This window comes from Bacteroidia bacterium, from assembly GCA_020852255.1.
GTDB lineage: Bacteria > Bacteroidota > Bacteroidia > JADZBD01 > JADZBD01 > JADZBD01.
This window is the reverse complement of sequence record JADZBD010000002.1, coordinates 346029-403699: the sequence shown is the minus strand read 5'-3', so window position 1 is coordinate 403699 and position 57671 is coordinate 346029. Positions and strand designations below refer to the sequence as shown.

The 57671-nt window shown below is 48.2% G+C and carries 55 protein-coding genes and 1 pseudogene (2 of these 56 cut by a window edge); 27 read left to right on the top strand and 29 right to left on the bottom strand.

What is annotated here, in order from left to right:
• Both IT233_02530 and IT233_02525 read right to left on the bottom strand, forming a co-directional pair.
• Positions 1–399 carry the 5' portion of a phosphatidylserine decarboxylase family protein gene (locus IT233_02530; protein ID MCC7301495.1) on the bottom strand. Its footprint begins 252 nt before the window's first position, so the window shows 399 of its 651 coding nt (coding positions 1–399); it begins with the start codon at positions 397–399; its stop codon lies beyond the left edge, outside the window.
• Positions 396–1526 carry a hypothetical protein gene (locus tag IT233_02525; protein MCC7301494.1) on the bottom strand — a complete coding sequence of 377 codons (1131 nt, stop codon included), beginning with the start codon at positions 1524–1526 and terminating at the stop codon, positions 396–398. Before IT233_02525 ends, IT233_02530 begins: the two co-directional genes overlap by 4 nt.
• A gap of 101 nt (positions 1527–1627) precedes the next feature.
• Here IT233_02525 and tig point away from each other — a divergent pair, with 101 nt between their 5' ends.
• Genes tig through clpX form a run of 3 tightly spaced genes read left to right on the top strand, consistent with a single transcriptional unit; the run spans position 1628 to position 4901 of the window.
• Positions 1628–2971: a trigger factor gene (gene tig, locus IT233_02520; protein ID MCC7301493.1), complete on the top strand. Its 1344-nt coding sequence runs from the start codon at positions 1628–1630 to the stop codon at positions 2969–2971.
• Between the two features lie 10 nt (positions 2972–2981).
• Positions 2982–3647, top strand: a complete 666-nt coding sequence (gene clpP, locus IT233_02515) for an ATP-dependent Clp endopeptidase proteolytic subunit ClpP (protein ID MCC7301492.1) — start codon at positions 2982–2984, stop codon at positions 3645–3647.
• Between the two features lie 12 nt (positions 3648–3659).
• Positions 3660–4901, top strand: a complete 1242-nt coding sequence (gene clpX, locus IT233_02510; GenBank protein ID MCC7301491.1) for an ATP-dependent Clp protease ATP-binding subunit ClpX — start codon at positions 3660–3662, stop codon at positions 4899–4901.
• Between the two features lie 4 nt (positions 4902–4905).
• On the opposite strand, the gene feoB is transcribed toward clpX, so the two are convergent.
• Together feoB and IT233_02500 are read right to left on the bottom strand one after the other, a co-directional pair.
• Positions 4906–6840, bottom strand: coding sequence for a ferrous iron transport protein B (gene feoB, locus IT233_02505; protein MCC7301490.1), 1935 nt, complete (start codon positions 6838–6840; stop codon positions 4906–4908).
• A 45-nt stretch (positions 6841–6885) separates the two neighbouring features.
• Positions 6886–7125, bottom strand: coding sequence for a ferrous iron transport protein A (locus IT233_02500; GenBank protein MCC7301489.1), 240 nt, complete (start codon positions 7123–7125; stop codon positions 6886–6888).
• Positions 7126–7402: 277 nt separating this feature from the next.
• Here IT233_02500 and IT233_02495 point away from each other — a divergent pair, with 277 nt between their 5' ends.
• Positions 7403–8143: an ABC transporter permease gene (locus IT233_02495; protein MCC7301488.1), complete on the top strand. Its 741-nt coding sequence runs from the start codon at positions 7403–7405 to the stop codon at positions 8141–8143.
• Complete coding sequence (locus tag IT233_02490; GenBank protein ID MCC7301487.1) at positions 8140–8889, top strand: ATP-binding cassette domain-containing protein; 750 nt, start codon at positions 8140–8142, stop codon at positions 8887–8889. Before IT233_02495 ends, IT233_02490 begins: the two co-directional genes overlap by 4 nt.
• A gap of 47 nt (positions 8890–8936) precedes the next feature.
• On the opposite strand, the gene IT233_02485 is transcribed toward IT233_02490, so the two are convergent.
• The 4 genes from IT233_02485 to gcvP all read right to left on the bottom strand — a co-directional run bounded on the left by IT233_02485 (position 8937) and on the right by gcvP (position 15270).
• The gene (locus tag IT233_02485) at positions 8937–10166 is read right to left on the bottom strand and encodes a T9SS type A sorting domain-containing protein (protein ID MCC7301486.1); all 1230 of its coding nucleotides are present in this window, start codon (positions 10164–10166) and stop codon (positions 8937–8939) included.
• A gap of 108 nt (positions 10167–10274) precedes the next feature.
• Positions 10275–11171 (bottom strand): T9SS type A sorting domain-containing protein, encoded by an 897-nt coding sequence (locus IT233_02480; protein ID MCC7301485.1) that lies wholly within the window; start codon positions 11169–11171, stop codon positions 10275–10277.
• 87 nt (positions 11172–11258) lie between these two features.
• On the bottom strand, positions 11259–12290 hold the full coding sequence (locus IT233_02475) for a T9SS type A sorting domain-containing protein (protein MCC7301484.1): 1032 nt from the start codon (positions 12288–12290) through the stop codon (positions 11259–11261).
• 67 nt (positions 12291–12357) lie between these two features.
• Positions 12358–15270, bottom strand: a complete 2913-nt coding sequence (gene gcvP / locus IT233_02470) for an aminomethyl-transferring glycine dehydrogenase (GenBank protein ID MCC7301483.1) — start codon at positions 15268–15270, stop codon at positions 12358–12360.
• Between the two features lie 46 nt (positions 15271–15316).
• Here gcvP and IT233_02465 point away from each other — a divergent pair, with 46 nt between their 5' ends.
• Positions 15317–15985 (top strand): hypothetical protein, encoded by a 669-nt coding sequence (locus IT233_02465; GenBank protein MCC7301482.1) that lies wholly within the window; start codon positions 15317–15319, stop codon positions 15983–15985.
• Positions 15982–16785, top strand: coding sequence for a hypothetical protein (locus IT233_02460; protein MCC7301481.1), 804 nt, complete (start codon positions 15982–15984; stop codon positions 16783–16785). The genes IT233_02465 and IT233_02460 overlap by 4 nt, the downstream gene beginning before the upstream one ends.
• On the opposite strand, the gene IT233_02455 is transcribed toward IT233_02460, so the two are convergent.
• Both IT233_02455 and mutY read right to left on the bottom strand, forming a co-directional pair.
• Positions 16782–19154: a TonB-dependent receptor gene (locus tag IT233_02455; GenBank protein ID MCC7301480.1), complete on the bottom strand. Its 2373-nt coding sequence runs from the start codon at positions 19152–19154 to the stop codon at positions 16782–16784. The genes IT233_02460 and IT233_02455 overlap by 4 nt on opposite strands.
• Before the next feature lie 23 nt (positions 19155–19177).
• A complete protein-coding gene (mutY, locus tag IT233_02450) occupies positions 19178–20227 on the bottom strand; it encodes an A/G-specific adenine glycosylase (protein MCC7301479.1) in 1050 nt (349 codons plus the stop codon).
• Positions 20228–20382: 155 nt separating this feature from the next.
• Between mutY and IT233_02445 the strand changes: the two genes are divergently transcribed.
• The 3 genes from IT233_02445 (at position 20383) to IT233_02435 (ending at position 23248) form a co-directional block, all read left to right on the top strand.
• Positions 20383–20676 carry an integration host factor subunit beta gene (locus IT233_02445; GenBank protein MCC7301478.1) on the top strand — a complete coding sequence of 98 codons (294 nt, stop codon included), beginning with the start codon at positions 20383–20385 and terminating at the stop codon, positions 20674–20676.
• A gap of 15 nt (positions 20677–20691) precedes the next feature.
• Positions 20692–21474: a tetratricopeptide repeat protein gene (locus IT233_02440; protein ID MCC7301477.1), complete on the top strand. Its 783-nt coding sequence runs from the start codon at positions 20692–20694 to the stop codon at positions 21472–21474.
• Between the two features lie 226 nt (positions 21475–21700).
• Positions 21701–23248 (top strand): Rne/Rng family ribonuclease, encoded by a 1548-nt coding sequence (locus tag IT233_02435; protein ID MCC7301476.1) that lies wholly within the window; start codon positions 21701–21703, stop codon positions 23246–23248.
• Here IT233_02435 and IT233_02430 read toward each other — a convergent pair whose 3' ends face one another.
• Positions 23249–24355 (bottom strand): CDC27 family protein, encoded by a 1107-nt coding sequence (locus IT233_02430; protein MCC7301475.1) that lies wholly within the window; start codon positions 24353–24355, stop codon positions 23249–23251.
• The gene (locus IT233_02425; protein ID MCC7301474.1) at positions 24336–24902 is read right to left on the bottom strand and encodes an RNA polymerase sigma factor; all 567 of its coding nucleotides are present in this window, start codon (positions 24900–24902) and stop codon (positions 24336–24338) included. Before IT233_02425 ends, IT233_02430 begins: the two co-directional genes overlap by 20 nt.
• Positions 24903–25035: 133 nt before the next feature.
• On the opposite strand from IT233_02425, the gene IT233_02420 reads away from it, so the two are divergent.
• Positions 25036–25800, top strand: coding sequence for a TonB-dependent receptor (locus IT233_02420; protein MCC7301473.1), 765 nt, complete (start codon positions 25036–25038; stop codon positions 25798–25800).
• 4 nt (positions 25801–25804) lie between these two features.
• On the opposite strand, the gene IT233_02415 is transcribed toward IT233_02420, so the two are convergent.
• A complete protein-coding gene (locus tag IT233_02415) occupies positions 25805–26680 on the bottom strand; it encodes a 1-aminocyclopropane-1-carboxylate deaminase/D-cysteine desulfhydrase (protein ID MCC7301472.1) in 876 nt (291 codons plus the stop codon).
• Positions 26677–27492, bottom strand: coding sequence for a T9SS type A sorting domain-containing protein (locus tag IT233_02410; GenBank protein ID MCC7301471.1), 816 nt, complete (start codon positions 27490–27492; stop codon positions 26677–26679). The genes IT233_02415 and IT233_02410 overlap by 4 nt, the downstream gene beginning before the upstream one ends.
• Before the next feature lie 130 nt (positions 27493–27622).
• Between IT233_02410 and IT233_02405 the strand changes: the two genes are divergently transcribed.
• The 9 genes and pseudogenes from IT233_02405 (at position 27623) to argH (ending at position 35911) form a co-directional block, all read left to right on the top strand.
• Positions 27623–27829, top strand: a complete 207-nt coding sequence (locus IT233_02405) for a hypothetical protein (protein ID MCC7301470.1) — start codon at positions 27623–27625, stop codon at positions 27827–27829.
• Between the two features lie 130 nt (positions 27830–27959).
• Positions 27960–28502: pseudogene (locus tag IT233_02400) on the top strand (GNAT family N-acetyltransferase).
• A 61-nt stretch (positions 28503–28563) separates the two neighbouring features.
• Positions 28564–29769, top strand: a complete 1206-nt coding sequence (locus IT233_02395) for an argininosuccinate synthase (protein ID MCC7301469.1) — start codon at positions 28564–28566, stop codon at positions 29767–29769.
• Positions 29753–30730: an N-acetyl-gamma-glutamyl-phosphate reductase gene (locus IT233_02390; GenBank protein MCC7301468.1), complete on the top strand. Its 978-nt coding sequence runs from the start codon at positions 29753–29755 to the stop codon at positions 30728–30730. Before IT233_02395 ends, IT233_02390 begins: the two co-directional genes overlap by 17 nt.
• A gap of 11 nt (positions 30731–30741) precedes the next feature.
• Positions 30742–31884: an aspartate aminotransferase family protein gene (locus IT233_02385; GenBank protein ID MCC7301467.1), complete on the top strand. Its 1143-nt coding sequence runs from the start codon at positions 30742–30744 to the stop codon at positions 31882–31884.
• On the top strand, positions 31881–32873 hold the full coding sequence (locus IT233_02380; protein ID MCC7301466.1) for an acetylornithine carbamoyltransferase: 993 nt from the start codon (positions 31881–31883) through the stop codon (positions 32871–32873). Before IT233_02385 ends, IT233_02380 begins: the two co-directional genes overlap by 4 nt.
• Positions 32870–33664 (top strand): acetylglutamate kinase, encoded by a 795-nt coding sequence (argB, locus tag IT233_02375; protein ID MCC7301465.1) that lies wholly within the window; start codon positions 32870–32872, stop codon positions 33662–33664. Before IT233_02380 ends, argB begins: the two co-directional genes overlap by 4 nt.
• Before the next feature lie 4 nt (positions 33665–33668).
• On the top strand, positions 33669–34712 hold the full coding sequence (locus IT233_02370) for a M20/M25/M40 family metallo-hydrolase (protein MCC7301464.1): 1044 nt from the start codon (positions 33669–33671) through the stop codon (positions 34710–34712).
• Entirely contained in the window at positions 34709–35911 is a 1203-nt protein-coding gene (gene argH / locus IT233_02365; protein MCC7301463.1) for an argininosuccinate lyase, read from the top strand. Before IT233_02370 ends, argH begins: the two co-directional genes overlap by 4 nt.
• On the opposite strand, the gene IT233_02360 is transcribed toward argH, so the two are convergent.
• The 14 genes from IT233_02360 to IT233_02295 all read right to left on the bottom strand — a co-directional run bounded on the left by IT233_02360 (position 35898) and on the right by IT233_02295 (position 49752).
• Positions 35898–37088 carry a T9SS type A sorting domain-containing protein gene (locus IT233_02360; GenBank protein ID MCC7301462.1) on the bottom strand — a complete coding sequence of 397 codons (1191 nt, stop codon included), beginning with the start codon at positions 37086–37088 and terminating at the stop codon, positions 35898–35900. The genes argH and IT233_02360 overlap by 14 nt on opposite strands.
• A gap of 49 nt (positions 37089–37137) precedes the next feature.
• Positions 37138–37923 (bottom strand): hypothetical protein, encoded by a 786-nt coding sequence (locus IT233_02355; protein MCC7301461.1) that lies wholly within the window; start codon positions 37921–37923, stop codon positions 37138–37140.
• A complete protein-coding gene (locus tag IT233_02350; protein MCC7301460.1) occupies positions 37916–38422 on the bottom strand; it encodes a T9SS type A sorting domain-containing protein in 507 nt (168 codons plus the stop codon). The genes IT233_02355 and IT233_02350 overlap by 8 nt, the downstream gene beginning before the upstream one ends.
• A 52-nt stretch (positions 38423–38474) precedes the next feature.
• Entirely contained in the window at positions 38475–39233 is a 759-nt protein-coding gene (locus IT233_02345) for a hypothetical protein (protein MCC7301459.1), read from the bottom strand.
• Between the two features lie 75 nt (positions 39234–39308).
• On the bottom strand, positions 39309–42119 hold the full coding sequence (locus IT233_02340; GenBank protein ID MCC7301458.1) for a DUF5060 domain-containing protein: 2811 nt from the start codon (positions 42117–42119) through the stop codon (positions 39309–39311).
• 2 nt (positions 42120–42121) lie between these two features.
• Positions 42122–43171 (bottom strand): hypothetical protein, encoded by a 1050-nt coding sequence (locus tag IT233_02335; protein ID MCC7301457.1) that lies wholly within the window; start codon positions 43169–43171, stop codon positions 42122–42124.
• A gap of 347 nt (positions 43172–43518) precedes the next feature.
• Positions 43519–44211, bottom strand: coding sequence for a YjjG family noncanonical pyrimidine nucleotidase (locus IT233_02330; GenBank protein ID MCC7301456.1), 693 nt, complete (start codon positions 44209–44211; stop codon positions 43519–43521).
• Positions 44208–44726, bottom strand: coding sequence for a hypothetical protein (locus IT233_02325; protein MCC7301455.1), 519 nt, complete (start codon positions 44724–44726; stop codon positions 44208–44210). The genes IT233_02330 and IT233_02325 overlap by 4 nt, the downstream gene beginning before the upstream one ends.
• Before the next feature lie 2 nt (positions 44727–44728).
• Positions 44729–45376 (bottom strand): uracil phosphoribosyltransferase, encoded by a 648-nt coding sequence (gene upp / locus IT233_02320; GenBank protein MCC7301454.1) that lies wholly within the window; start codon positions 45374–45376, stop codon positions 44729–44731.
• Between the two features lies 1 nt (position 45377).
• The gene (locus IT233_02315) at positions 45378–46253 is read right to left on the bottom strand and encodes a hypothetical protein (GenBank protein MCC7301453.1); all 876 of its coding nucleotides are present in this window, start codon (positions 46251–46253) and stop codon (positions 45378–45380) included.
• Complete coding sequence (locus IT233_02310) at positions 46250–47566, bottom strand: polysaccharide deacetylase family protein (protein MCC7301452.1); 1317 nt, start codon at positions 47564–47566, stop codon at positions 46250–46252. The genes IT233_02315 and IT233_02310 overlap by 4 nt, the downstream gene beginning before the upstream one ends.
• A gap of 1 nt (position 47567) precedes the next feature.
• Positions 47568–48716, bottom strand: a complete 1149-nt coding sequence (wecB, locus tag IT233_02305; protein MCC7301451.1) for a UDP-N-acetylglucosamine 2-epimerase (non-hydrolyzing) — start codon at positions 48714–48716, stop codon at positions 47568–47570.
• 17 nt (positions 48717–48733) lie between these two features.
• Positions 48734–49432, bottom strand: a complete 699-nt coding sequence (radC, locus tag IT233_02300; protein ID MCC7301450.1) for a DNA repair protein RadC — start codon at positions 49430–49432, stop codon at positions 48734–48736.
• Between the two features lie 65 nt (positions 49433–49497).
• Positions 49498–49752, bottom strand: a complete 255-nt coding sequence (locus IT233_02295; protein MCC7301449.1) for a 30S ribosomal protein S20 — start codon at positions 49750–49752, stop codon at positions 49498–49500.
• Positions 49753–49852: 100 nt separating this feature from the next.
• Here IT233_02295 and mnmH point away from each other — a divergent pair, with 100 nt between their 5' ends.
• The 3 genes from mnmH (at position 49853) to IT233_02280 (ending at position 52736) form a co-directional block, all read left to right on the top strand.
• Positions 49853–50878 (top strand): tRNA 2-selenouridine(34) synthase MnmH, encoded by a 1026-nt coding sequence (mnmH, locus tag IT233_02290; protein ID MCC7301448.1) that lies wholly within the window; start codon positions 49853–49855, stop codon positions 50876–50878.
• A gap of 1 nt (position 50879) precedes the next feature.
• Entirely contained in the window at positions 50880–51914 is a 1035-nt protein-coding gene (gene selD / locus IT233_02285) for a selenide, water dikinase SelD (GenBank protein ID MCC7301447.1), read from the top strand.
• A 93-nt stretch (positions 51915–52007) separates the two neighbouring features.
• Positions 52008–52736 (top strand): dienelactone hydrolase family protein, encoded by a 729-nt coding sequence (locus IT233_02280; protein ID MCC7301446.1) that lies wholly within the window; start codon positions 52008–52010, stop codon positions 52734–52736.
• Here IT233_02280 and rsgA read toward each other — a convergent pair whose 3' ends face one another.
• Positions 52737–53669 (bottom strand): ribosome small subunit-dependent GTPase A, encoded by a 933-nt coding sequence (gene rsgA / locus IT233_02275; GenBank protein MCC7301445.1) that lies wholly within the window; start codon positions 53667–53669, stop codon positions 52737–52739. It abuts the gene before it with no gap.
• Between the two features lie 43 nt (positions 53670–53712).
• On the opposite strand from rsgA, the gene gldA reads away from it, so the two are divergent.
• The 4 genes from gldA to IT233_02255 all read left to right on the top strand — a co-directional run.
• On the top strand, positions 53713–54615 hold the full coding sequence (gene gldA / locus IT233_02270) for a gliding motility-associated ABC transporter ATP-binding subunit GldA (protein MCC7301444.1): 903 nt from the start codon (positions 53713–53715) through the stop codon (positions 54613–54615).
• Between the two features lie 61 nt (positions 54616–54676).
• Positions 54677–55930 carry a methionine adenosyltransferase gene (locus IT233_02265; GenBank protein ID MCC7301443.1) on the top strand — a complete coding sequence of 418 codons (1254 nt, stop codon included), beginning with the start codon at positions 54677–54679 and terminating at the stop codon, positions 55928–55930.
• Positions 55931–55965: 35 nt separating this feature from the next.
• Positions 55966–56697 carry a type III pantothenate kinase gene (locus IT233_02260; GenBank protein ID MCC7301442.1) on the top strand — a complete coding sequence of 244 codons (732 nt, stop codon included), beginning with the start codon at positions 55966–55968 and terminating at the stop codon, positions 56695–56697.
• Positions 56675–57671 carry the 5' portion of a hypothetical protein gene (locus IT233_02255; protein ID MCC7301441.1) on the top strand. The gene runs 317 nt beyond the window's last position, so only the first 997 of its 1314 coding nucleotides appear in the window; it begins with the start codon at positions 56675–56677; its stop codon lies off the right edge, out of view. Before IT233_02260 ends, IT233_02255 begins: the two co-directional genes overlap by 23 nt.

The following is a 57671-nucleotide window of genomic DNA, read 5'->3' as shown; positions in this document are numbered from 1 at the left end:
AGAGGATTTCGGATGCCAGGCAACGAGGTACAGCCCGGGATGGTACTTTGCCAGCTTAACCGTTCCGGATACCGGATTACGATTCACATGCACGTTTACCGGCGACATGAACACGCTGATTTGAATCCGGCGGTCTTTAAAATATTCGGTTTCTGATGTCTCTTCTATTACCACCACTTTTCCATCCGCGGGGGAAATGATGAAGTCTTCATTTTTTCTCCAGTTGCGGGTTGGATTCCGGAAGAACTGGAGCACTGTTACCATTATAAACAGCGACAAAAGAATGCAGACGACATGAAGCCAGTGGATTTCGGGAGCGAAGTAAAATGCAGCAAAAAGGATCAGACTGCAGAAAAGTACAGACAGAATGATAGTAGGCCGGCCTTCGCGATGGATCATATTTTTTTCTTCAGCGTGAATGTGTGCTTATAAGTGAGAAAACCGCCATATGAAAATTCCCAGAAGTTTCCACCGATATCATAGTAGGGTTCCAGACGTACATCGGCCCACATGCCCGGGAAAACCTCTTTACGGTAGCCTATTCGCATCGTCAGGAGTTCGCGGTAATTCTCGTAATACGATGGGTAGTGGTAGGAAACAGATTGAAAGAGAGGGTTTCCGGTTCCGCTGATATAGTGGTATCCGAAAAAGTAATGGGCTGTTGCGAAAAAGCCCGGAGCCGACTCCCAGGCCAGTCCGCTGTAATATCCATAACCTTTTGAGTACCGTCTTACAAACGTATTATTGCTGTGCCCGTAAAGCAGCGCGAAGGTTTCTGCAAATAAGTATTTACACCATTTTTTCTCCGGCCTGAATTCCCAACGAAGTCCGCCGGCTGCATTCAGGATTGTTTCCACAGGATACAAGGCTTCATTCAGTTGACCGCCCAGGTGCCACACCACGCCCTGCAGCGGAACCGAAAGGCTGTATTGTGGTTTTTTTACCGGGATGAATTCCAAACTCAGACCCGATTCAATTTTTTCCTGAATGTTACGGATCGCATCTTCCCTTGTAACCCAGTCTATCCACAGATCTGCTTTGATAAAGCGGGAATCCGATTTATACTGCATACCCTGCTCGAAAGGATGTGTCATACTGCGCTCCGCGTCCCATAAGGGTTCGATCATGCGGTGCTGCGCCGCACCATCCAGATTCCCGAAAAGAAATTCGTGCGATTTTCTACGGAGTTTAATGCTGAAGAAAGGCCGGACACTGCTGAACTGATCACTCCCAAAATCGTTGAGCAGGAATATACCGCCTTCCAGACGTACGAATTCACGGGGAGAGAAGGCCAATGCACTGCGCATATGTGTGCCGAACAAAGTATACCCATGATAGATCGGTCCGAAATATTCATTGTTCTTGAGGTAATTGTTCATGTGCAGCGTTAGCTGTACCCGCTGCGTATCACCTGGCTGCCATTCAACCCGGTTCGAAAGATACGGCGCGAAGAACTGTGCCGCTGCATGGCTGTACCCAAGCAGGCAGATGATCAGAACAAGCAATTTGATTATCAAGGAGTTCAAAGGTCTCTTTTGCAGGCTGCAAAGGTCGTAATTGCCCCTGAGTGTGCCAAATTTTAGTACCTTTGTGCCCTGATTTTTAAATGGTTGGACAGAAGAAGACTATGAATATCACACAGGAAAAGATCGACCCGCTGCATGCGGTAGTAAAGGTAAAGCTGGCACCGGAGGATTACCAGGCGCAAGTGGATTCCGCACTGAAGGATTATTCAAAAAAGGTGAATATGCCCGGTTTCAGGCCAGGTAAAGTGCCTGTTGGGATGATCCGGAAAATGTATGGGAAATCCATCCTCGCCGATGAATTGAATAAGATCCTCAACGATTCAGTGCATAAATATATCAGAGAAAATAACATCGAAATTCTCGGAAACCCTCTTCCGGCTGTGGATGAGCAGGTGAATATTGACTGGGAGAATCAGAAGGAATTTGAATTCACCTATGATATCGGACTCGCACCGGCTTTTGAACTCAGCCTTTCCAAGTCTGAAAAAGTACCCTTTTACTCCGTTCGTATAGATGAGACGTTGGTGGGAAAGTACATCGAAGATCTCAGTCGCCGCTACGGTAAACTGATTAACCCGGAGATTTCCGAGGAGAAAGATTGGCTCACTGCAGATCTGGTAGAGATCAGCGAGAGCGGAGAGATCATTCCCGGCGGCCTTTTCAAATCTTCCTCCATCTTTACAGAGCGTATTTCCAACGGAGAACTGAGAGGGAAATTTACAGGCCTGAAGCCTGAATCCACCCTCGAACTTTCCGGAAACGATTTCTCCGATGGAGAAGACGCCGCCTATTTTGCTCAATTGCTGCAGACCAATGCGGATAAGCTAAAGGCAACCCGCCTCAAGGTGACATTAAAGAATATTAACCGGCTAACACCTGCGGAGCTTAACCAGGATCTTTTTGACAAGATCTACGGCCCCGGCGCCGTGAACAGCCCTGAGGAATTCCGGGCCAGGGTGAGGGAAGAACTCTCGCGCATGTTCGAAGGAGAAAAAGATGTGAAATTCAGGAATACCGTGCGCAAGATGCTGCTCGGCAAGTTGAACCTGGCGCTTCCGGATACTTTCCTCAAGCGCTGGATACGCGCGGTGAACGATAAGCCGGTAACGGAGGAACAGGTAGAGGTGGAATACCCTTCCTATGCGGAACAGCTCAAATGGCAGCTTATTGAGAATAAACTGCTTAAGGATAACGATATCAAGATTGCGGATACCGAAGTGCTTGAGCATGTGAAACAGCTGGTAAAGTCGGAATATGAACGCATGGGAAGAACCGATGTAGAGGAAACAGAACTGAACGGTGTGGCTCACAGCGTACTTTCCAAAGAAGATGAAGCACGGAAAATCTATAGTCAGCTTTATGACCAGCGACTGCTTGCCTTATACAAAGACAAATTGACCCTGGATGTACAGGAAGTTTCTTACGAAGAATTTCAAAAAATCTAAATCCTAAAGTATGTACCCAAAAGATGAATTCAGGAGATATGCTGTGAAACACCACGGGATCTCATCCATGTTTTATGACCAGTACACCTCCTCGCTCACTCCTTACATTATCGAGGAACGCCAGCTGAACGTGGCGCAGATGGACGTTTTCTCACGCCTTATGATGGACCGGATCATTTTCCTGGGAACGGGAATTAACGATCAGGTGGCGAACATTATCCAGGCGCAGCTGCTTTTTCTTGAATCGGTTGATGCCAAGCGCGATATCCAGATCTATCTGAATTCGCCCGGGGGCAGTGTGTATGCAGGTCTGGGAATATATGATACAATGCAGTATATAACCCCGGATGTAGCCACCATCTGTACCGGGATGGCTGCTTCAATGGGAGCAGTATTGATGTGCGCGGGCGAAAAGGGAAAGCGTACCGCGCTTCCGCATAGCCGCGTAATGATTCACCAGCCGCTGGGCGGCGCAGAAGGACAGGCTTCCGATATCGAAATCACTGCCAGGGAAATCCTTAAGCTAAAGAAGGAGTTGTACGACATCATCGCCAAACACAGCGGGCAGGAATTCTCGCGCGTAGAGAAGGATTCTGACCGCGACTACTGGATGACGGCTGAAGAGGCTAAATCCTATGGAATGATTGATGAAGTGCTGGTAAGAAATTCAAAATAATAATTATACGTTATGGCCGGAAAGGGTAACCTGATTTCCTGTTCCTTCTGCGGACGGGATAAGAAAGACACCACCATGCTGATCGCCGGTCAGGAGGCGCATATTTGTAATCATTGTGTTGAGCAGGCCTGGAACATCCTGAAGGTGGAGCAAAGCGATAAAGCCAAAACTTCATTTGCCACCGTACAATTACATAAGCCGGCCGAGATCAAATCCCACCTTGACCAGTATGTGATTGGTCAGGATGAGGCCAAGCGCGTACTCTCCGTGGCGGTGTACAATCATTACAAACGCATTACGCAGAAGCCCGCCAAAATGAAGGCGGAAGATGTGGAGATTGAAAAGTCTAACATCGTAATGGTGGGCGAAACCGGAACGGGGAAAACGCTTCTGGCCCGCACCATCGCCCGTATCCTCAATGTGCCGTTCTGCATCGCCGATGCAACTGTACTCACAGAGGCCGGTTATGTGGGAGAGGACGTGGAGAGCATACTTACCCGCCTGCTGCAGGCTGCGGATTATAATGTGGCAGCTGCAGAGAGAGGTATTGTATTCATAGACGAAATAGACAAAATCTCTCGTAAAGGCGATAATCCCTCCATCACCCGCGACGTTTCCGGTGAAGGTGTACAGCAGGGATTACTGAAACTGCTGGAGGGATCTGCAGTCGGTGTTCCTCCGCAGGGCGGACGTAAGCATCCGGAGCAGAAAATGATCCAGGTAGATACAAGGAATATACTTTTTATCTGCGGCGGAGCCTTCGACGGTATTGATAAGATCATCGCCCGGCGAATGCGCTCACAAACCATTGGATACAGTACTGGAAAAGAGGGGGAAGAGCTGGACAAGGATAATCTTCTGCAGTATGTTTCTCCGCAGGATATGCGCACGTTCGGTCTTATCCCTGAACTTATCGGCCGATTACCCGTACTCACTTTTCTGAATACACTCGACCGTGCTACTCTGCGCAGAATTCTCACCGAACCCAAAAATTCTCTGATCCGCCAGTATCAGCGCCTTTTCGAAATGGATAATGTGAAACTTAGCTTTGAACCGGATGCACTCGAGTTCATCGTTGACAAGGCCATGGAATTCAAATTGGGAGCACGCGGACTTCGTTCGATATGTGAAGCAATTATGATGGATGCCATGTTTGAAGTGCCCGGTAAAAAGGCATCTGAACTTCACATAACAGCTGTTTACGCCAAAGAAAAAATTACCCGTTCAAGGCTGAGCCGTCTGAAGGCCGCCTGAAATCTCAGCTTAAAAGCGTAAAGGTTAGAAAGCTCGTTATCCAGGCAAAACAGCTCAGGAACACCGTTTGAATAACGGGCCACTTCCAGCTTTTTGTTTCCCGGTATACCACCGCAAAGGTACTCATGCACTGCATAGCGTATACATAGAAGATCATCAGGCTGCAGCCGGTGGCCAGAGAAAAAACTTTTTCACCCTGTACATTCGTTTGCGAACGTAATTTCTGAAGAGTGGATGTAGAAACACTCTCATCTTCCAAAGAATAGATAGTGGCCATGGTGCCAACAAATACTTCACGGGCGGCAAACGACGTAATGAGCGCGATGCCAATCTTCCAGTCGAATCCCAGTGGTGCTATCACCGGCTCAATGCCTCTTCCAATATACCCGGCCCACGAAGCCCGCAGTTTTTCAGAGGCTTCCGCTGCCGCGGCTTTATCTGCAGGAATTATGCCGGCCTGTACTTCGGAGCGGATGCGTTCTTCAATTTTTTGAAACTCGTTGCCAGGTCCGTGTGCGGCCAGGTACCACAACAAAATGGAAATAGCTACAATTACCAGTCCGGCATCCTTGATGAATATTTTGACTTTATCAATAATCGTCTGTCCTACGGAAGTCCAGCGGGGATAACGGTACACAGGGAGTTCCATGATGAAATAACTGCGCTCATTGCTTTTAAGCAGCCATTTCATCACCCATGCGGTAAGCAGGGCCCCCAGAAAACCAAGCAGATACAATCCCATAAGCACAAGCCCCTGCAACTGGATGAAACCTCCAAGCATCTGATCTGGTATTACCAATGCAATCATGAAGGCAAATACGGGTAAGCGCGCGCTGCAACTCATCATGGGTGTTACAAAAAGAGTGATCATCCTCTCTTTCCGGTTGCTGACTGTACGTGTTCCTAAAATCGCAGGAATTGCGCAGGCCATGCCGCTCATAAGTGGGATTACACTTCTTCCGCTCATACCAAATTTCCGGAATAAGCGGTCCATGATAAAACTCACACGCGACATGTAACCGGTGTCTTCCAACAGAGTGATGAACAGAAAAAGAAAAGCGATCTGTGGCACAAACATGAGTACACCTCCCACCCCGGGAATGATTCCCTCTGCAATAAGCGACGACAGTTCTCCTGTACCTGTTTTGTCCTTTACCCAGGCGCTGAAACTGCTGAACCAGCCGTCGATAATATCCATGGGCCAGGCACTGAGGTAGAACAGGGACTGAAATATTATGAAGAGAATGAACAGGAAAATGGCAAATCCTGCAATACGGTGAGTCAGTATTTTATCTGCTTTTGAAGTAATGGAATTCATCTTGTTTTTCCCCGGAACATACGCTTCGCGGAGAATGGATCCGATCCGGCTGTAGCGGCGAACGGATTCTTCCCGCTGCTCCTCTTCCCTGGCGGAGGCGAACAGCGCCGGTTCAATTCCTGTATGAACAGCTTGTAGGGATTCGAGCGCGTGCAGCACGTCAACTACACCTTCACCGCTCCGGCTGTTGCAGGGCACAAATACTGCATTGAACTCTTTATTCAGCTTTTCGAGATCCAGCTTATCCCCGTTCTTGATGGCGAGATCAATCATATTTAAAGCTACTACCATCGGGATCCTGGTGTCCTGCAGCTGGGAGATCAGGAAGAGCGACCGTTTAAGATTCGAAGCGTCTGCAATTACGAGTGCTGCATGCGGACCCAAGTCCGGATTCAGAATGAATTCGGCGGTTATCCGTTCATCCAGGGAACGCGGATACAAAGAGTAGGTACCGGGAAGATCTGTGATTTCAACATCGCGTCCGTCCGGAAGGCAAAAGGTGCCGGATTTTTTTTCAACCGTTACGCCCGGAAAATTTCCCGTGCGCTGACGCAGGCCTGTCAGCCGGTTAAACAGGGTTGATTTGCCACTGTTGGGATTCCCAACCAGTGCAATGCGCAGCGGAGAAGCGGGAGTGGAGTCCACAGGTAAGAAGAAATGCCTTCTTTAACGGAGAGGCCGGAGCACAATGGAGGCGGCCTCTGTTCTCCGAAGGCTCAGTTTGTAACCGCAAACCATCACGGCAATGGGATCACCCAATGGTGCCACCGAGTCCATTAATACAGGTTCGCCGGGAACACACCCCATCTCAACCAATTTCAGGGACATAACCGGATCAGTGAAGGATTCTATCACTCCTGACTCTCCGATTGCCAACTGGTCCAGTGTACGGTTAAGATGTTTCATGTGATAAAGTTAGCCCTTCCACAGGGGTAAGTGATACCCTAAACAGGGTATATTAACGCTTTTGTTCAGTACAGTTATGTTTGGTCCGGTTCCATTGCGGGCAATCACCGCACTTGTTCTTCTTGCGGAAAAGAAAGCAGGAGGATAAACCCAATACCAGGATTCCCGTAAAAGCCAGGATCAGAACTCGTTTAGTCATAGCTAATTCCCTCAAATCTAAGCATTTCTACGGATTCTGCGAGGGGAGGTTCCCGGTTTTGGTTAAATTTGCACTTCCATGAATATATTATATCATCTTGGGAGTTATTATCTGCTGATGGCCAGGGTATTCAGCCGCCCGGAAAAGGGCTGGGTATTTCGGCGTCAGGTTTTTTCTGAAATCGACAAACTCGGGATTGGTTCACTGGGGATTGTTGCCATCATTTCTGTGTTCATGGGTGCAGTTATTACCATTCAGGCGGCTTTCGGATTTGAAAGTCCCTGGGTACCGGTGTATGCTGTAGGGGTAACCACCCGCGATTCTATGATCCTTGAATTTTCCCCGGCCATTGTCAGTCTCATCCTGGCGGGAAAAGTGGGATCAAATATTGCCTCCGAGATCGGAACCATGAAAGTGAGTGAGCAGGTGGATGCATTGGAAATCATGGGTGTGAATTCCGCTTCCTTCCTGATTCTTCCCAAAATAGTCGCCCTTGTATTCATCAACCCTTTTTTGATCGTGATCAGTATGTTCCTCGGGATCCTTGGGGGATATTTCCTGGGGGTGGCAATGGGCGTTGTTACCCCTCAGGAGTATATGTACGGAATCCAATATGAATTCCGGCCATATAATGTGATGTATGCCTTGGTGAAAACCTGTGTATTTGCCTTTATCATTGCCTCGGTAGCTTCCTACCACGGTTACCGGACTAACGGAGGTGCGCTGGAAGTGGGTCAAAGCAGTACGAAGGCGGTGGTTTATTCCAGTATAGTGATATTAATTTTTAACCTCATTATTACTCAGATCCTGCTGGCATGATCGAGGTTAGGAATATATCCAGGTCATTTGGGGATAAGCAGGTGGTGAAGGATTTTTCCTTTACATGCGATAAGGGCAAGACAAATCTCATAATCGGTGAATCCGGGTCAGGCAAAACCGTGACCATGAAGTGCATGGTTGGTCTTCTGGAGCCTGATAGCGGAAACGTACTCTACGACGGGAAGAATTTTACGGGAATGTCTTTGAATGAACGGAAAATGATCCGGCGAGAAATCGGTATGCTTTTCCAGGGTGCAGCACTTTTTGATTCCATGACCGTGGAGGAGAATGTGATGTTTCCGCTGCAGATGTTTACCGAAATGAGTTCCCAGGAGAAGCTGGACCGGGTTAATTTCTGCCTCAATCGTGTGAATATTCAGAATGCAAATGCAAAATTTCCATCCGAGATAAGCGGTGGAATGAAAAAGCGCGTGGCCATTGCCAGAGCCATCGTACTTAATCCAAAGTATCTGTTCTGCGATGAACCGAATTCCGGACTCGATCCGAAAACATCTATTCTTATTGATGATCTTATCCAGGAGATTACTTATGAATTTAACATGACTACCCTGGTGATCACCCACGACATGAATTCCGTTATGGAGATCGGAGATAAGATCGCCTTCTTTCATAAGGGCAATAAAGCGTGGGAGGGAAGCCGCCACGATATACTTCAGGCCACCAATGAACAATTGGTGGACTTTGTTTACGCTTCCAAGTTTCTCAAATCGCTGCGAAAAAAATAACCCCGGCAGAAGATCTGCCGGGGCTATATTGATAATGTTAGCGGAAACTATTTCGCAATACTGAATTTCTTGGTGAGTTTATTTCCGTTCGCGGTAAGCGTGTAGAAATAGGTGCCCGACTGCAGATTCAGATCGGAAATCTTAATGGTATGCTGTCCGGCTGCCTTGTTGCCTTCGTTGAACACAGCCACCACTTTTCCGGTCATATCCATGATCTCGAGTTTAACCGCTGAACTCTTCTCAATCTGATAAATCAGGTTGAAATCGGCTACAGATGGGTTTGGATAGTTCTGTCCAAGACGGATACCGTTAACGAAATCTTCAGTCATACCCACATTGGTAGTTACTGTCTCGTACGTAAGGATGTTCAGGTTCTGGATATAGTTCATTCCGTCGCCTGAAGTAATACCACCAGAACCGTCACAGTCGTAGTAAAGGTTCGCACCGCTCGTTGTGGGCAAGGTTCCATAAGTGGCATACTCGGTCCAAACTGCGAAGGAATTCGCATTATACCAGGTGGTGGAGTTCACCTTGAAAGCACCCGTTTGAGTCTGGTAGGCCAGAAGTGCATTCGGGCTGCTGCCGCAGGAACCCTGGAATGATCCAAATCCGGCAAGTACACCGCAGGTATCCTGTTTGTTACCATGATATTCCAGGCGCACGGAATATTTTTTTCCGTTGGAAGGGATCACAAATCCATTGCTTCCGTTAACAGGTATAGATACATAGTAGGCCTGCAGCCAGTTTGTTCCGTGAGGTATGTCCTGAGGGAAATAAAGGGTGTCGGACCAGTAAACGGTAGTGGAAGGATATCCATTCGCATTTACGTTCATCAGCTTAACGATAAGTGTATCATCAGTTGTGGAGTTATTCTCCTGACCGATGATAAAATAGATGGAATCTACTTTCACCTGCTGAACACTGTTGAGCGGGTAGCCGACAGGGCTCGGGTTCGCATAGCTGTCAATAATGGTATCAAATGCTGTTACTACATACTTCAGCGCGGTGTCTCCCTGAGCTGCATTGTAGTTCCAGTTCATGTCCCATATGAAACGATCGTAAGTATCGCCACCGGTCCACCAGGTATAAGCATCGGCGGTATCATAGTCAACGATAAATGAACTGATGGCTTCAGGACCGTTAAGGTGCGAAGGCTTCACAACATTGTTGATAGGCCGGTGCAGCTTCGTTCGGGGGTTCATAGGTATGTTCTGCGTTTGTGCAAACATGGCTCCTCCCATCAAAAGAACGACTGCAATAATGTAGAGTTTCTTCATTGTTCTTGGTTTTTGTTTTAGGGCTGTTGAAATTTCTGCGAAGTTACTTAAAAGACGGCCAACCCCCAAAATGGAGGCCTGCATAAATAAGCTGTTGTGTTGGTGTAATTATCTGATAATCAAAGAACGGGAGACTGTCCCATCTTTGTTCACTAAACGGATGTGAAAGAGCCCGGCCGCCCAGCTTCGGGTATCAATAAAAATCTGATCCCGGAAAGAGCAGGTAAAAATGATCCGGCCTGTTGCGTCCAGGATCTCCAGGTTCGACTCTGTGTGCAGATCGGCAGATTGAATAGAAACAGGTTGTCCTTGCTGAACGGGATTAGGAAATACCGAGAACCGGAATGGTTCGGATTCATTAACGCCGTTTGTAGGGGTGCGGTATGCACAGCTGTCGATGCCGATATAATCTGAACGTGACCCAAGCGGGCCGCCATTTTCTATAAAATAGCGAAAGGCGAAGCGTCCGCTCACCCCCTGGGCGGGTAGACCCGAGAGTATGACCATGTATTTTTTCCAGTGGCAGGGATAACCATTGGGATATCCTGTAGAATCGTAAGTGGGATTGATGTCAAGTAACGACTGGGTAAAATCTCCTGTATCACTGGCATTAGCACCCACATTGAGCCCGGTTCCATTCGGACTGAACCGGAGCTGCAGCCTGTCAGGAAAGGTTGGAATCAGGGAGGAGTCAACGGTGCGGGTGTAAAACAGAATCGAATCTCCGTTACGAAACCAGCGAACCGGTGAGATCAGCCAGGTGCTGATGGTACCGCTGCCGGAACAGCTGTTGTAATTTGCTGCAAAATATCCGTTCTGGGAATGGGCGGTAAATACCGTAGTGTTACCGGCAAACCAGGAAGTAGGTCCGGCAGGATTGCTATTGTTCAGCGTAACCCATCCGTTATTGACTACCGTGGCGGAATCCTCAAATTCTTCAGTAATATTTTGTGCACTAAGTGCAGAGTATAGAAACAGAAGAATTGAGTACAAAAGATATTTCATGACAGCGTAACGTGAATGATGCAAAGATATTGACTAAAAATAAAAAAGCCCCGCTTTTACACGGGGCTTTTATTCGTTGGTGACGATTTAGTGAACAACAGTCATCTTCTTTCCAAGACGATTGTTGTCGGCCTGGAGAAGGATGAAGAAAGTTCCTGCACCAATCTCTTTTGCATCGAGGTTTAACTCGTGCTTGCCGGCGTTCAGGTTCTTCAGCTCAATCTTTTTGATCAGTTTTCCGTTCAGATCGTTGATAACGATCATTACGTCTTTTGCACTGTTCTCAAGTTCGAAGGAAACGGTCGTGTTGCCCATTGTGGGGTTCGGGAAATTCTGGTACAGCTTGATGCCATTGATAAAGTTGCCATCAGCAATACCGGAATTCATATTCACGATCGGGAAAATAGCCCAGTCAATGTTCAGACCCCAGTTCTGCGGCTCATAAGCGGTGTGCCATGTATTGTCGCTCCATTGCTCCCAGCTTTGATCCATCATACCTGCACCTCCGTCCTCTGTAGAAACAAGACCAACGGTGTCACCTGCGCTATTGAAGGCGAGGTTGATGCCTGCACCATAGTCAACGGTAGCGGCGTAGGGTGAAGGAAGAGTAACAAAAACAAATCCTCCTGCTCCGCTCGAGGTTGTATCAATGGCGCCAATCATGATGTCGTTGCTTGTGTTAGCGATCGGGTTGTTGGCAGGACAAGGTGCGTTTCCGGTGGAAGCGGTTCCTGTTCCGGTCATTGCCCACAGGCTGGAAACAACTTTAGAAGTATTGTTTCCGGAAGTGAATACTTTACCGCCAAACCAGTAGCAAATGCCTTCCACAGAATAGGGCGAGGTTACCATGAAAGCCTGTACTTTCTTAAGGTCACCGTAGCCATTATGACCGCCCACAAATCCGCCTCCTGTAGAGGAGAAAATGGTAGGAGAGGCAGTTCCGCCACCCATTGGGAAATTTCCCCAAAGGGTATCAGTGGGGGTTACCATCACGGAAGGGTTTCCGTTTTTGGCGTTAGAGTTCACAGGAGCCTGAACAGTTTCGCCGGTAGAAGGGCGCTGTGCCATAAGTCCTGCGCACACTCCAAGTGACAGAGTAATTGCGTAGAGTTTTTTCATTGAATTGAGTTTTGGTTTATTGTTTTTGTTTTCGGGTTTTCCGGTCACGAAGTTACGAAATATAGCCTTACGCCACCACTTCGGCATATTGCTCCAGGGGCGGACAGGTACATACCAGATTCCGGTCGCCGGCTGCATTGTCAACTCGCCCTACTGAAGGCCAGAACTTATTGTCTTTCACCCACTTAAGAGGATAAACGGCCGCCTGACGGGTGTAGGGGAATTTCCACTGATCGGCGGTGGCCCTGCGTACAGTGTGCGGAGCATTTTTGAGCAGGTTGTTCGCCGGATCTGCCTGACCCTTTTCGATGGCTTCGATCTCCTGCCGGATTTGGATCAGCGCTTCACAGAAACGATCCAGTTCGGCCTTGCTTTCGCTTTCTGTCGGCTCTACCATCAGGGTATCGTGAACAGGAAATGCAACGGTTGGTGCATGAAATCCATAATCCATGAGTCGCTTGGCCATATCACCGACTTCCACCCCGGAGGTTTTCTTGAAATCCTTGCAATCGAGGATCATCTCGTGGGCCACGCGCCCATTCGTTCCCACATAGAGAATGGGATAATGATCTTTCAGAATTTCTTTCATGTAATTGGCGTTCAGAATCGCTGTGCAGGTGGCGGCTTTTAAGCCCGGACCTCCCAGCATTTTAATATACCCGTACGAAATCAGCAGGATGAGTGCCGATCCGAAGGGTGCGGCGGAAACTGCTGGTATGGCTTTATCGCTGCCTGATTTTACGAAGGGATGTCCGGGGAGGAAGGGAAGCAGATGTTTTGCCACACCGATGGGCCCCATGCCCGGTCCGCCGCCGCCGTGCGGAATGGCAAATGTTTTATGCAGATTGAGGTGACATACGTCCGCCCCGATATTTCCGGGTGAGGTGAGTCCCACCTGCGCATTCATATTGGCACCATCCATGTATACCTGACCGCCATTGTCGTGAATGATGCCCGTAATCTCACGGATGCCTTCCTCAAATACTCCATGGGTGCTGGGATAGGTTACCATCAGACAGGAGAGTTCATTCTTATGCTGTTCAGCTTTCTGCTTCAGATCTGCGATATCAATATTTCCTTTTTCATCGCATTTAACAAGTACAATCTTCATTCCGGCCATTGCAGCGCTGGCAGGATTGGTTCCGTGTGCTGAGGTGGGAATAAGCGCAATGTTTCGCTGAGTGTTTCCGTTGGCCAGATGAAAAGCACGTATCACAAGCAGGCCGGCATATTCGCCCTGTGCGCCGGAATTTGGCTGAAAACTCATACCGGCGAAACCCGTAATAACGGCAAGATCGCGGTTGAGGGTGTTAATTAGTTCCAGATAGCCTTCGGCCTGATCTGACGGAACAAACGGATGAAGGTTGGCAAACTCGGGCCAGGTAAGCGGCAGAAGTTCTGATGCTGCATTCAGTTTCATGGTACAGGATCCCAATGAGATCATGGAATGCGTCAGCGAAAGATCTTTGTTTTCCAGCCGCTTGATGTATCGCATCATTTCGCTTTCGCTGTGATACGAAGAAAAGATGGGATGATCAAGAATGGGGGAGGTACGCTTTAGACCGGAATCCTGAAGAACACCTTTCTCGTTATGGATGGTGTCTGCCGTTACACTGCTTTTGATTCCAAAAATCCCTAGAAGATCATTCAGATCACCGGAACTTACGGTTTCATCCAGAGCAATGATCACTTCATCGTTGCCTTTATACTGTAAATTAATAGCAGTGGCCAGTGCAGCGGTACGGATGCGGTTCTGATCAGCACCGGTGATATGAAGGGTATCGAAAAACAGCGTTCCCTTCACATTGATGCCGGCTTTTTTCAGTTCGCGGTAAAGTATGGCTGTGCAGGAATGAATATGAGCTGCAATGCTGCGAATCCCCTTTGGTCCGTGATACACCGCATACATGGAAGCCATGATCGCCAGAAGTGCTTGCGCCGTGCAAATATTCGAGGTGGCTTTTTCCCTTCGAATATGTTGTTCACGTGTTTGCAGTGCCATGCGCAGTGCGGGCCGGCCGTCGGCATCTACGCTCACGCCAATAATACGACCGGGGAATAACCGCTTGTAATCTTCTTTTGCGGCGAAAAATGCGGCATGTGGACCTCCGAATCCCATCGGAACACCGAAACGCTGGCTGTTTCCAAACACCACATCAGCGCCCATCTCTCCGGGCGGTCGAAGCAGGGCAAGTGACAAAAGATCGGCTCCTACGGCTACCGGAATACCGGCTGTCTGGCAGTTTTTTATGAAGACCGAGGGATCAGTCACGCTTCCGTTGGAATCGGGATACTGAATGAGGGCACCGAAGAATTTTTCTCCTCCTTTGAAGGATTCCGGTGTGCCGGTAACTACTTCAATTCCTAAAGGAATGGCCCGTGTGGTGATCACATCCAGGGTTTGGGGGAAACAATTGGAGCTCACAAAGAACGCAACCGCCCCGGCCTTCTCCTTCTCCCTGCTGCGCGAACTGAAAAACATACTCATAGCCTCTGCAGCGGCTGTAGCCTCATCCAGCAGCGATGCATTGGCTACCGGCATCCCTGTCATACTGCAAATCATGGTTTGGTAATTCAGCAATGCTTCAAGACGCCCCTGGGAAATCTCGGCCTGATACGGAGTATAAGCGGTATACCATCCCGGATTCTCAAGAATGTTTCTCTGGATGACCGGAGGAAGAATGGTCCCGTAATATCCGGCTCCGATATATGACCGGAACAATTTGTTTTTTCTACCCAGTCCGCGAATATGATTCAGGTATTCGAACTCCGTCATTCCCTGCCCGATAGCGAGCGGTTGCTGCAGACGAATGGCCTGCGGAACGGTTTGTGCGATCAGTTCATCAATACTCTTGACTCCGATCTGCTGAAGCATGGCCGCAGTCTCCTCTGCGTTGGGTCCGTTGTGTCTGTTTACGAAGGCATCCATAGGATTTATTTTAAGGAAACAAATATAATACAATGGCGACAGGAGACGCATGGTTTTTACCGTCCCGTGGAAATGTTTTTTGTAGCTTTACAATAGGATGAATGGTTGGATTATTACCCTGTTATATTTTTCTGTCCTTAGCGCTTATGCACAGCAGGCGGATACCTTGCGATTAACAGACTCCCTCTTCCTGATGAATGGAGAGATCCTCCCGACGAAGATTCTGGACACATTGCCGGAAACAGTATACTGCCTGCATCCCAGGCCAACCAAAAAGCATCCGGAGCGGAAACTGCTGATGGAGCGGGATCGCCTCTTCTCGGTTAAGTACGCCAACGGAACAGAACGGGTGTTCTATATCTACGATACCATGGCCGGTAATTTTTTCACGGTTCCTGAAATGCGGAATTTTATGCATGGGGAACAGGATGCTGCCCGTTACCACAACACTGCTCTTGAATTCTGGCTTGGAGCGGGAATCGGGTTTGCCTCAGGGGCCCTGCTACCCAATTATGGCGGATATTTTTACGCATACCTTCCTCCTTTTGCCTACTCAGGGGCACTGCTGATACCTTTTATTAAGGTGAGAGCGCCTAACTATAAAGTGAGAGGTGCGCCGCACTACGATGTTTACCTTGTAGGATATGAGCGCGTAGCACGAAAGAAAAAGATAGTGGCCAGTCTCAAAGGTGCCGCCATCGGACTGGTCGCCGGAAGTCTGCTTTATTTCTCGCTGCCTGATTCCTTCTACGATAAACACCTATGAGGTTTCCCGGTATCCCTGGCCGGTTCCTGACGGACGGGAATATTTTTATTGCACTTTCGGGTGCCGTACTTTATGCCGGATCAATGGTCAGGCATCAGCGGGTACCGGAGTGGGAACCGATGCTGTTTGTATTCTGCAGCATTTTTTTCCTTTATAATTTGCAGCGCCTGGTTCTCATCCGAAAGGAGGATGCGGCACTGAGCGAACGGCAGCGGTTATTTATTCGTTTTCGGGGTGGGATAATCACCGCAGTCATCCTGTCTGCCGGAATGATGGGTTTCTATTTTCTGTTTCGTGCCACTCGTTTTGAACAGATTGTTTTTCTCTGTACGGGAATCATTTCCCTTGCCTATTTTATTCCCGGTGTCAACCTGAGAAAGTACGGATGGCTGAAGCCGTTTCTGATCGGAATTACCTGGGGATTTTTTATCAGCGGAATAAGCATGGAATCTTTCGGCCGGGAAATGTGGGTTACATGTGCAGAGCGCGCATGTTTTATCACTTCCCTCGCTTTCCTGTTCGACCTGCGGGATGTAGCGCGGGATAGGGCAGATGGAATAAAAACCTGGCCGCAAATGGTGGATACAGACGGCACCCGTAAGCTGTCCTGGTTTTTTTTTCTGGCCACTCTGTTTATTGCCGGAATTTTCAAGGAAACTTTTTTTCCCTGGATGATCACCGCGGCGATCTATTTCCCTTTATCCTTTCTGGCATCGCCTGAACGGCGGGAACTGTTTTTTACGTTGGGAATAGACGGGGTGATACTGGTGATGGGATTGTCCGAGTGGCTGCTGGCCTAGAATTCGATCCGGTAACCCCCGTACGGAAATACACCGAGCTGGTATTCTTCCACGATGGTACTTGTCTTCGGATCGTAGATCTGACGCAGTACGTTTTTCCGGTCGGTCACATTTTCTACATTGAGGAATAAATAATGTGCGGTCTTTTTCCTGTTGATACGAACGCTTACTTTCAGATCCAGCCGCGAGTAATCTTTAAATTTTTCCGAAAACGCAAGACTGTCTGAATAAACCGCACTGTTTTCTGCGGCCGAAGCAACAAGGTCAATGGGTGTGTAGCGGTTTCCCGCAGCCAGTGTGAATTTCATATCCAGTTCCAGCAGCACGTTCTTCTTCTTTCCAACCGGAAGTTCATACCCGGCCAGCTGATTGTAAACATATCCTCCCGAAAAGGCGGTTGGGCGTATTTTCCCATCGGCTGCGGAGTAATCCGACTGATACAGCGAAACAGAAGTCAGGAAGTAATACCGCTTGCTGAAAAACTTTTCGAAAGTAAATTCTATGCCCCGGCTACTTCCTGTACCGGAATTATACAGGCTGTCCATCAGCGGAAGACCTTCTATGTCGTTTCCTGAGTTAATGAGCGAGAAAGTGCTGTTACGGGAAGTATCAATGGGAATGTGAAACAAGTACTGATAGTATACTTCAGCCTTCATCCGAAAGTCCTTTTTAAATACCAGGTCGTACCCTGCTACCGCATGAACACTCTTTGAAAAATCCAGTTCCAGATTACTCTGTGTGTAAGACTGACTAAGGGTATCGTATGTTTTGTAAAAATAATAAAGCATGGGTGCTGTTTGGCTGTGTATTCCGCCGGCAAGAGAGAGAGACTGGTTCTTTTTAAACTGAAACCTCCATCCGATACGGGGTTCAGCGATTTGCCGCCCGTTAAGGACTAGGTACTGGTGGTGAATCCCTGTATTCATACTGTGCTTTTCGTTGATCCGGTATTGCCAGTGAAGAAATGACTGGAGGACCCCGGTACCGTCGTTTTGTTTTAACTGATCTACATTTATCAGGCTTTTCCGCGACCAGAAATAAGTGTGATAATCGAACAAAAAGCCGGAATAATTAATTCCGGTTTTAAACAGGTGCCGGGCATTCATTTTCCATGTGAGAACATAGGAGAGAATATGGGAATCTTCCGATGATTCATTGGTGTAAACCCGGAAGGGTACCTTTGTGCTGCTCAGCGTATCAATTATTGCGCTGAAACCTCCCCGTGTGAAGCCGGCGGAAAATTTTCCTGAAATGTCAGGTGTGAAAAAATAGACGTGGTTCATTCCCAGCGCAAACATATTGCTGCCGAAGATCAGGTCTTCCCCGCCGTCCGTTAGCGCCCAGTTGGTGGTGTCACGTTCACTGTCCAGCAGTTCAATATGACTCTTGCCTCCAATTCCCCACAGAGAGAATTGTCCGGCTTTTTTCGTGGGTATGTTGAACTTCACCGTTGCGTCACTGTACTCCGGAATTCCCGAAACACCAAAGTTTACCCCAATCAGATCAAAAAAAGCGAAAGTGCTGTACCGGTAAGCGGCGATGAAGGACGACCCCTGTTTTTTTGAAATAGGACCTTCGGCTCCCAGCTCAAAGCCGTTAAAGCCGATCTGCGAAGTGAATTCGTATTTTTCGTTATTGCCGTTCTTTAGCCGGAGATCGAAAACAGCGGCACTCTTGTTTCCGTATTCTGCAGGGAACGCTCCCGTGAGAAAATCACTGCCGGCCAGCAGATTATTATTAAGAATACTGATCGGACCGCCGGTGGCACCCTGATTCGAGAAGTGGTTGGGGTTGGGAATGTCAAGTCCTTCCAGCCGCCAGAGCACGCCAAGTGGAGAATTGCCCCGAACGATGATGTCATTTCGCAGATCGTTCGCAGACGCTACACCGGCGTAATTGGCTACCATCTTGCTGGGATCTGCCCGCGAACCGGCATAGCGCTCCGTTTCCTCGCTTTGAAAATTCCGGGAACTATTCGTCACCAGATCATTGTTCGCTTTGGTCTGGTCAATATTCCCGTAAATCTGCACTTCATCGCTCATGATAACACTTTCAGTTAGTTCAATCTGCAGAATAACTTCCTTTCCTGTTCCCACCACCAGGTTATCCAGCTTGCGTTCTTCGTATCCGATAAATGAGAAAGTCATCCGGTGACGCCCTACCGGAACCTCACGGATCCTGAATTTTCCGTCTGCATCACTGGTGGAAGTCTTGACCGAATCTCCAAAGAACATCTTTACGGCAACACCGGGAATGGGCGATTTCGAGTCGGCATCTATAACGGTTCCGCGCACCGTCTGCGTAAGCGTCTGTGCGAGGAGTGTGCCCGAACCGGCCGTGAACAGAATGAGAAAAAGGATCGTCCTCATCAGGAGTCGCAAAGGTATAGAACTTATATCTCCTTCGAAAGAAAACGGGTCAGTAACCGGGGCATAGGATAAAGCCTGTAATCTGCACTACGGATCAGGCGCTCGCCGGGCAACAACACCAGTCTCTTTTTCAGTTGCAGGACGAATAACCGGCAATGGATCTTTTGATGGGAAAGAATATGTATTACTTCACGGGGCTGACCGCTTACCACCACGGCGGCTGAGCGCAATTTCCGTGCTTTTAGAAACGCCGACAGGGCAGATGCGGCTCCCGCCGGCCGGGCAGTTTCAATAAGCGGCAAGTCGAACAATCCCTGCCAAATATCTTTTTCTGTTCGTTCATGTATCAGTATCCGGCCGCTGTATTCGCACAGAAAGTAATGAAAGTAGCGGTCTCTTACCGCCGTCTTCTTTTTCTTTACCGGGAAGCAATGGGCTTGCTTTTTTATTCCTGCTACACAAACATCCCGAAATATGCATGAAGTACAATCGGGCGATGCCGGAATACAGTAAAGTGCACCGAATTCCATGATCGCCTGGTTGAATTCCGATGGCCGCTGCCCCTTCATCCACTCCTGTGCGTGAGCCATCACTTTTCTCCTTCCTGCGGCCGTATCCACTGCTGTCCGGATGCCATGAAGCCGGCTTAAAAATCGCATCACATTTCCGTCTGCCACCGCCCGGGCTTCATCGTAACAGAAAGACGCAATTGCAGCGGCAGTGTACGGTCCGATTCCTTTGAGACGGATCAGTCCTGAATAATCACCGGGAAATCTTCCTCTTAGTTTGTAAGAAACCGTTCGGGCCGTTTCGTGAAGATTTCTGGCACGGGAATAATATCCCAGCCCCTCCCAGGCCTTCAGAACTTTTTCGCGGGAAGCCTTCGCGAGGGCGTTCACATCAGGAAAGATTTTCAGGAATCGTTCATAGTAAGGCAACCCTTGATCAACCCTCGTCTGCTGAAGAATGATTTCACTGAGCCACACCTTATATATATCACGTGTCTCCCTCCATGGAAGCGCTCGCTTATGCGTCCGGTACCAGGAAATCAGTTGATCTGAGAAGCTTTTCATGGGATTACAACTGGCAGAGAATCAGAGTAATACTAAGAAATATTTTATAATTCCTTCAAAATCAAATTATTATGTTTGTGCTTGATTGTGAAGTTCAAAGAAATTTGATGTATCTTTGCTAAATATTAATGGTTTGATTTTAAATACCTTATAATATGACAAAAGCTGAAATCGTAACGAGGATCTCCGAAAAAACCGGAATCGAAAAGGTGGTTGTCCTCACTGCAGTGGAAGCATTCATGACGGAAGTGAAAAATTCTCTCGCCGAAGGTAAGAATATCTACCTCAGGGGGTTTGGAAGCTTCATTACAAAAAAGAGAGCGGAAAAACTCGGAAGGAATATTTCTAAGAATACCACGGTTGTGATTCCTGCTCACTTTATTCCTTCCTTCAAGCCGGCGAAGACATTTGTGGAGAAGGTGAAGAAGAATGTGGCTGTTTCCCAATAGTTTCTGTAAAAAGTTATGAGATCACCACAGGCCATAGCGGTTGCTGTGGCATTGGTTATTGGAGTTCTTTTATTTATTGCTCCCCGAATTCCGGAGGCCGCTGAAAAGACGGAAGTTATCCAGGAATTCATTTCAGCTCCTGCTCTGTGGGAGGAAGAGCTACAGGTGTTGTCCGAGCCGGACCGGAAACGGGTGGAACAGTGGGCGTTGAATACCCGGGCCGACAGCATCAGGGAATATTTCAGCCTGCGTCACCGCCCGATAGGTGCTGCAGCCTACATGTACCTGGTTGCCGAAAAAAGTGGCAAGACCGCAGACTGGATGAAAGCAGCCACAGATTTTTACAAGGCCGCTATGCTCAGCAAACCGGAGCAGCGATCCCGGGCATATAGTCTGGCGATTCATTCCTGCGACATGATTCTCCGGATGGAACCCGGAAACAGGGAAGCGCGGTTGAAGAAGGCAGTGTGCCTGGTGGAACAGAAAAGCGACCCCATGAAAGGTGTTGCGCTGCTGAAAGAATTGATCGCTGAAGACAGCACGTTTGTGGATGCCCACATACAACTCGGTTTCTTTTCCATGCAATCGGGCCAGTGGGAAAAAGCGGAGAGCCGGTTCCGCACGGCGCTGAGAGTTGACAGCAACTATGTAGATGCCTGGCTATATTTAGGACAAGCATTGGAGCTGAAGGGAGATAAGGAGGGAGCAATAAAGGAATATGAGAAATATTACACCCTGACCACGGACACCCTGATCCGGTCAGAAGTGAGAAAGTACATAGATAAATTAAAACAGTAAAAACGAATTGACATGCCCAGCGGTAAGAAAAGAAAACGTCATAAGATGGCTACTCACAAACGTAAAAAGCGTTTGCGCAAGAACCGCCATAAGAAAAAGAATCGTTAATCGTCATTAACGATGTTTCCGCGCAGCGGCCTTTTGCCGTTGCGAATAACTGAACTTTCCCGAAAACAGAATGCGGAACATTCCGTACGTTCTGTTTTTGAGAACAATTTGAATAGCTTTGAGTAAAGAACTTATTATCGATAACGCACCGAATGAAACGGTGATCGCTCTTTTGAATGAAAAACGCCTGGTGGAACTCCACCGGGAAAAGAGCAACAAAAGTTTTAATGTTGGTGATATCTATCTGGGCAAGGTCAAAAAGGTGATGCCCGGGTTGAACGCCGCCTTTGTAGACGTGGGTTATGAGAAGGATGCTTTTCTTCATTACCTGGATCTTGGGCCGCAGGTGTTGTCACTTATTAAATTTGTAAAAACGGCTACCACCGGAAAGGGCTCTCCCAAACTGGAGTTCTTTACCTGTGAACGGGATATACATAAGGACGGTAAAATCACGCAGATCGTACAGTCTGGAATGCACGTACTAGTGCAGATTGCCAAGGAGCCGATCTCTTCTAAAGGACCGCGAATCACTTCTGAGATTTCTCTTGCAGGCCGTTATGTTGTGCTTGTTCCGTTCTCAGATAAAGTTTCTGTTTCGCAGAAGATCCGGGAAAAGGAGGAACGTGACCGTCTGAAAAAACTGGTTCAGGGCGTGCTTCCCGCGAATTACGGAGCAATTATCCGCACCGTGGCCGAGAACAGAACCGTGGCCGAGTTACATGCCGATCTGAATGACCTGATCAGCAAATGGGAATCCATCTTCAATGAATTGACCAAAGCAGCGCCTCCGCAAAGAGTACTCGGGGAAATTGATCGTACAAATGCGATCCTGCGCGACCTTCTGAATGAGAGCTTCAGTGCTATTCATGTGAAGGATCAGAAGATGCATGATGACATGAAGGGCTTTTTGCACCAGATTGCTCCCGATAAGGAGAAGATCCTCAAGTTGTATAAGGGCACCGTTCCTATCTTTGATCATTTTGGAGTAGATAAGCAGGTTAAAGCTCTGTTCGGAAAGCATGTTACCATGCGTTCCGGCGGATACCTGATTATTGAGCACACGGAGGCGATGCATGTGGTGGATGTGAACAGCGGGAACCGTGCCCGTTCGGATAATTCTCAGGAAGCAAATGCGCTTGAAGTGAATCTGGAGGCAGCAGCCGAAATCGCGCGCCAGCTGCGTCTGCGCGATATGGGGGGTATCATAGTAGTCGACTTCATTGATCTCCATAATCCCGATAACAGAAAGAAGCTTTTTGAAAAACTTAAGAATGAAATGCGCCTCGACCGGGCCAAGCACAATATCTTGCCTCCCAGTAAATTCGGATTGGTGCAGATTACAAGGCAGCGCGTGCGACCGGAAATGAATGTGGTTACGGCGGAAAAGTGCCCCGCCTGCGGAGGAAGCGGAGAAATTCAGGCCAGCGTATTGCTGCTGGACCAGATTGAAAATGATGTGAAATACATCATGCAGGAACTCAACGAAAAGCGCGTAGTGCTGGCAGTTCATCCTTTCCTGGAATCACATCTTACGCGCGGATGGTTTACAATGAAAGGGAAATGGGCGAAGAAATACGGCGGTAAACTGGAAGTGAAGGGCATGAATAATTATCACTTCCTTGAATATCATTTTTTCAACCGCGACGAGGAGGAGATCAAGATATAATTACTGCTTTTTATTCTTGAGGCGTACTTTCCGGAGCATCGGGAGCGCCCGTTCAGAATAAAATCCTTTTTTCTGCCATATCTTTTCCAATTGCTCTTCTGCCTTTTTAAATTCCTTCATCTGAACGTAACACTGGGCCAGCTCCCATTCAGCTTCTTCGGCAAAACTGGTATGAATGCTGCCGGTCACACGTTCCAGATAGGATACGGCATCTGCCGCCCTGTTGAGATTCTTGTAACATACGGATGCGTAGAAGAGGGCGTTTACATCATTGGGTTCATAGGAAATAAGAACATTGTAGAGTTTCAGCGCTGATGCGTAGTTTCCTTCTGAGAAATTTTCCATAGCCTTCCGGATCACATCTTCTGTAGTTACCCACTCCAGATCCTTTCCCTCTTTCTTTCTGAGATCCTTTTCTTGTTCATTTTCAAACCGGGCTTCCGTAGATCGGATCTGGTCCGGCACTTCTTCCCCGCTAACATAATAATATGCGTAGTGTGTTACTTTCAGGTCGAAAAGAAAAGTGTCTTTCAGGTTGTCCTTCGGCGAAACAAGCCCATTCTCAGGGGCAGCAGGATTGTTCAAAGGTGAAACTTTCTGCTGAGGCATTACCCAGAAGGATGTATCCTTTGCGGTATAGAAATCCGGCTGGACTTCCATTTTTTTTACCGGTTCCCTGATCAGCGATCCTACTTCCTTGTCCTTTTCTACGAGTGCGTTCAGCATCTTGTTCCGGCTTTGTTCCGGCGCTGCCGTTAACGTACCAGCAGATGAATCTGCACGTTTTGTTTGCCTGTCTGCCTTTTCTGAAATCAGGTTCTCTTTTGAGTCATTCTGGAAGAGAAATATCCCTGCCACAATGGCTGCTGCGGCCGCAGCAGAACTCAGGACCTTCCAACGAATGATGTTCTTAGGTTGAGGCTCCGGCGGCAGATCCGCTGCAGTGAACGGATGTTGCCGGAAACCTTCCACAGCATCGTTGCATAACTCGCAATGAAGCAGGTGTTTTTCTACCGCATGGGCTGCACCCTGCGAAAGGGAGCCCTTCACATATTCTTCCATCTCGCCGAGGCTAAGACAGTGCCGGTTATTTGGGGATGTGGACATTTTTTTCGAGCAGTATCTTAAGGTTTCTCTTTCCGTTCTGGAGGTGGCTTTTTACAGCATTCATGGTATAGCCGGTTCGTTCTGCCACCTGGGCATAACTGCATTCCTCTATATAAAATAAGCGTAGACATTTTTCCTGGTCAGGGTTGAGTTCTTTCAGGCACGTTTCAAGCCTGTGGTAATCGCTCTCCCTGCTGATAAGACGTTCTTCTTCCCCGGATTCCATAGTGGGGGAGGAGAAATATCGCAGCGCTGCATTCCTTTCATTTTCAACACCTTTCTTTCGTAAAATGGAGATGCAATGATTGCGCGTCACAAATCCCAGCCAGCCCCGGAAGTTTTGTATTTCGGCATGCTTTAATTCTTTCAGTAACTTTTCAAATACCTGAGAGGCAGCATCCTTGGCCTCATCTTTGTCCTTGAGGTATTTTAAACTCATACCCATTACAAGATGTACATACCTTCGGTAAAGCTCCGAAAACGCCGACCGGTCACCGGTGCTGCGGTACAACCGGAGCAGTTCAGTGTCAGGGGTCTGTTCTGCCATGCTTCTTAAACGGACAAAGACTCATTCTGTTAGGCAGTAAATGTACTTTTTTAAAAAATGTGGAGAGCGTATGGAATTTCCAGTCCCCCTCGTCTTATTAACAAAAACATCCTTTACCCTAAAACCATATAACATGAATACCAACGTATTAAAAAAGATGATTTTCGGACTGCTTTTCCTATGCGGATGTTCCGGCATGCTGGCACAAACCGGGGAAATCAGCGGAACGGTGAACGATGAAAACGGAGAATCGTTCCCGGGCGTCAACGTGTTTCTGATCTCCGGAAAGGAAATACTCAGAACGGCGCAAACTGATGTGAACGGGAGATATGTAATAAAGCCACTGGATGCCGGTGAGTACACCGTTCGTGTGCATTTTCTTGGCTACGACACCCTGCAAACGGACATCACGGTATCCGGAGGAAAAACTTCCTTCAGGAATTTTAAAATGAGTATGAAAGCAACAGTTCTCGACGGAATCGTTATTCTTCCCAAATATGAAAGCATGGTGTCTGAAACCATGTGCTCCGGAAAGAAAATTGACTACATGGAAATTAAACAGATGCCGTCCAATAAGGGCGATATCGTGAACATTGCTTCCAATGTTACTCCGGGATTAATGCCTACACCCGACGGAAAAGATGTCTACATCCGGGGTTCACGCCGGGGTACCACCGCCTATTTCATAGATGATCAGCGTGTCATCGGAACATTCGGCGTGCCTTCTCTTTCTATTCAGGGCATGACCGTATATACCGGGGGTATTCCTGCAATGTACGGGGATGTAACAGGTGGCATCGTTGCGATCAGCACCAAAACGTATTTTTCAGGCCTCAGCCAGAAACGGGCGATGGTTAAGGCATATAATGAAAATCAAATGGTAGAGTCGGAAGACTGATGCCTCATTCTGCCGACCGGTTGCCCTGCAGACCCCCGGTGTGCAGGGCAATCACTTTTTCTCCCTTCATGAATACTCCTTTCTCGGTCAGATCCAGCAGTCCCCACATCATTTTTGCTGTATAAATGCAGTCCAGCGGAATTCCTGTGTCTTCCCTGAATTCCCGTGCAAATTTGCGAAGTTCGGGTGTAATTGCCCCGTACCTTCCGAACGAATAATCGTAATAGAGTTTCCAGCGTGAACGGAGATTTTTATCCGGACCAACCCACCCCGTGATCCTCTCTTCCAGAAACTGAGCTTCTGATAAAACAGGAATACCGATAGCCATTTGTGCCTTTTCGAGCGAGGTGATCAGTCCGGCAAGTGTAGAGCCCGTACCGCAGGCACATACAATAAAGTCGAAGGGTTCATGAATCTCCGCGATGATACCGGCGCATCCCCTGGTAGCTTCTTCATTGGCTCCTCCTTCCGGAACATGATAAACGTCTCCGAATTTTTCGAGTATTTTTTTCTTTTCCTCCGGCCGGTGTTTGTTCCGGTATTGTTCCCGTGTAAGAAAGTGCAGGTCCATTCCTTGCTCTGCAGCACGGCGAAGGGTGGCATTGCTCTCCGGGTTCAGCTCATCGCCCCGGATAATTCCGATCGTTTTAAAGCCAAACTCTTTTCCGGCAGCGGCTGTGGCGGCAATATGGTTGGAATGGGCGCCTCCGTAGGTGAGAAGGGTGTTTTTCCCCTCCCGACGCATACGTTCAATATTAAACTTCAGTTTAAACCATTTATTGCCCCCGTATTCCGGGTGCAGCAGATCCAGGCGGAGTACCTGCAACCGAATGCCGGTTCTGAGGGTCACCGGCAACTCTACAGGCTGCAGTGGAATCACGGTTGCTTTACGAAGCGGCGAACGATTCGCCCGCCTTCATGATCCTGAAGTAGCAGGGTATATATCCCAGGTGCCAGTGCGGATAGCTCAATCACGGATCCGGAAACCAGGAAAGATCCTGCATCCATCACCTGTTTTCCGCTTACATCCAGCACGCTCCCGCTGTAGACCATACCCGGATGGGCCGTGAGTGTGAGCTGCTGGCCGGCGGGATTCGGGAAAAGTGTGACCTCTGTATAGTTATTCTCTTCCACGGAGGTGACGCAATCATAGATCACTGCGCCCTGGAATGTAAGATTCTGCGTCAGTGTCTGGCTGAAGGCAGCTGCAATCGGATTAGCGCCGACTCCGGAATACAGGATCAGGTTCACATCCTGTGCTCCGATATTCCCGGTGGTAATGTTGCTGTGAGATTCCAGCGTTCCTGTACCGGAAGTCATTTGAAAGTAGAATCCGAAACGGTCGCCGCCGTTCATATTGATGGCAGATGCGAACAGAAACTGGTTGTGAGGGAGCGGGCAGCTGATGGCAAATGCGGGCGTGATGTTGGTCATGGTCCCAATCAGCGTCCATGCACTGGCATTGTTCTCGCTGCCGACATGGGTTCCGTTCTTATAATATACCTCAATGGTGCGGGTACCTGCGTTTTGAGCGGTAAATGAAAAACCCTGGATCTGGATGGGATTCAGCGCCTCCAGATCGAAAAAATAGCCGTTCCGGGAAAAGGTGCTTACGCAAGGCGAGATCAGGGAGTCACACACCTGCGCCAGGAGGCCGGTGGGAAGAAGCAGGAGCAGAAGGAACTTTTTCATAGTTGTTTTTTTAAGTGGGAATGATGCTGCAAGTTACTGAATTTTCTCTGCATGGTGTCTTCCCCGGGACATCCCTACTGAGGGCCAATGTGCCGGAACCCGGGCAGCATCACTTTTTCTGAATTTTTTTTTGGTACGTATTGAAAAATGTATTTCTTTTGCAAACGATAAAAAGCAACGTTTAATTCTTTTACCGAAAAAAGAAATGAAAAACAAAAACATCAACGCGCTGAAAGCTGCCGCCCGCAGGGTGTTCGCAGCAGTGGCGGTTCTGTTTTCTATTCCCGCAGGAATAGTTTTTGCTACTTCTAAAGTTCCCTTTTTCCCGAGACGCTGATCGCGTCCGGCCTGCTCTGACTGCCTACGTGGTGGTCCCTCCCGACTCTCTTCCTGAAGTTTTGTGCCGTTGAAGTCAGTGACCGTTTGCCATTGACCTTATCCGGAACCGAACAACACGTTATTTCATTATGGAATTTAAAGGATCATTCCTGGTGCTGAATGCATCGGAAGAACATGCTGTTTTCGCAGAGCAAATCTGCCTTGAAATGGAGGCCTCCGCCAAAGCCCGTGGAACGGGTATTGCCAAACGGTCACCGGAATATATCGTTGAGAAAATCCGCGAGGGTAAAGCGGTAATTGCCTTCACACGCGGCGGTGATTGGGCCGGCTTCTGTTATATAGAAACCTGGGAACACGGAAAGTACGTGGCTAACTCAGGCCTGATTGTAGCTCCGGCATTCAGGAAGAGCGGACTGGCGCGTGAGATTAAACGAAAAATATTCAAACTCTCAAGGCGAATGTTTCCGGAGGCAAAGATTTTTGGTTTAACGACCGGACTGGCGGTCATGAAGATCAATTCCGATCTGGGGTATGGTCCGGTAACGTATTCTGAGCTTACATCGGACGAAGAATTCTGGAGCGGCTGCAGGAGCTGCATCAATTATCCCATCCTGCAAAGCAAAAACAGAACAAATTGTCTCTGTACAGCCATGCTATATAACCCTGCAGACCAAACCGGGAAGCCGGTGCAGAAAGTAAAACGTGTTCTTTCCTATTTTAAAATACTCTAACATGAAAAAAAAGAAAGTAGTTCTTGCCTTTAGCGGCGGACTCGATACCACCTTCTGCGGCGTATATCTCACAAAGGTTCTCGGCATGGAAGTGCATGCCCTTACCGTGAATACGGGCGGATTTAGCCCTGCGGAACTCGAACGCCTGGAATCACATGCATCTTCTCTGGGGCTGGCCTCCTTCACCGTGAAGGATCAGCTGGTGCCGTTTTATGATGAGGTGATCCGTTACCTGGTATACGGTAATATCCTGAAAAACGATACTTATCCCCTGAGCGTGAGCGCCGAACGTATTTCTCAGGCCCAGGCCGTAACAGATTTCGCCCAGCAGATAGGGGCCGAAGCTATTGCGCACGGTAGTACGGGCGCAGGAAATGACCAGGTACGTTTCGATATGCTGATCCGCATCCTGATGCCCGAGGCAGAAATTATTACCCCCATACGGGATCTGAAATTGTCCCGTGAACAGGAGATCGCTTTCCTCAAGGAACATCATGTGATGATGAATTTTGAAAAAGCAGCGTACAGCATCAACAAAGGAATCTGGGGAACCTCGGTTGGTGGGAAAGAAACCCTGACCTCCGATCAGCCCCTGCCTGAAGAGGCTTTTCCGGATCCGGTAACAAAGCAATTGCCGGAGAAATTCCGCCTGGAGTTCAGGACCGGCGATCTAATTGCTGTTAACGGACTGGCATTTCCGCACCCCGTGGAAGCTATTGCCTTCCTCGCAACGCAACTGAGGGGCTTTGGTATCGGCCGCGACATTCACGTGGGAGACACCATTATCGGTATTAAGGGACGGGTAGGCTTTGAAGCAGCTGCACCAATGATGATTATCAAAGCACATCATGCCCTGGAAAAACATGTACTTACAAAATGGCAGCTCTACTGGAAGGACCAGCTGGCTGCCTGGTACGGGAACTGGTTACACGAAGGGCAACTCCTGGATCCTGCCATGAGGGATGTGGAAGCCTTCTTCCGGAATACACAACAGCGGGTGAGCGGCGAAGTGTTCCTCACAGCATATCCTTACCGTTTCACCGTGGACGGCATTCGTTCACCCTTTGATCTCATGTCTTCCCGCTTCGGTACCTATGGTGAAATGAACAAATCATGGACCGGAGAGGATGTGAAAGGATTTTCCAAAATATTCGGTAACCAGGTAGAAATCTACCATAAGATCAGTGAACATGCAGAGCAACTCTAAAATAAAGGTGAGTATCGTGGGAGCTTCCGGCTATACCGGAGGGGAACTGCTGCGCCTGCTGACGAATCACCCGGATACAGAGATTATTAACGCGTTCAGCCGGTCTCACGAGGGTAAACCGGTATGGTTGGTGCATGGCGACCTGTTGGGTGATACCAGCTTGAAATTCTCCGGCGACCCCGGAACGGAAGCGGATGTGTTTTTTCTCTGCCTCGGACATGGCGCTTCCGATGCTTTTCTGAAGGAAAACCCCGGTTTGCTCGGTAAGAAGATCATTGACCTGAGCCAGGATTTTCGCTTAAAGGGAACGCACGATTTTATCTATGGTTTGCCGGAATTCGATCGTGAAGCGATCCGGACCGCTCAACATGTGGCTAACCCGGGATGTTTTGCTACCGCCATTCAGCTGGCCCTGCTTCCGCTGGCGAAAGAAGGGTTGCTCCAAAGTGATGTGCATATTGCTGCCACCACGGGAAGTACCGGAGCCGGACAATCGCTGAGCGACACAACGCATTACAGCTGGCGAAACAATAATTTCTCTGCCTACAAGCCTTTTGGTCATCAGCATCTTGGGGAGATCGGGGAAACGCTGCACCATATCCTTCCTTCCTGGAAAGGAGAACTTAACTTTATTCCTAACCGGGGTTCTTTTACGCGGGGTATCTATGCTACAGTATATACAGATGCAGTGGCGCAGATCAGCCGGATCCGCGAGGTGTTCAGCGCTTATTATGCCGAACACCCCTTCACGCATCTGTCGGATCATGCTATTGATGTGAAATCGGTGGTGAATACCAATAAATGCCACCTGCGCCTGGAAAAACATGGCGGAAAACTGCTCATCCACTCTGCTATTGATAACCTGCTGAAAGGCGCCAGCGGTCAGGCTGTGCAGAATATGAACCTGATGTCCGGACGGCCGGAAACAACCGGTCTGAAACTTAAAGCAACTGCATTCTAAAAAAGATATCTATGCAACTGTTTAACGTATATCCTCTTTTTCCCCTGGAGCCGGTTTCTGCATCCGGAGCATGGATCACAGATAAAAAGGGTAAGAAGTACCTCGACTTTTACGGTGGTCATGGTGTGATCAGTATCGGCCATTCCCATCCGCATTATGTGAAGAAGCTGACGTACCAGTTGGGAAAAATCGGGTTTTATTCTAATTCGGTTATCATTTCACAGCAACAGGAACTTGCGGATAAACTCGGGGCCTTGTGTGATTATCCGGATTATAATCTTTTTCTCTGCAACAGCGGGGCGGAGGCCAATGAAAATGCGATGAAGCTGGCTTCTTTTGTTACCGGACGATCAAAGATTATTGCACTGAAAAAGGCTTTTCACGGCCGCACTTCGCTGGCAGTGGAGGCTACGGACGATGTCTCCATCCGGGCACGGATTAACCGTCATGACCATGTAACCTTTGTGGAACTGAACGATGAGGTGGCACTGGAAGCGGCATTTTCCGGAGAAGTGGCTGCGTTTATTTTCGAAGGAATACAGGGTGTGGGCGGTGTTCACGAACCTTCTGCACCGTTTCTGGAAAAGGCCGCCCGCTTGTGCCGGAAGTATGGCGCTTTTCTTATTGCGGATGAAATCCAGTCAGGATTCGGGCGAAGCGGAAAGTTTTTCGCGCATCAGTACAGCGGTGTCAGGGCTGATATCATCACCATGGCCAAGGGAATGGGCAACGGCTTTCCGGTGGCAGGTCTCCTCATTACACCGGAAGTAAAAGCCAACCATGGCATGCTGGGTACAACCTTCGGTGGAAATCATCTTGCCTGTACTGCGGCTACTGCTGTGCTGGATGTTCTGGCGTCGCAGAATCTCCTTGAGGCAGCCCGGTATACAGGAGAATACCTGATGAAAAAACTCCGAACCATGGGTGGGTTCAAAGAACTACGGGGGAGGGGACTGATGATCGGTTTGGAAATCCCCGAGTCGCTTTATTCTCTCCGTACGGAACTGCTGGTGCGGCAGAGGATATTCACAGGGGCATCAGGTAAAAATGTGATCCGGCTCCTCCCGCCCTTAAATATTACCAAAGAGGAAGCAGATCATTTTATTAATGCTGTCGAAGTCTGTCTTACACCTGAAATACAAATGGAAAAATGAAGCACTTTACAACAGTACATGATGTGGAGGATCCCGCTCTTCTGGTCAGGGAGTCGCTGGCGATGAAAATGGATCCTTCCCTGGCCTCCTACGCGGGGAGCGGAAAAACGCTGGGACTGATCTTCCTTAATCCCAGCCTGCGCACGCGCATCTCTACCCAGAAGGCCGCCCAGATGCTGGGCATGAACTGCATGGTCATGAATATGGATCGGGAGGGATGGGCACTGGAATTTAACGACCATGTGGTGATGAACGGCAGTTCTGTAGAACATATTAAGGATGCTGCGGGTGTGCTCGGACAATACTTTGATGTGTTGGGCGTGCGCTGTTTTCCCGGACTCAAAAACAAGGATGAGGATTATTCAGAAAAGGTACTCCTGCGTTTTATGAAATATTCCTCTGTACCGGTGATCAGCCTTGAAAGCGCTACACTCCATCCGCTCCAAAGTCTTGCGGATATGATTACCATTGAAGAGAATAAACCAAAGAACCGCAAACCAAAGGTAGTGCTCACCTGGGCTCCTCACATTAAAGCCTTACCTCAGGCAGTTGCCAATTCCTTCGCAGAATGGTCACTGGCAATGAAACATCAACTCGTGATCACACATCCGGCAGGCATGGAACTGTGCGAAGATTTTACACGGGGTGCTGTGATCGAACATGATCAGGAAAAAGCGCTGGAGAATGCGGATTTCGTTTATGTAAAGAACTGGTCGGGTTATACTGATTACGGAAAAGTATTTGAAGGCGGACAAGACTGGATGTTAAATGAGCAGAAAATGGCCTTGACCAATGAGGCCAGGGTGATGCACTGTTTACCCGTGCGCCGGAACCTTGAAGTTCCGGACGAGATCCTGGATGCGCCATTTTCACTCACCTCTGCTCAAGCCGGAAACCGTTTGTGGTCTGCTATGGCGGTGCTGAATCGCCTCTGTGGGAATAAAGTACAATGGCCCGTGGAATCTGAAAAGGAAACTGTAACGGCATGAAGAAAAAGCTAAATATTATCAAGATCGGAGGGAATGTGATCGACGATACCGCCGCGCTAAACCAATTTCTGGCGGACTTTGTTAAAGTGCCGCATCCTAAGATCTTGGTGCATGGCGGTGGAAAGCTGGCCACAGACTTGGCGAATAAAATGGGAATCTCACAGGTGCTGTGGCAAGGGCGACGGATCACCGATGCGGGTACGTTAAAGATCGCGGTGATGGTTTACGCAGGGTGGATCAATAAAAATATTGTTGCCTCTCTGAATGCGAAGGGTGAAGTAGCGATAGGGATCACCGGTGCCGACCTCTCCATCCTGAAAGCCGAGAAAAGGAATCATCCGGAGATCGACTTTGGCTTCGTGGGCGACATTTCGCCCGCTTCCGTAAATACGGAGGTCATGAGGAAGTTACTGGATACCTGCGGAACCTTGGTGTTTGCTCCCATTACCGCCGACGCCTCCGGTCAGTTGTTGAACACCAATGCCGATACTATTGCCTCAACCCTCGCTGTCTCTTTGGCTTCGACGTTTGAGGTGCAATTGAATTTCTGTTTTGAAAAACCGGGCGTGCTGCGTGAAGCAGAGGATGAAAATTCATTCGTAAGCCGGCTTAACCTTTCACTTTACCGGCAGATGAAGTCCGAAGACCGGATTACACGGGGAATGATCCCGAAGCTCGATAACTCTTTTCAGGCCATACAATCCGGCGTGCAGGGAGTTTACATCGGACATTTCAAGAATCTTTTAAAAATGATCGCCTGCGATGAAGACGCCGGAACTTGTATCGTCTAATACCATGACAGCTGAGGAGTGTGTCGCTTTACTCTTCCGCCTGATCGCTATTCCTGCGTTCAGCGGGGAGGAGAAGGGAAGGGCTGATCTTATCGCAGACCTGTTAAAAGAAAATGGGTTCAACGTTCAGCGGGCCGGAAACAATGTTTGGGCATACGCGCACGCGAATGTGGGGAGGCCGGTTTTATTGCTGAATTCCCACCTGGATACCGTGAAGCCTGCCACCGGATACAGCCGGGATCCCTTTTTACCAGCGATTGAAAATGGAAAACTCTATGGATTAGGAGCCAACGATGCAGGGGCATCATTGGTAACCCTGCTCTACACGTTTATTTCACATGCGGAGCAGGCTTTACCTTATCAATTGTGCTTTTTGGCCAGTGCGGAAGAGGAGAACTCAGGCAGTGGCGGGATGGTGTTAGCTTTAGCGCACGTGAAGAATATATACTGCGCGATTGTGGGTGAGCCGACCGGAATGCAACCATGCGTGGCACAGAAAGGATTGATGGTGCTGGATATCGTTACGCGCGGAAAAAGCGGACATGCAGCCCGCGATACCGGTGACAATGCGATCTACAAGGCCATCGGGGAGATCCGCTGTATAGAGCAACTTGTTCTTCCCAAAGTAAGTGAGCACCTGGGAAAGATTCGGTTCTCGGTTACCCAAGTGAATGCCGGAAAGCAACATAATGTGATCCCCGATGAATGCCGCTGGGTTATTGATGTACGAAGCACCGATCAATATACTCATGAGGAAATTCTGAATGAACTCCGGAAGGTGATCCAGTCTGAGATCTCTCCCCGCAGTGTGCGGTTACAACCCTCGTTCATCCCTAATGAGCATCCTTTGGTCAAAGCTGCGATCAAAACGGGAGGCATTCCTTTCGGATCCCCAACATTGTCGGATACCGCGTTGATGCCGTTCCCGGCCTTGAAAATAGGCCCCGGGAAGAGTGAAAGGTCTCATACTGCCGATGAATATATCCTCGTCGATGAAATAGAAAAGGCATTGATTATTTATTCTGAACTACTAAAGAATTTGATATGAAACTCTGGTCAACAAAAAGCGGTTCTCCTGATGTAGAGGAGAAGATGGTAGAACAGTTCACCGTGGGCAAGGATACTTCCCATGATCTCTTGCTGGCCCCCTACGACGTGATCGCTTCCCAGGCGCATGCAAAAATGCTGGGAAAGGTTGGACTTATCCCCAAGCCGGAGGCTGAACAGCTGGTTTTAGCCCTGGAGGAGATAGGGAAGATGATCCGCAAAGGAACATTCGCAATCGCGCCGGGAGTGGAAGACGTACATTCTCAAATAGAGATGATGCTCACCGAAAAGCTGGGAGAGGTAGGAAAAAAGATCCACCTCGGCCGTAGCCGAAATGACCAGGTGCTTACCGCGATCAAGCTTTTTATCCGAGAGGATCTCAAGGTCGCCTGTTCCCTTACCTCGACCTTAAGGTCGAGGTTGGTACAGGCGGCGGAGGCCAACCAGGATATTGAACTTCCGGGGTATACCCATCTTCAGGTGGCGATGCCATCTTCCGCACCGATGTGGCTGGGCGCGTATGCCGAAAGTTTAGCGGAGGATGAGTTGATGTTGAAGACGGCCATTTCGGTTTCGGATAAAAATCCTTTGGGATCGGCAGCCGGTTATGGAACTGACCTGCCTCTGGATCGTGATTTTACCACGAAGGAAATCGGTTTTGCAGAATTGAACGAGAATCCGGTGTATGCGCAGATGACGCGTGGAAAAACAGAGAAGATCGCTGCCATGGCTCTGGCTACGGTGGCCGGGACCTTGAACAAGCTTGCGTATGACGCCATTTTCTTTATGACACAGGAAATAAATTTTATTTCTTTTCCGGATCATTTGACCACAGGCTCCAGCATCATGCCACATAAGAAGAATCCGGATGTATGGGAGATCATTCGTGGGAAGACAGGGCAGTTAGCCGCACTTCCCAATACGATCACCCTGATGACGCACAATCTTACTTCCGGCTATCATCGCGATCTTCAATTGCTGAAGGAAGAGCTCTTCCCGGCTTTTGAATCCTTGAAATCCTGCCTGGAAATGTCGGGACTGATGATTCAAAACATCCGTTTCCGGGAAAACATACTCGACGACGAGAAGTACAAGCACATTCGCTCGGTAGAAAAGGTGAATGCACTGGTGAAGGACGGAATGAGTTTCCGCGATGCGTATTTGAAGGTGAAGGAGGAGTTATCGGCTACTGCACAGTAAATTTCTGGCGGATTACTCCATTCAGGGTTCGGATCTCTGCAAAATAGATTCCTTCGGGAAGTTCAGAAACCTGAATTGCAATGGTGAACGATCCCGGCGCTTCCTGTTGGATGCTCCTTCCTTCCAGGCTAAGAATATTCAGATTTAATATCTTTTGATCACAAGTGATGTTCAGAAGATTATCAGTCGGGTTAGGGAATAATTGAACGGAAGTGGTAGAAGACTCCTCATTAATACTGCTCGAAGGGTCATACTTATAAATAGCTCCGCCTGTACCCACGGCATATCCGATCGTTGCACTGGGGAAATCCAGGGAAAGAAAGGTATAGGGGCAGGAGTAGTTCAATGTCCAGGTTTGGCCCCCATCCACAGTTTTAATAATGTGGCCGGAGCTTAGGCCGTTTCCCCCCACAGCGTAACCGGTTGTCCCGTTCACAAATTGCACATCGTACAATGGGTTGGATTGAGTATTAGTGCACGGCAGCCAGGTGGTACCTCCATTGATCGTTCTTGATAGTTGTGTACCATAGCCTCCTACGCACCAGCAGCTGTCCGGTGAAAGGCAGGTAATGGCATAGATGTTAGCATTACCGGATGGTGTTTGGGTGATCCAGTTCGCCCCGCCGTCAATGGTTTTGTAAATAAAGTCTCCGTTACCATCAAACCCAACTATCCATCCTGTGTCCGCATTTACGAAAAATACATCGTTGATCAGATCAAGGGCAGGGTTGGTCAGGGAGTTCCAACTGTTGCCTCCGTCTGTTGTTTTATATACCGCCCCAAAGAGTGTGGCCATATCCCAACCCACCGCATAACCTACCTGTAAGGTAGGGAAGTGAACTGAGAAGAGGGTTACGTTGCTATCGTTGAGCGAAATGGTCCACGATACACCTCCGTTGGTAGTTTTCAGCACATCTGCGTTACATCCGCAGGCAAAGCCGACGGAAGAATTCAGCATCTGCAGGGAAAGGCAGGCATCGGGGATGGATGTACCGGTCCAGGTTTGCCCGCCATTGGTTGTGTTCAACTGCGTTAAACCGGCCAGCGCAATACCGGTGTTCGCATTAATAAACTGTACCGCCGGAATATCATTGGTGGTGGTGGAGGTCTGCGGTGTCCACTGGGCAAAGGAGAATAACGTGGTGCAGGTGAAAATGAGAAGAAGCGCTTTTTTCATGAGTGGCTGTTATTTGATTTTCATTATTGCTTAATAAAAAAATGATATATCAAAATGATATTCCAATTCCGGCCGAGAGCATACGGAAATCATTGAAAGTCGCACTAAATTCAGTATTATAAAAGTCTATATGTCCTCCGAATATTTCCTTGGAATAATAAAAATCTATTTTTCCAATTAGCTTTAATTTTTCCCAGCTGCGAAGACAGGTCGAAACAGAACCGAAAAATAATCTGACGGTACTTAGGCTTGAAGAAGAAATGTATCCCTTATCCACATTAGAATATATTACCCTTTGAACCCGGTATATGCAATTTTTATTCGGCCTGCCAGCTCCTACCGTTATCAATGTTCTTTTGCTTTTCCCAATTGGAACGGATATAATTAGGTTGAGACTCATAGTGCGGAAATAATACCTGTCGCTGGGTATTACGCTGTCACCTGGAAATATCGTAGCACTGTCGCTGTTATATGTATACGCACAATCATAACAATTGAACTGAAATTGAGGCTTTAGCACTCTGTCATTGATCTCGGCGGTATAATAAAGGAGATTTCCCGAAAGGCCCAGTAATATTCTTTTAAAAATCGGAAACTGGTACGAAATCGAAGCGCTCTGAACACTTGAAAGAGTATTGAACGTGTTCTTTGTGGGTGCGAACATTGCTCCATAATCTCCATAAGTTTCACTTGATTGATGAATTATTGCATTTAGGTTGCTACCTCCTAAGAACAGGTGTGCTGAAAAACATCTTTTTAATGAATCCTGCGCAACTAAATTATATCCGCTAATATGGAGACAAAGTAACAAAGCTATCTGCGTAAGTTTAGTCATTTCGGATAACTTTCATCATGTGGGTTTCATTTGTGCCGATAAGCTTCAGCAAATAAATGCCTGGAGAATAGTTTCTCATGTCAAATGAAGTAATTTCCGGTGTAACTGCTTTAAATTCCAGTAGCTCTCCGGAAATCGAATACAATTCGAGGGCGGCACATTTGTCGCATGGGATGAACAAGTAATCCTTACAGGGGTTGGGATATATAAACACACTCTCGTTATTCTCACCCTTCTGTAACCGGTAATTGTCGGATATGGTACTGTCCAGAAAAATAAAGTTTTGAAATATCCATGTGCGATGATCAAGGCTGTCCGTTAACTGAAGTGACACAGTATAAAGCCCCGGTTCGGGAAAAAGTATCTCAGGATTTGGTTCCTCCGAAAAAGTCCCAAAATCAAAATTCCATGATAAACTATACGCGTTAGTGTCACCCAAACCGGGGGAGAAAGTAAAAGGGCTGGCAACATAGAGGGTTGTATCATTCGCATACTCCATTATCGAGAACAATTTAATAAATGTGGCATTGAATCCAATCAGGTATTAAAAACTAAAATGACACTCCAATGCTCGGAGTCACTAAATAAAATTGTCGGAAGAATGCACGAAATCTCGTATTATAAAAGTCGATAAATCCTCCAACGAGAAACGGATAGTAATAAATGTCTAATTTTCCAATGATAGAATAATTTCCGATATGTTTCAATTCATGAGAGAGAGAGCCAACAAATGAAAAGTTTCGTTCGGAAATAGACGTCCCTTTCTCGATATCAGAATATTTACCAATAGATCGCTCTTTTCTGTAAATTGTACTCTTCCCTAGCCCTGCGCCACCAGATATTGACAACCTTTTGCTTTTGTTCATTGGAATTGATAACATGGCATAAAAACTAATCGTTCGGAAGGAATATTTATCGATTGGGATTACGCTATCTCCAGGTGTTATTGCTATTCCATTAATATTGTATTCATATGCGGACCCCAAAGGTTTTAATACTCTGCCAATTACAACACAATTACTGAATATTAAGCTTGAAGAAATGCCGAATAACATTTTACTAAAGATCGGCAATTGGAAAGAGATTGACCCGCCCTTGGAGAAGTCGTATGTGCTAAAATCATTTGTCGTGGGCGCAAACCTCTTTCCGTCGCCATAGGTTTCAGAATCTTGATCAATATTCAATTGTAAACCACTTATACCATATAAAAGAGAAACCGACAATTTAGATCTTAACGTATCCTGTGAGAATAAAGTCAATGGCGGTCCAATCACCGACAGCAGAATAATGAGTGGAATTGCTTTTTTCATTAGACCTCTTGAGTAATAAAAATATCAATATTGGTAATCAAATAGTTGTTCAGGCAAACAATCGTTTATAATCGGTCATTCCTTAAGTATCTTTAAAGTCTCAATCTTTCTTTCATTGATAAGCCTCAACAGGTAAATGCTTGATGAAAATTGACGAAGATCTATATAAGTAACTTCAAAATCGCACTTCGAAGAAATCAATAATTCGCCTGTTGTCGAATATAACTCATAATAATCGTAACCAGCCGTCAAAAAGAATAAATAGTCCCTACATGGATTGGGATAAAAATGTGGTGCCAAAGTTTCCGGTAATGCCTGAAATCTTCCGCTGCCATAGCCTGCAGTATCCAAAAAGACAAAGTTTTGAAATATCCAAGTGCTGTGATCAAAGCTGTCCGTTAACTGAAGTGACACAGTATAAAGCCCCGGTCCGGGAAAAAGTATCTCAGGATTTGGATCCTCCGAAACTGCCCCAAAGCCAAAATTCCATAATAAACTGTATGTCTCCGTGTCGCCCAAACCCGGAGAGAAAGGGAAAGGGTTGGCAACATAGAGATTTGTATCATTCGGGAGCCAAACGGTATCTCCGGTAATGCGGTTAGTGCCGTTGATCCTATATCTGAAAGCCACGTCAGGGTATTCATTGTATGTGTAATCAGGCACTGTGGTTAGTTTATACCTGAATTTGACGGTGCCGGCCAGGTTAGCCAGCTCGTTCCCATGGCTTCCTATGTATTGTCCTGTTTGCCGGGTGCTGTAAAAATCAAAGTCGTAATAGCGAAGTACGTTCAGCCCGGTTATTTCCACCTTCGGGTTATTGAGCTGCTCGTAAATAACATAAGGTGTGCCGGGCTGTGTGGTAACCGCATCGCAGACAGAGAGTGTGCAGCTTTCAGAAGAATTTTTCCAGTACACGCTCTCGTTGTGAATCCAGCCATAGCCCTGCCGGCCGGCATTATCGGCGAGCCAAAAAATTTCTATTCTTTTGTCTTGGGCAATGTTGTGTGAAACGTTCACATGAGAGTAATAATTTGTTGCTTCAAAGTCTATGTTACTGATAAAGATTTTCAAAGGCAGAAAATTTGCATTATGGTTTATTGACTGATTTTCCCAGTCCCACCAGTGAAGTCCGCTTCCCATGTGGCCCATAAAGGCGGTGGCCCAAGTGGCATTATGAAAGTCGTTGTCTTGACAAGTGAAACAACCATTATCCAATCCAATCTCACCAAAAATGAAAGGTTTTGGACTGTAATATGGATTAAGAGGTGGAGAGGGATTGAAATAATTGTAATAGAATTTTGAGTTTTTAAAATGAAAACGTGCGTCACTATTCATAGTAATATCGTCACGGTAACTATTTCCCGACAACACACTTAACACCGGACAAAGAGAACTTTGATCAAACTGCTTTGGCCCCCCGCCGGTATAGCCGGTTGTTGTGAGGTGGGCAGGGTAAAAGGAGGAGAGATATGTACTCATTTCGCAATGCCAGTCTTTAACCGCTTGTTGTACCGTTGTTGAATTATACAGGGTTTGCGTTGGGCCTATCCCGTATCGCCCGATATTGTCAGTTTCATTCATCAGCTCCCAAAGGGCAATACTGGTGCTGTAGCCCCACCTGGCATTTATATAAAATAGCCTCTGCTTGAAATATTGCTTCGCGGACTGATCTGTGAGAAAGAGCATAGGGCTGGGGTTCACACTGGGCCCCCCGAGCAAATGGTAATAGGGATTTTGGGCAATTACATTCGGAGGATTGCCCTGTCCTGTTGCTCCCCAGTTGATGCTGTGCAGGTTGTCATTGCTATCCCACTCAAAAAAAGTGCTCAGCTCCGCATCTCCCTGAAGACATAGCATCATTTTCATATTATCTGTTTCGCATAATGTCAAGGTATTATCCAATTCCCATGCATGATCCTGGCGGTTTTGATAATTTCCACATTGCGTTGTTCCCCATTCAATAGCATTGCTCCATGGATCCATTCTAACCCGCACAAAATTTCCGCCATTTGAAGCTATGCTTGATATGTAACTTCTCTGTTCATTAAACTTTTGAGGTGTAGAGGTGCACGACTCCCAGGGATCTTCCTCCGCAAAAGCGACATTCCTTCCAATAGCGAAGAAGCTTTCTCTGTTTTCATACTTCAGGGTCTTTTTATAGGTCCCCACCAGCAAATGCCCTTTCTCGTTACTGGGGCTTGCGAGAAAATTCGCTACATACGGATTCCCAACCTGGTTATTGTTTACGATAAGCTTAATAGTGGCGTACCAGAACCCATCTAATGGCGGAGCGAAGCGGACCCTGAAGGGATGAAGTGTATTTGTGTTTATGGTCCACCCGTTTCCTGAAGCGGTTACATCCTGATAATAAAAACCGTAGCGGGTGTATATATTTCCGGTGAGTTGATGTTGAAAATCCACCTGGATCTTGATCTGATCGGGATCATAGGGATTAATTCCGGCATTTCCGCCAATAAAATCATTGATCTGATCTTGTATGCTTTGAGGCAATTCTATACCTATTTCAAACTTGCTGTACTTCAGTATGGGGTTGTTAATGGGATCGTAGTTTGCGGGCGAGTAAATAAAAGCGTTTACTGCGGGCTCTTCAATATGTGCTAAAAAATGTCCTGTTGTGAAGTTACCTGCGCGGAACCCCGGGAGCATTTTGATGGATTTTCCGGATTTGAACTCCACCTGGGCCTGCTGGTCGAATAGGGTAATGACTGGAATAACGCCGGGAGATGTTACGCACTCTGAATTATAAACAGTATGCACACCTGAAGAGTAGGGCCCGCCCTGGATACGGGTACACGGAAACGGTACCTGACCAGGTACAGAACTTATAATAGAACCGGCGAAAGCAAGGGTCAAAAACTGTTTCATGACTACTTTGCTTTTTGTTCGAGTTCCAGCAAACGCTTTTCAAGCGTCCTTATCTGTTCTTGTTGCTGAAAAATGTACAAATTCAGTTCTTCAATGTTCTTTGTCAGGGACTTGAACATTTCGGCTACTGCAATGCCATTCTTCCCTAACTCCTCCGCGGAAGACACATAGGGCAGATGGCGGTGCTTTTCAAGGTAAGCTTTACGCTCATCCAGCGACATGAGTTTATAATCTTTCTCAAAAACGTAATCGGGCCATTGGGTAGGAGCGACCACCTCTACCTCATGACTGAGAATAGTGCCGGCAACGGCTAACTTATATTGTGGTCCATTGGGCAGGACAGTGGTGCCGATGCAAACCACGCCCGTAGTCCCCGCACCACCAGATGAGCTTACATACAAGGTTGGCCGGTCGGAATTAAAGCCCACCATCAGGGAATTGGTGGTATAGTTCGTGAAATAGGTTGGTGATCCGGTAGGATTTGAGCCAATGACAACAGCATTAAACCCCGCCGCGCGCACCTGGTACCCAAGAGAAATGGAATGATCTCCCGATGCCGAAGTCTTTCCCAACGCTACAGCTAAAGCTCCCAGCGAGGTTCCTCCGCTGATCCCGATGCCTTTAACCGTTTGGGTTTGATCGGCCCATATCCTGTTGTAAGGATAAAAAAGTAAGGTGCTGTCCCCGAATCGAATGATGCTGTCTCCCGGTACCGGAGCGATCCTGTAAACATTTAAACGATCAATGCTGGGGTTCACCGTCACTACTCCCATGGCATTCACCCCTAACAATCTGTCGGGCGCCTGGTAATTCAGGGTAAAAGGTTTTAAACGCAGCGGGCCTTCAATGATCACATTGCTTTTCAGTCGTGATAGACCTCCCACAACGAGATCTCCGGTAACTTTGATGTTTCCTACAACTTCCAGTTTTTCACCCGGATTTGTAGTTCCAACCCCGGTATTTCCGTTCGAAGGAAAAGTGTTAGTTTGTGCGTACATGCCCCCCCCCCCTAACAGGAGAAAGGCAAACGTGAAGGAGAGTGAGAATTTCATGCAGCAATGAGTTTGTTAACCCAAATGTAGTCTACTCAATCACCGGTTCCAAATTGTTGAGGTTCTATTTTAAAACCCAAATGCAGCAAAAGAAAGTCATGCTAAAATTCAATGACAAACATCAACCATTCGTCCGTCCCAACATCAGCATTCGTCGTAAGATCTCAAAAAGCAGGGATTTTCATTGGCACTCCTAATCCACCCCCGGCAACCTATCCGTGCATCCGTACCGATCTGTAATCCGTACATCCGTATAGATCCGTAATCCGTACCGATCCGTAATCCGTACATCCGTACTGATCCGTAATCCGTACATCCGTATAGATCCGTAATCCGTACTAGTACCTTTAAAACATCCCCTTTAACTCCACCAGCTTTTGAACGGTGTACGTGGCTTCCGACTCCTTTATTTCACTATTCGTAAACCACACCCCATCCATCCCCACTTTCATCGCCGCCAGGGCGTCTAATTCGTAATGGTCGCCGATCATGATGGAATTTGCCGGATCTGCTCCTGTTTCGCGCAGAGCGAATTCAAAGATCTCCTTCGCGGGCTTTTTCGCTTGCGCGCGTTCGGATGTGATCATGCTGTCGAAATAGTGTCCCACCCGTGCATGTTTGATCTTCATTTTTTGTGTTTCCTCAAATCCGTTTGTGATCAGGTGTATCGGATACCGGCCCTTCAGATAATCCAGCAATTCCTTCGCCCCGGGCACTAAATGCGGCTTCTGGCAAGCTAAAACTGTGAAGTCGGCACTGATCTGCTGCGCCATCTCAAAATCTTTTAAGCCGAATTTCAGAAATGCCAGGTGGAATCGCTGGGAACGCAACTCCTCCTTTGTTACCTCGTTCTTTCCGTAACGCTCCCAGAGATCATCATTGATCTTGTTGTACTCCGTAATAAACAAATTCGTGTTTTCAATGCCCCGCGCCGCCAGTGAATAATGCACGGCCAGTTCCCGGATCGCCTCGTCTGCATTGGTCTCGTAATCCCAGATCGTCCGGTCAAAGTCAAAAAAAATATGCGAGTATTTTTTCAAAAACCCGTGGAGTTTTCTGCCAGGTACTTCATCAGCGCCGGTGTGGCAAAATTCAGTGTCAGCGACCAGAACAGAAGTGAAATAATCATCGCGGCAATTACCCTGCCTTTTCTACTGTATATGTTCATGGCAATGATCATTCCGGCAGGAATGGAAATAAGAAGAGGTGTGATAAAAGCCAGCCCGGCCAGGCCGAATTTCCGGCGAACATGGGCAATGAGACGGTTCATCCGGGAAAATCGCCGGGGCGGTGTGTTCACCAGCTCGCGGTATGATTGTTTACTGAACGGCGCCAGAAAGAGACAGAAAAAGGAGCGCCAGTATTTGCGAATCATCGCTCCCAGCACAGAGGAAAGAAAAATTCCGGTCAAACCGCCCAGCGTGGTCACCACCAGCGTGGTCTTAAGGCTCATTCCCAGGTAATATCCTGCAAGAGGCGCAAAAAGAAACTTTGTGGCGGCGGTTAGAAACACGGAGAGCAACTCCGCAAGGTATTGCCAGTCTGCGGTACCCATATTTACACTTTTTCGCCGAAGGCAAGATCTCCTGCATCCCCGAGACCGGGTACGATGTAGGCCTGCGCTGTAAGCTCGTCGTCAATGGCTCCGCACCAGATATGTGTGCCCTCGGGAAGATGTTTGCGTACATGATCCACTCCCTCCAGGCTGGCAATGGCGCATACAACGTGAATCTGTGCCGGCTGCCCTCTTTTCTGCAAGGCTTTGTAGGTGAGTACCAGTGAAGATCCGGTGGCCAGCATGGGATCTGAAAGAATTAATGTTTTTCCTGCAAGGGGCGGACAGGCGAGGTACTCTACCTGCACGTCAAAACTACCGTCCTTGTGATGTTTCCGAAAGGCTGAAATAAACGCGTTCTGTGCACGGTCAAAGAAATTCTGCAGCCCGGCATGCATCGGTAATCCTGCCCTCAGAATCGTAGCCAGTACCGGCTGCTCCCGCAAAAGAGAGGTGTTCGCTACACCGAGTGGTGTCTCTACTTCGGCGGGCTGATACTGAAGCGTGCGGCTGAGTTCCAGGGCCGCTACTTCCCCTATACGTTCCAGGTTGCGCCGGAAACGCATACTATCCTTCTGAATGTTTACATCCCTTAGTTCAGCGATGAAATGATTCAGAATGGTATTGCTCTTGCTCAGGTCGTGTAACATGTTATTTCATCCATTTGATCCAGAAAGGAAGTCTGTTTTTTCGGAGGCGTAAATATACGACTTCTTTAGCCCCGAAACCCTTGTAAAACCGTGCCAGATCTGCATGGTTGCTTCCTTCAAAATCAAGTACGCGCGGCTTGCCGGCATCGTATTCGATACACAGATCTATGAGTAGTGAGAGCCAGCGCAATTTTTCGGTCAGGTCGGTGGCAGAAAAAAGAAAAATGACACGCGATTCCGTCCATACAAAAAATGCGGCCGTAAGCAGACGGCCCTCCGGGTTTCGCAGTCCCACAGTGCGCCCGCAGTTTTTGATTCGCGTGATGCGTATCAGCTCGTTCAGCAATCCGGCCTGGCCCGCCTTTAGCTGAACGTGCCGGGCACCCTGGTTGCGGCGGTACAAAGCGAGCAGTTCCTCCGGTGTTACCTGGTCGGAAAAAACATATAACCCTTCCCTCGTTTTTTTAATATTACGCCGGGTGTTTTCCGAATAGGAGGAAAACAATTCGGTGTATGTACGGGATAGATCCAGCAGAAGGTTCACGGAGCGTTCACCGGCTCCGGTGTTTTTCTCGTTCAGGTTGATCTCCGTCAGCCGGAACTCTTTCGGGATGGCATTCAGGAAAGTTTCTTCGGGTGCAGGCCCGAATATGCCCAGTTGTTGCGTGAAGGGTGGCTGGCAAAGGTAGCGGAAGCCAGCTTTTTTTCTCCAGGTAAGCGGCATCACCGTGGTGTATTCTTCGTCCGCGAGGGCTTCCCATCCGGGAGAAACAATATCAAGCCACCATGAGAGCGGATAGATAAGATCCGTGTTCTTCTGAACGCAGCGGTCCCACCGTACCTTGTCAATCTCGCTGTGCAACAAGTGCCGGATCATACACTGGCTTCTTTTACCATTTGCTCGTACACCTGCCGCCATCCCGCCCATATCTTATTTTCGCTTAAGCTCTCGTTGTGCCACAGACTGATGAAGGTTCCGTTCACTTTTTTAATCTCATGAACTACTTCCCGGATATGATCCATGGCTTTTTCAGGGGGAACTTTCATGTAATATTTCAGCGTGGCATCCATTACGGCGAAGGGATGTATTCTTAAACGGGTTTCTATCTCCAGATCAAGGTCGTAAAAATTAAATGCCGTGCAGGTGCCCGCACGGAAACCGATCTCATGTGCGAATCCCATCGTATGATCTTCCAGGATATCCATCTCCAGCAGGTTCCGGTATGTCTGCGGGAAGTTCAGCCGCAGAAAATGCTGGCGGCTGAGCGTAACCTCGGTATTCAGGATGGCCGCAAGCCTCGACACTTCTGTTTTCAGTTTCTGCTTGTCGGAACTTGCGGCAAATGAAGGATGAATACCCACGCGGGCATGGTCGGCCAGTTGTTTGATCAGCGATTGTAATTTCCGGCTCTGCACCGGAACATTTTTGTCGTTGACACCATAATCTGCCAGCAGGAAAAAATAGATGCACTCCATTCCGAATGTCCGCTGCAGTTCCAGTTGCAGGTCGTAGGTGTCGTACGGGTCGCGCCGGATGCCGAGGAAGACCTTGATTCGTTCGCCGATCTCGCCAAATTGAAGTTGCCACAATGCTTTGGCGAATCCTCCGAGAATGCGAATGGTTCCTTTTTCCTTGTAGGCGAAAGCATTGTCTATATCAATTGTGGAGATGTAGCTATATTTTCTATCGGGAAAGTGGAGGGTGGGAAAACGGGCCGTAAGGGTATCGCGTATTTTTCCGGCATAACGGTCCACGACCGGCTGCCGGATAAAACCGTTCTGAAAGGCCAGCGATTCTTTTGTTTCAAAGCGATCATAGAGGTCGCGGAGGTAAGGGAGATATTCTTCGTAACGGCTCACCAGGTAAAAGGAGGCCGCAAACGGATCAAAGGGGAGTGCGCTGGCCTTGCCCGTGCTGAAAAAGATCTTCAGGCCTTCCCATTCCGTCACAGTAATATTCTGTTCATTGATGCCGTTCTCGGTAAGAATATTTCTGCTTTGAAAGAACAGTTCATCGCCTAAGGGTTGCGGTGCGTAAGAGAATTTCGGGCCGGTGAATAGTACAAACTCGTGTGATTCAGTAGTGAATCGGATAGGCATGGAGAGCACATCCCTGAAAATGAAATGGAAAATGTATTTCAGGCGGGGCGTAAGCGCAGGGGTGTAGATCAGGATGGGATCCGGGTTCATTTCAGGCCAGGTGTCGGATCATTTCACGGCAAATAAATTCTGCCGCTCTTCCGTTGCCAAAAAGAGGTGGGAAGCGGAGTTTCTGCTTTTTGGAAAAGTGTTTGTATCCTGCGATGATTTTTGACGTTGAAGCATCTGTGATACAGGCCGCTCCGCATTTTACTAGTTCCACCCATTCTGTTTCAGAACGCAGGATCAGGCAGGGCTTACGGAAAAAATAGGCTTCCTTCTGTACGCCCCCGGAATCTGTAACCACCATGGAGCAGTTTTTTTCAAGACATACCATGTCAAAGAAGGAGGCGGGTGGAAGGATACGGAGAAGGGCGCTGTTTCTGACTTTTTCCCGGAGAGCGGAATCCATTACCATATCCATCATTTTTTCTGTCCGGGGATGCAGGGGAAGTACCATGGTTTGTCCGGAAAGGGCGGTGAGGGAGAGCAGGGCCTGAAAGATGGCGTTTAGCCTTGCAGGATCGTCGGTGTTATTATTCCGGTGAATGGTGCCCAACAGGAATTTGCCCGATTCAAGATGAAGATTTTTCAGGATAGGGGAATGTTGCTCCGCGATGCGGGCGGCATAAAGGGAATTATCGTACATCACATCTCCGCAATGATACACGTTGGGACGGTCGGCGCTGGCTTTGCCCTTGTGTGTCTTCTTAAACCCTTCACGAAGCAAATTATTGTATCCTGCCCTGGTGGGAGAAAATAAAAGCGTGGAAACATGGTCACACAGAATCCTGTTCACTTCTTCGGGCATGGTTTTGTTGAATGAACGCAGGCCGGCTTCGATGTGAACAACAGGGATGTGCAGCTTGGATGCCGCCACTGCACCGGCAAGGGTGGAATTCGTGTCTCCGTACAGTACAATGGCCCCGGGTTTTTCTTTCAGGAGGAGTGCTTCAATACCTTCAATCATTTTCGCCGTCTGGGCGCCATGATCACCGGAACCCGTGTTCAGGTTGTAGTCTGGAGCCGGAATGCTGAGCTCCTCAAAAAATACCTGCGACATGTTGGAGTCGTAATGCTGGCCGGTGTGAACAATGATCTCCCGGATTTTTCCGGAAAATTTTCCACGGATGGCACGGCTTAACGCAGCAGCCTTAATAATCTGCGGCCTGGCACCGATAACGGTAAGAATGGTGAGCATACACTTCGGAACGAAGGCTATAGCAATCCTTCATCCGCAAAGCTAAAATAGCTGTTTCCAGCCAATATGAGGTGATCGAGTACCTGCACTTCCAGCATCTTGCCGGCTTCCTTCAGCTTTTTGGTGAGCGTGAGGTCCGCATCGCTGGGTCTCAGGTTGCCGGAAGGGTGGTTATGGCAGAGAACAATGGAGGAAGCCAGGCAATCCAGCGCGGAGCGAAATACCAGCCGGGCATCTACCACCGTCCCGGAAATCCCCCCCTTGCTGATCAGGTCCTCTTTTACAATAAGGTTGCCACGGTTCAGATAGATAACGCGGAATTCTTCATGGGGAAGATCAGACATACGGGAACGTATGTGCTCAAAGAGATCCCTGCTGCAGGAAATCTTTTCTTTCTTGATCTCCGGCGACTGATCTTTTCTCCGGCCCAGTTCCATTGCCGCCAGTATCACAATTCCTTTGGCTTCGCCAATCCCCTTAAACCGGGTAAGTTCCGGGAGCCCGTAGCGGGCAAGCTGGTGCAGATTGTTTCCGCAGGCGGCCAGTATTCTTCTCGCCAGATCCACCGCACTCTCCTCCTTCGAGCCGCTTCCCAGCAACAGCGCCAGAAGTTCAGCGTCGGTAAGGGCATGTTTGCCGAGGTTCATCATTTTTTCACGCGGACGGTCGTCCTCAGCCCAGCATTTAATGGTGAGCTTTTCTTCAGTCGTAAACATACTCGCAAGAAAATAAAAAAAGGGCCCGAAAAGGCCCCTTTGGTTTTAAAATAAAACCGGAAAAGTTATTTCAGTTTACTTACGTGACGTGTCAGGCTTGATTTCAGATTGGCTGCCTTATTTCTGTGGATCACATTTTTCTTTGCCAGCTTGTCCAGCATGCTTACCACCTTGCTCAGATCTTTGCCGGCTTCAGCCTTTGTTTTCGCAGAACGAATGCTCTTAATTGCTGTTCGCGCTGTCTTGGCCTGGTAACGGTTACGTACTCGTTTTGCATCGTTGGAACGGGTTCTCTTAATTGAGGATTTGTGATTCGCCATTTCTATGTTTTTTAAAAAGGACTGCAAAGATAGTATTATTTAGGAATCCTGCAAATTCAAACCTATCCTAACTCCCTGATTTTCGTAATTTTAGGCTTGAATGGAGCTTGAAGTCAATGACTTTTTAAGGTCGGCCGGTTCGTGGTGCATACTCGATGTGCGCTCCCCGGGAGAGTTCAGCCGCGGTCATATTCCGGGAGCGGTAAACTTGCCACTGCTGGATGACAGGGAAAGAGCCATGGTGGGAACGGTATATAAAAAGGAGGGACCGGCAAAGGCAATACATCTTGGCAAAAGGCTCGTAGAGCCAAAAATTCCGGAACTCATGACCTTTGCATCGGGGCATTTCCGTGACAATAATGTTCTTTTACATTGTTGGAGAGGCGGAATGCGAAGTGGGAATGTTGCGGCGTATCTCCGGAAACAGGGAGTAGAAGCGTATACCTTGAAGAGAGGGTATAAGGCTTATCGCCAATACGTGCGCAGTACTTTTTCAGCGGCGCCGCCGCTTCTGGTACTGGGAGGGGAAACGGGTAGCGGAAAGACGGAGATACTGAAGTACCTGAAAGAAGCCGGAGAACAAGTGATCGACCTGGAAACGCTGGCGCATCACAAGGGATCGAGTTTCGGAGCGCTCGGAGAATTACCGCAACCTACTTCGGAACAGTTCGAAAATAACCTTCAGATCCAATGGTCAGCACTCGATCACAACCGGCGTTTCTGGCTGGAAGATGAATCACATACCATCGGCAAGGTGTGCCTTCCAGGAGCAGTTTGGGAAAGAATGAAAGCGGCTCCTATAATCCGTGTTACGGTACCAAGGGAAGATCGTGTGCAGCGCTTGCTGCTGGATTATGGTAACTTTCCAAAGGAGGAAATAGCCGCTGCCATCCGGAGGATCACCCGGAGACTCGGACCCCAGCACGCGAAGCAGGCGCTGGAACAGGTGGAGGCAGGAAACGCCGCAGAAGTAGCCAGGATCGCACTCACCTATTACGATAAGGCCTATGATTTCAACCATCAGAAACGGGCGTATAAAGATGTTCATTTTGTCAAGTGTTCGGGAGCGGATGCAAAATCCAATGCGCTTCGCGTACTTCAGTATATAAACGAAAAAAAATGGTAATATGAAAGAGGAGATCCGGTTAACAAAATACAGTCACGGCGGCGGATGCGGATGCAAGATCGCACCGGGAGTTCTGAAAAAAGTGATCGGAAGTACGGCTGGCCATGCAGATTTTCCGCATTTGCTGGTGGGAAACGAGAAGGCAGATGATGCGGCGGTGATGGATATCGGAGGAGATCAGTTGCTTATCTCGACGGTTGATTTTTTTATGCCTGTTGTAGACAATGCAGCGGACTTCGGAAAAATTGCGGCCGCTAATTCTGTGAGCGATGTGTATGCCATGGGCGGGAAACCGGTGATGGCTATTGCTGTGCTCGGATGGCCGGTTGAGAAATTACCGGTGGAAATGGCGCAGGAAGTGATGAGAGGGGCCAAGGAATTGGCCGCAGAGGCGGGAATACCGATTGCAGGCGGACATACGATTGACTCTCCGGAACCATTTTTCGGCCTCTCGGTGAACGGACTGGTGAGAAAGGAACATTTGAAAACCAATGCGGGAGGAAAACCCGGCGATCTGCTTTATATGACCAAACCGCTGGGCGTAGGAATAATCACTACCGCTGCTAAACGCGGACTGGCAGGAACAGAGGAAACGCAACGGGCAATTGTGCAGATGCAGACGCTCAACCGGGAAGGTGAGGAATTTGGGAAAATGTCTTTTGTTCACGCTCTTACGGATATCACCGGTTTCGGAATACTGGGCCATCTTGGAGAAATGTGCGAAGCCTCCGGCGTGTCTGCAAAATTGTATAAGGACAAGGTTGTGGTTATACCCGAAGCCAGAAGCCTGGCCGCTAAAATGATCTACCCGGATGCTACCTTCCGGAACTGGAAATCCTATGAATCAAAGATCACGGGAATGGATCCTGCTTTGCTGATCCTGTTTGCGGATCCGCAAACAAGCGGTGGACTGCTTCTTGCAGTGGATCCTGCGAAGAGGAACGAAACGGAAGCTTTTCTCAGAGGCCGCGGGCTCCCGGATCAGCCCGTTGGTGAACTCATTGCGCAGGAGGAGAAAATCATCATTGTTATCTAAGCTTTCTCCTTTAAAATGAGCATCTTCTGCCATTGGCAAGGTCTTTGTATTTCATGCCGAAATGGTCTATCTTTATCCACTATATTTTATCCCATGAAAAAACTGCTGCCCCTCCTTTTGCTCTTTATCTGCCCATGTTTGATCCAAACAGCAAAGAGCCAGACGACTGTTACTTTCAATGCTAAAGACGGAGTAACCATCACTGCGGACTGGTACGAGGTCAGCGATACGCTTCCGTGGATCATTCTTTTCCATCAGGCAGGCTACAGCCGCGGGGAATATAAAGATGTCATCAAGCGTTTTCATAAACTCGGGTATAATTGCCTGGCCGTAGATCTTCGTTCCGGAAAGGAAGTAAATGGGGTTGTTAACCAAACGGCACTTGATGCACAGAAAAAAGGGAAGGATACAGAATACCTGGACGCAGAGCAGGATATTATAGCGGCCATTGATTATCTCTATACCAAAGTTAATGAGCCGGTGGTGATTCTCGGATCCAGCTACAGCGCCTCCCTTTGCCTGAAGGTGGCCATCGGAAACCCCGGCGTTGAACGCGTGGTAGCTTACAGCCCGGGCGAATATTTTGGAAAGAAACTGAAATTAAAGGATGCGATTAAAAAACTGGATAAGCCGGTGTATGTGGGCTGTAGTGCGGAGGAAAAACCAGCTTGCGAAGACCTGATGAAGGATGTGATGACCGGCGATAAAATTGTATTTGCACCCGGTTCGGGAGGAAAGCACGGATCCAGTGCTCTGTGGAAATCCAATCCCAACTATTACGATTACTGGATATCCCTGATGATGTTCCTGGATAGAGGCTGATCAGTCTTTGAATTTTCTGACCAGTTCATCCCCCTCGAGGATGTTGAGATAGGTCATATACCTGCTCTCTCCGATCTCACCTTTTTCTACTTCCGCCCTTACCGCGCAGCCGGGCTCCTGCATATGCATGCATCCGTTGAACCGGCAAGCGGAAGATGCGCGGAAGATCTCCGGAAAGAAATGCGATAATTCGTTTTTCTCAACACCGGTAATTCCGAATTCCTTTATCCCGGGTGTGTCAATGATCGCGCCCCCTTTTTCAAGAAAATGCATTTCCGCAAAGGTCGTGGTGTGCATGCCCTTGTCATGGGTGTCGGATAATACTCCGGTCTTAATTCGGAGTCCGGGCTGTATCGCATTGATCAGTGTTGATTTCCCGGATCCGCTGTGTCCGGTGAAAAGCGATATGTTATTATACAGTTCCTTCCGAAGCAGGAGAATGTCTGAAGCATCAAAGGCCGAGATCAGCTTTACATCATATCCTATTGCATGGTAAAGACCTGCCCTTTCCTCCGCAGCTTGTATTTCCTGCGGCGTGTAAAGATCTTTTTTGTTGATCAGGATCGTTGCCGGAATGCCAAAAGTCTCGGCGCTTATTAGTATCCTGTCAATGAATCCGGGTGCTGTACGGGGTGACACAATGGTATTGATAACGTAGATCCGGTCCATGTTTGCAGCAATGACATGTGTCTGCCGTGAAAGGTTTACCGATCGGCGGATCATATGATTCTTCCTCTCCAGAATGGTTTTTATCACGGACTTTCCCTCTTCGTCAGCTTCCTCCAACTCTACATAATCTCCAACTGCTACAGGATTGGTTGCGCGGCTTCCTTCCAGTCGTATCGCTCCCTTCATGCGGCATTCCCGGACAGAACCGCTTTCGGTTTTAACATAGTACCAGCTCCCTGTAGACCGGATCACCGTTCCTTTCATGCAGATAAAGATAGGTGATTTGAAAAAAGACTACATTTGAAGTATGTCCATTAAAGCGGAAAAGATCACCAAACTTTACGGAACGCAAAAGGCGCTCAATGCGGTCACTTTTGAAGTTCCTGCGGGTGAAGTGGTTGGATTTCTGGGCCCCAACGGGGCCGGAAAATCTACCATGATGAAGATCCTCACCGGTTTTATCCCGCAAACGGAAGGTGCCGCCTCGGTTTGCGGATTCGATGTAAATGAACATTCATTGGAAGTGCGACGGATGGTAGGCTACCTTCCCGAAAGCAATCCCCTTTACTATGATATGTATGTGCGGGAATACCTTGAATTCGTAGCCGGCATTTATAAGGTTCCGAAGATGAAATCCCGGGTGAACGAAATGATTGCCCTCACCGGACTTGAACCGGAAAAAAGAAAAATGATCGGCGCACTTTCGAAAGGATACAAACAGCGGGTCGGACTGGCACAGGCATTGATTCATGATCCCAAAGTGCTCATCCTTGATGAACCTACATCCGGACTCGATCCTAATCAATTGTCCGAGATCCGTAACCTGATCAAAGGACTGGGAAAGGAAAAAACCGTTATGCTGAGCACACATGTGATGCAGGAGGTGGAAGCCATGTGCTCCCGTGTTATTATCATCCGCAAAGGGGAGATCGTGGCCGATCAGGCCACCGGGTCAATTAAGTCAGGAGGAGTACATCAGGTGATCACCGTTGAATTCGATAAGGAAATAAATAAGGGTGCCATAAAAGGGATCAATGGAGTGGAGGAAGTGAATCATATAGAAGGGAATACCTGGCAGCTGACCTCCCGCTCAGGTGAAGATATCCGTCCGGATGTTTTCCGCTTTGCAGTACAGCACGGACTGGCCGTTCTAACCGTACGCAGGGAGGAGAAGAAACTGGAGGATGTTTTCAAAGACCTCACCCGGTAATACCTCTTGCTTCCCACTCAGAACTAATTATTACCTTTGCCAACCTATTAACCAAGGAACTATGCCATACCTTTTTACCTCTGAATCAGTATCCGAAGGTCACCCGGATAAAGTGGCCGATCAGATATCCGATGCCCTAATTGATCACTTTCTTGCTTTCGACCCTCAGTCAAAAGTGGCCTGTGAAACACTGGTGACCACTGGACAGGTGGTGTTGGCGGGCGAAGTGAAATCCAATGCCTATCTCGATGTTCAGGAAATTGCCCGGGAAGTGATCAGGAAGATCGGCTATACCCGGAGCGAATATATGTTTGAAGCGAATTCCTGTGGTATATTTTCTGCCATTCATGAACAGAGCGCGGATATCAATCGCGGGGTGGAAAGAAGAAAGAAGGAAGATCAGGGTGCCGGCGATCAGGGAATGATGTTTGGATACGCCTGCCGCGAAACGGATAATTATATGCCGCTCCCGCTGGAACTGGCTCATCTTCTCCTGAAGGAGCTGGCCGATATTCGCAGAGAGGGAAAGGTAATGAAGTACCTTCGCCCGGATGCAAAATCACAGGTTACCATCGAATACAGCGACAATAATAAACCTGTTCGCATTGATACGATTGTGATCTCCACACAGCACGACGATTTTGGTACGGATAACGTGATGCTTGCAAAGATCAAAGACGATGTAATCAATATTCTGGTGCCGCGGGTTGCTGCCAAACTGCCCCGCCGCATACAGTCGCTCTTCAACAGCAAGATTACCTACCATGTGAATCCTACCGGTAAATTTGTAATCGGCGGACCACATGGGGATACCGGCCTCACCGGACGAAAAATTATTGTGGATACTTACGGAGGCAAGGGCGCGCATGGCGGCGGCGCTTTTTCCGGAAAGGATCCTTCCAAAGTAGATCGTTCTGGTGCTTATGCCACGCGGCATATTGCTAAAAATATGGTGGCCGCCGGATTATGCGACGAAGTGCTTGTGCAGGTAGCTTATGCGATCGGAGTAGCTAAGCCGGTGGGATTATTTGTGGATACCTGCGGAACGGCCAAAGTGGGTCTTACCGACGGACAGATCGCCCGCAAACTGGAATCAGTGTTCGATATGCGTCCGTACTCCATAGAAAAACGATTCAACCTGCGTTCTCCTATTTATTCTGAAACGGCTTCCTACGGACACATGGGCCGCAAACCGCATACCGTGGTGAAAGTATTCAACAAGGGTAAAGCGAATGAGAAAAAAGTGAAAGTTGAACTTTTTCCCTGGGAGAAGCTGGATTACGTGAATAAGATCAAAAAAGCATTCTCAATTTAAAACGAAGAGCCTCCGTCCGGAGGCTCTTTCATTCTATGGCCAAGGTACTGGTGGTTGATATCGGAAATACTAGGCAGAAAATGCTGTTGTATTCGAATGGTAAAAAGCGTGGCACTGTCCGGACTTCACCGCCTTCCGACCGGAAGAGTTTAAGAAAGATGATCAGTACAACACGGCCGGACCTGGTTTTCATTTCTTCGGTTCATCGTAAGGTACCCAAACCCGGCGGAAGGGTAACCGTGGCAGCCTTCACCTCCTCAACGCCGGTGCCCCTGAAAAATAAGTACCGGACGAAATTCACGCTGGGAAGCGACCGCCTTGCGAGTGCGGTGGGTGCGGCGGTACTGTTCCCACATAAAAATGTACTGGTTGTGGATGCGGGAACCTGTATCAAATTCAACTTTGTAAATAAAAAGGGAGAATACCTGGGAGGCTCCATCTCTCCGGGAATCGGAATGCGATTCAAAGCCCTGCACAATTTTACAGAACGACTGCCGTTAGTAACTACCAGATCGCAGCACCCTCTGACAGGTAGTACTACCGGGGCATCTGTCCGGTCGGGTGTTATCAATGGGGCCGTTGAGGAAGTTAAAGGAATGATTAATGCGTATAAAGTGAAATATCCGGGACTGGTGGTCGTTCTTACAGGCGGTGATGCCTCCTGTTTTGTTAAGAGCCTGAAAATGCGCATCTTTGCAGTTCCCCATCTGATCCTGGACGGTTTACATGAGATATTTGAATTCAATGTGCAGAAAATTTCCGGGTAAGCTGGTATTCATTTCCCTGCTGTTACCACTTTCTTTTTCAGCTCAAACATCCACCTCGTCCCCATACTCCCGCTTCGGACTGGGAGAGTTGAACTATGCCAATTCCGGAAACAGCGTTGGAATGAGCGGACTGGGTTTTGCATTGCGGAATGATACAACAGCGCCTTTTCATGTCAACCTTTCTAATCCCGCTTCGCTGAGTTCCCTGCGTTTGACGGTTTTTGATATTTCCCTTTCTAACACCGCTTCTTCCATTCAGACCTCCTCGGAGCAACTTTTTACCAACCGGCTGTCGCTGGGACAAATGGTTTTCGGAGTGCCGATGAGCAGGAGAAATAACTGGGGCATGGCATTCGGACTGCAGCCCTTTTCTACGTCCGGATATAATGTGGGTTCCTCGGAGGAGGTAGACAGTGTGGGTACAGTCAGGTACAATTACCAGGGCTCCGGAGGAATCAATGAATTGTTCCTCTCCAATGGATTCCGGATAAAGAATCTCTCGGCAGGAATAACCGCAGGATGGCTGTTCGGAGCTGTGCGTTCCACCTACCGCGATTCGTTTCCGTCTACCGGAATGTATTTCAATACCCGGATGATCCGGTCTGTTCAGTTCAATGATGTTTATTTTAAAGCCGGACTTCAGTATCAGTTGAAGCTGGGAGGAAAATGGTCGGCCGTACTTGGTGCTGCCGCCTCACTGCCCACCACATTTATCGCACGTACTACCACACTCGCGGAATTGCTCAAGTTCAATTCACTGATTGAAATAGCACGCGATACGGCTCTTTTCGAAGAGGATGTGAAGGATACAATTCAGTTTCCCCTGGCCATCGGCGGCGGAATTATCCTGCGCAAAGGAGAACGCTTTCTCCTGGGGGTGGATTATTTTATGCAGGATTGGAGTCAGTCGGTGATAAATGGTCAGCAGGGAAAATTTACAACGGGAAATCGCCTCTCTGTCGGTTTTCAGATCA

Bases quoted from the DNA above. Each gene is read 5' to 3' on its own strand.
- IT233_02260 (MCC7301442.1), top strand. From the start codon at position 55,966: ATGGCCAAGGTACTGGTGGTTGATATCGGAAATACTAGGCAGAAAATG.
- IT233_02410 (MCC7301471.1), bottom strand. From the start codon at position 27,492: ATGAAAAAGTTCCTTCTGCTCCTGCTTCTTCCCACCGGCCTCCTGGCG.
- clpX (MCC7301491.1), top strand. From the start codon at position 3,660: ATGGCCGGAAAGGGTAACCTGATTTCCTGTTCCTTCTGCGGACGGGAT.
- IT233_02495 (MCC7301488.1), top strand. From the start codon at position 7,403: ATGAATATATTATATCATCTTGGGAGTTATTATCTGCTGATGGCCAGG.
- IT233_02385 (MCC7301467.1), top strand. From the start codon at position 30,742: ATGCAACTGTTTAACGTATATCCTCTTTTTCCCCTGGAGCCGGTTTCT.
- IT233_02465 (MCC7301482.1), top strand. From the start codon at position 15,317: ATGAATGGTTGGATTATTACCCTGTTATATTTTTCTGTCCTTAGCGCT.
- IT233_02355 (MCC7301461.1), bottom strand. From the start codon at position 37,923: ATGACTAAACTTACGCAGATAGCTTTGTTACTTTGTCTCCATATTAGC.
- IT233_02430 (MCC7301475.1), bottom strand. From the start codon at position 24,355: ATGTCCACATCCCCAAATAACCGGCACTGTCTTAGCCTCGGCGAGATG.
- IT233_02490 (MCC7301487.1), top strand. From the start codon at position 8,140: ATGATCGAGGTTAGGAATATATCCAGGTCATTTGGGGATAAGCAGGTG.
- IT233_02280 (MCC7301446.1), top strand. From the start codon at position 52,008: ATGAAAAAACTGCTGCCCCTCCTTTTGCTCTTTATCTGCCCATGTTTG.
- tig (MCC7301493.1), top strand. From the start codon at position 1,628: ATGAATATCACACAGGAAAAGATCGACCCGCTGCATGCGGTAGTAAAG.
- IT233_02500 (MCC7301489.1), bottom strand. From the start codon at position 7,125: ATGAAACATCTTAACCGTACACTGGACCAGTTGGCAATCGGAGAGTCA.
- IT233_02335 (MCC7301457.1), bottom strand. From the start codon at position 43,171: ATGAAATTCTCACTCTCCTTCACGTTTGCCTTTCTCCTGTTAGGGGGG.
- IT233_02445 (MCC7301478.1), top strand. From the start codon at position 20,383: ATGACAAAAGCTGAAATCGTAACGAGGATCTCCGAAAAAACCGGAATC.
- IT233_02265 (MCC7301443.1), top strand. From the start codon at position 54,677: ATGCCATACCTTTTTACCTCTGAATCAGTATCCGAAGGTCACCCGGAT.
- IT233_02315 (MCC7301453.1), bottom strand. From the start codon at position 46,253: ATGATCCGGCACTTGTTGCACAGCGAGATTGACAAGGTACGGTGGGAC.
- upp (MCC7301454.1), bottom strand. From the start codon at position 45,376: ATGTTACACGACCTGAGCAAGAGCAATACCATTCTGAATCATTTCATC.
- IT233_02395 (MCC7301469.1), top strand. From the start codon at position 28,564: ATGAAAAAAAAGAAAGTAGTTCTTGCCTTTAGCGGCGGACTCGATACC.
- IT233_02325 (MCC7301455.1), bottom strand. From the start codon at position 44,726: ATGGGTACCGCAGACTGGCAATACCTTGCGGAGTTGCTCTCCGTGTTT.
- gcvP (MCC7301483.1), bottom strand. From the start codon at position 15,270: ATGCGTCTCCTGTCGCCATTGTATTATATTTGTTTCCTTAAAATAAAT.
- IT233_02480 (MCC7301485.1), bottom strand. From the start codon at position 11,171: ATGAAATATCTTTTGTACTCAATTCTTCTGTTTCTATACTCTGCACTT.
- IT233_02310 (MCC7301452.1), bottom strand. From the start codon at position 47,566: ATGAACCCGGATCCCATCCTGATCTACACCCCTGCGCTTACGCCCCGC.
- argB (MCC7301465.1), top strand. From the start codon at position 32,870: ATGAAGAAAAAGCTAAATATTATCAAGATCGGAGGGAATGTGATCGAC.
- IT233_02460 (MCC7301481.1), top strand. From the start codon at position 15,982: ATGAGGTTTCCCGGTATCCCTGGCCGGTTCCTGACGGACGGGAATATT.
- wecB (MCC7301451.1), bottom strand. From the start codon at position 48,716: ATGCTCACCATTCTTACCGTTATCGGTGCCAGGCCGCAGATTATTAAG.
- IT233_02345 (MCC7301459.1), bottom strand. From the start codon at position 39,233: ATGAAAAAAGCAATTCCACTCATTATTCTGCTGTCGGTGATTGGACCG.
- IT233_02485 (MCC7301486.1), bottom strand. From the start codon at position 10,166: ATGAAGAAACTCTACATTATTGCAGTCGTTCTTTTGATGGGAGGAGCC.
- IT233_02370 (MCC7301464.1), top strand. From the start codon at position 33,669: ATGACAGCTGAGGAGTGTGTCGCTTTACTCTTCCGCCTGATCGCTATT.
- IT233_02340 (MCC7301458.1), bottom strand. From the start codon at position 42,119: ATGAAACAGTTTTTGACCCTTGCTTTCGCCGGTTCTATTATAAGTTCT.
- IT233_02440 (MCC7301477.1), top strand. From the start codon at position 20,692: ATGAGATCACCACAGGCCATAGCGGTTGCTGTGGCATTGGTTATTGGA.
- rsgA (MCC7301445.1), bottom strand. From the start codon at position 53,669: ATGAAAGGAACGGTGATCCGGTCTACAGGGAGCTGGTACTATGTTAAA.
- IT233_02360 (MCC7301462.1), bottom strand. From the start codon at position 37,088: ATGAAAAAAGCGCTTCTTCTCATTTTCACCTGCACCACGTTATTCTCC.
- IT233_02475 (MCC7301484.1), bottom strand. From the start codon at position 12,290: ATGAAAAAACTCTACGCAATTACTCTGTCACTTGGAGTGTGCGCAGGA.
- mnmH (MCC7301448.1), top strand. From the start codon at position 49,853: ATGGAGCTTGAAGTCAATGACTTTTTAAGGTCGGCCGGTTCGTGGTGC.
- IT233_02390 (MCC7301468.1), top strand. From the start codon at position 29,753: ATGCAGAGCAACTCTAAAATAAAGGTGAGTATCGTGGGAGCTTCCGGC.
- selD (MCC7301447.1), top strand. From the start codon at position 50,880: ATGAAAGAGGAGATCCGGTTAACAAAATACAGTCACGGCGGCGGATGC.
- IT233_02455 (MCC7301480.1), bottom strand. From the start codon at position 19,154: ATGAGGACGATCCTTTTTCTCATTCTGTTCACGGCCGGTTCGGGCACA.
- clpP (MCC7301492.1), top strand. From the start codon at position 2,982: ATGTACCCAAAAGATGAATTCAGGAGATATGCTGTGAAACACCACGGG.
- gldA (MCC7301444.1), top strand. From the start codon at position 53,713: ATGTCCATTAAAGCGGAAAAGATCACCAAACTTTACGGAACGCAAAAG.
- mutY (MCC7301479.1), bottom strand. From the start codon at position 20,227: ATGAAAAGCTTCTCAGATCAACTGATTTCCTGGTACCGGACGCATAAG.
- argH (MCC7301463.1), top strand. From the start codon at position 34,709: ATGAAACTCTGGTCAACAAAAAGCGGTTCTCCTGATGTAGAGGAGAAG.
- IT233_02350 (MCC7301460.1), bottom strand. From the start codon at position 38,422: ATGGAGTATGCGAATGATACAACCCTCTATGTTGCCAGCCCTTTTACT.
- IT233_02420 (MCC7301473.1), top strand. From the start codon at position 25,036: ATGAATACCAACGTATTAAAAAAGATGATTTTCGGACTGCTTTTCCTA.
- IT233_02380 (MCC7301466.1), top strand. From the start codon at position 31,881: ATGAAGCACTTTACAACAGTACATGATGTGGAGGATCCCGCTCTTCTG.
- radC (MCC7301450.1), bottom strand. From the start codon at position 49,432: ATGTTTACGACTGAAGAAAAGCTCACCATTAAATGCTGGGCTGAGGAC.
- IT233_02295 (MCC7301449.1), bottom strand. From the start codon at position 49,752: ATGGCGAATCACAAATCCTCAATTAAGAGAACCCGTTCCAACGATGCA.
- IT233_02425 (MCC7301474.1), bottom strand. From the start codon at position 24,902: ATGGCAGAACAGACCCCTGACACTGAACTGCTCCGGTTGTACCGCAGC.